Origin of the sequence: uncultured Brevundimonas sp. (assembly GCF_963975535.1) — a bacterium.
GTDB lineage: Bacteria > Pseudomonadota > Alphaproteobacteria > Caulobacterales > Caulobacteraceae > Brevundimonas.
Genome location: NZ_CAXBHE010000004.1, coordinates 55,831 through 112,010, shown reverse-complemented (window position 1 = coordinate 112,010; position 56,180 = coordinate 55,831). Strand labels below are relative to the sequence as shown.

Annotated in this window: 54 protein-coding genes (2 of these 54 only partly in view); 27 read left to right on the top strand and 27 right to left on the bottom strand. The window is 67.4% G+C overall.

The window, feature by feature from the left end; all coding sequences use genetic code 11:
• The 3 genes in view from sufB to AACZ75_RS06690 are tightly spaced (at most 3 nt apart) and all read right to left on the bottom strand, a layout consistent with a single transcriptional unit that may run on beyond the window.
• Positions 1-1,374 carry the 5' portion of a Fe-S cluster assembly protein SufB gene (gene sufB / locus AACZ75_RS06700; protein ID WP_339871999.1) on the bottom strand. Its footprint begins 93 nt before the window's first position, so only the first 1,374 of its 1,467 coding nucleotides appear in the window; the start codon lies at positions 1,372-1,374; the stop codon falls past the left edge of the window.
• Between the two features lie 3 nt (positions 1,375-1,377).
• The gene (locus AACZ75_RS06695; protein WP_339871998.1) at positions 1,378-2,517 is read right to left on the bottom strand and encodes a cysteine desulfurase family protein; all 1,140 of its coding nucleotides are present in this window, start codon (positions 2,515-2,517) and stop codon (positions 1,378-1,380) included.
• Positions 2,514-2,978: an Rrf2 family transcriptional regulator gene (locus AACZ75_RS06690; protein ID WP_339871997.1), complete on the bottom strand. Its 465-nt coding sequence runs from the start codon at positions 2,976-2,978 to the stop codon at positions 2,514-2,516. The genes AACZ75_RS06695 and AACZ75_RS06690 overlap by 4 nt, the downstream gene beginning before the upstream one ends.
• 159 nt (positions 2,979-3,137) lie before the next feature.
• Here AACZ75_RS06690 and AACZ75_RS06685 point away from each other — a divergent pair, with 159 nt between their 5' ends.
• Positions 3,138-3,788, top strand: a complete 651-nt coding sequence (locus AACZ75_RS06685) for an alpha/beta hydrolase (protein WP_339871996.1) — start codon at positions 3,138-3,140, stop codon at positions 3,786-3,788.
• Positions 3,789-4,146: 358 nt separating this feature from the next.
• Here the strand turns inward: AACZ75_RS06685 and AACZ75_RS06680 are convergent, their stop codons facing one another.
• From AACZ75_RS06680 to AACZ75_RS06670, 3 genes are read right to left on the bottom strand one after another with little or no spacing between them, the layout of a single operon-like run.
• A complete protein-coding gene (locus tag AACZ75_RS06680) occupies positions 4,147-4,866 on the bottom strand; it encodes a DUF6624 domain-containing protein (protein ID WP_339871995.1) in 720 nt (239 codons plus the stop codon).
• A gap of 26 nt (positions 4,867-4,892) precedes the next feature.
• Positions 4,893-6,101, bottom strand: a complete 1,209-nt coding sequence (locus tag AACZ75_RS06675; RefSeq protein WP_339871994.1) for a DUF1343 domain-containing protein — start codon at positions 6,099-6,101, stop codon at positions 4,893-4,895.
• Positions 6,098-6,670, bottom strand: a complete 573-nt coding sequence (locus tag AACZ75_RS06670; protein ID WP_339871993.1) for a DOMON-like domain-containing protein — start codon at positions 6,668-6,670, stop codon at positions 6,098-6,100. The genes AACZ75_RS06675 and AACZ75_RS06670 overlap by 4 nt, the downstream gene beginning before the upstream one ends.
• A 46-nt stretch (positions 6,671-6,716) precedes the next feature.
• Here AACZ75_RS06670 and tyrS point away from each other — a divergent pair, with 46 nt between their 5' ends.
• The 4 genes from tyrS (at position 6,717) to AACZ75_RS06650 (ending at position 10,469) form a co-directional block, all read left to right on the top strand.
• Entirely contained in the window at positions 6,717-7,976 is a 1,260-nt protein-coding gene (tyrS, locus tag AACZ75_RS06665) for a tyrosine--tRNA ligase (RefSeq protein ID WP_339871992.1), read from the top strand.
• Between the two features lie 134 nt (positions 7,977-8,110).
• Entirely contained in the window at positions 8,111-8,593 is a 483-nt protein-coding gene (gene bcp, locus AACZ75_RS06660) for a thioredoxin-dependent thiol peroxidase (protein ID WP_339871991.1), read from the top strand.
• A gap of 186 nt (positions 8,594-8,779) precedes the next feature.
• Entirely contained in the window at positions 8,780-9,934 is a 1,155-nt protein-coding gene (locus AACZ75_RS06655; RefSeq protein WP_339871990.1) for a peptidoglycan DD-metalloendopeptidase family protein, read from the top strand.
• Positions 9,918-10,469 carry a polymer-forming cytoskeletal protein gene (locus AACZ75_RS06650; protein WP_339871989.1) on the top strand — a complete coding sequence of 184 codons (552 nt, stop codon included), beginning with the start codon at positions 9,918-9,920 and terminating at the stop codon, positions 10,467-10,469. Before AACZ75_RS06655 ends, AACZ75_RS06650 begins: the two co-directional genes overlap by 17 nt.
• 54 nt (positions 10,470-10,523) lie before the next feature.
• Here the strand turns inward: AACZ75_RS06650 and prfB are convergent.
• From prfB to AACZ75_RS06630, 4 genes are all read right to left on the bottom strand, one after another.
• Positions 10,524-11,646 (bottom strand): peptide chain release factor 2 gene (gene prfB, locus AACZ75_RS06645; protein ID WP_339871988.1). Its coding sequence is split into 2 segments (ribosomal slippage): positions 10,524-11,576 and positions 11,578-11,646, totalling 1,122 coding nucleotides; the frame shifts between segments, so codons are not numbered across the junction.
• Positions 11,647-11,722: 76 nt separating this feature from the next.
• Positions 11,723-14,113, bottom strand: coding sequence for a penicillin-binding protein 1A (locus AACZ75_RS06640; RefSeq protein ID WP_339872325.1), 2,391 nt, complete (start codon positions 14,111-14,113; stop codon positions 11,723-11,725).
• Between the two features lie 60 nt (positions 14,114-14,173).
• On the bottom strand, positions 14,174-14,911 hold the full coding sequence (locus AACZ75_RS06635; protein WP_339871987.1) for a hypothetical protein: 738 nt from the start codon (positions 14,909-14,911) through the stop codon (positions 14,174-14,176).
• 125 nt (positions 14,912-15,036) lie between these two features.
• Positions 15,037-15,744 carry a hypothetical protein gene (locus AACZ75_RS06630; protein WP_339871986.1) on the bottom strand — a complete coding sequence of 236 codons (708 nt, stop codon included), beginning with the start codon at positions 15,742-15,744 and terminating at the stop codon, positions 15,037-15,039.
• A 330-nt stretch (positions 15,745-16,074) separates the two neighbouring features.
• On the opposite strand from AACZ75_RS06630, the gene AACZ75_RS06625 reads away from it, so the two are divergent.
• Complete coding sequence (locus AACZ75_RS06625; protein ID WP_339871985.1) at positions 16,075-16,296, top strand: hypothetical protein; 222 nt, start codon at positions 16,075-16,077, stop codon at positions 16,294-16,296.
• A gap of 48 nt (positions 16,297-16,344) precedes the next feature.
• Here AACZ75_RS06625 and AACZ75_RS06620 read toward each other — a convergent pair whose 3' ends face one another.
• Positions 16,345-17,556, bottom strand: a complete 1,212-nt coding sequence (locus tag AACZ75_RS06620) for an N-acetylmuramoyl-L-alanine amidase (protein ID WP_339871983.1) — start codon at positions 17,554-17,556, stop codon at positions 16,345-16,347.
• A 475-nt stretch (positions 17,557-18,031) separates the two neighbouring features.
• Here AACZ75_RS06620 and AACZ75_RS06615 point away from each other — a divergent pair, with 475 nt between their 5' ends.
• From AACZ75_RS06615 to AACZ75_RS06605, 3 genes are read left to right on the top strand one after another with little or no spacing between them, the layout of a single operon-like run.
• Entirely contained in the window at positions 18,032-20,659 is a 2,628-nt protein-coding gene (locus tag AACZ75_RS06615; RefSeq protein WP_339871982.1) for a ribonuclease E/G, read from the top strand.
• Positions 20,660-20,718: 59 nt separating this feature from the next.
• Positions 20,719-22,134, top strand: coding sequence for a M48 family metalloprotease (locus AACZ75_RS06610; protein WP_339871981.1), 1,416 nt, complete (start codon positions 20,719-20,721; stop codon positions 22,132-22,134).
• 24 nt (positions 22,135-22,158) lie between these two features.
• Entirely contained in the window at positions 22,159-22,947 is a 789-nt protein-coding gene (locus AACZ75_RS06605) for a thioredoxin domain-containing protein (protein WP_339871980.1), read from the top strand.
• Here AACZ75_RS06605 and AACZ75_RS06600 read toward each other — a convergent pair.
• From AACZ75_RS06600 to AACZ75_RS06575, 6 genes are all read right to left on the bottom strand, one after another.
• A complete protein-coding gene (locus AACZ75_RS06600; RefSeq protein ID WP_339871979.1) occupies positions 22,944-23,777 on the bottom strand; it encodes a formyltransferase family protein in 834 nt (277 codons plus the stop codon). The genes AACZ75_RS06605 and AACZ75_RS06600 overlap by 4 nt on opposite strands.
• Positions 23,774-25,132: a DUF4910 domain-containing protein gene (locus AACZ75_RS06595; protein WP_339871978.1), complete on the bottom strand. Its 1,359-nt coding sequence runs from the start codon at positions 25,130-25,132 to the stop codon at positions 23,774-23,776. Before AACZ75_RS06595 ends, AACZ75_RS06600 begins: the two co-directional genes overlap by 4 nt.
• Before the next feature lie 55 nt (positions 25,133-25,187).
• On the bottom strand, positions 25,188-26,894 hold the full coding sequence (locus AACZ75_RS06590) for a hypothetical protein (RefSeq protein WP_339871977.1): 1,707 nt from the start codon (positions 26,892-26,894) through the stop codon (positions 25,188-25,190).
• Positions 26,895-26,967: 73 nt separating this feature from the next.
• Positions 26,968-27,753, bottom strand: a complete 786-nt coding sequence (locus AACZ75_RS06585; protein WP_339871976.1) for a thiazole synthase — start codon at positions 27,751-27,753, stop codon at positions 26,968-26,970.
• Between the two features lie 48 nt (positions 27,754-27,801).
• The gene (thiS, locus tag AACZ75_RS06580) at positions 27,802-28,002 is read right to left on the bottom strand and encodes a sulfur carrier protein ThiS (protein ID WP_339871975.1); all 201 of its coding nucleotides are present in this window, start codon (positions 28,000-28,002) and stop codon (positions 27,802-27,804) included.
• A 52-nt stretch (positions 28,003-28,054) separates the two neighbouring features.
• Positions 28,055-28,906, bottom strand: a complete 852-nt coding sequence (locus tag AACZ75_RS06575) for an ion transporter (RefSeq protein ID WP_339871974.1) — start codon at positions 28,904-28,906, stop codon at positions 28,055-28,057.
• A gap of 192 nt (positions 28,907-29,098) precedes the next feature.
• Between AACZ75_RS06575 and aroQ the strand changes: the two genes are divergently transcribed.
• Genes aroQ through aat form a run of 4 tightly spaced genes read left to right on the top strand, consistent with a single transcriptional unit; the run spans position 29,099 to position 32,211 of the window.
• Positions 29,099-29,572, top strand: coding sequence for a type II 3-dehydroquinate dehydratase (gene aroQ, locus AACZ75_RS06570; RefSeq protein ID WP_339871973.1), 474 nt, complete (start codon positions 29,099-29,101; stop codon positions 29,570-29,572).
• A 19-nt stretch (positions 29,573-29,591) separates the two neighbouring features.
• Positions 29,592-30,113, top strand: coding sequence for an acetyl-CoA carboxylase biotin carboxyl carrier protein (gene accB, locus AACZ75_RS06565; RefSeq protein WP_339871972.1), 522 nt, complete (start codon positions 29,592-29,594; stop codon positions 30,111-30,113).
• 2 nt (positions 30,114-30,115) lie between these two features.
• Positions 30,116-31,468, top strand: coding sequence for an acetyl-CoA carboxylase biotin carboxylase subunit (accC, locus tag AACZ75_RS06560; protein WP_339871971.1), 1,353 nt, complete (start codon positions 30,116-30,118; stop codon positions 31,466-31,468).
• Positions 31,469-31,503: 35 nt separating this feature from the next.
• The gene (gene aat / locus AACZ75_RS06555) at positions 31,504-32,211 is read left to right on the top strand and encodes a leucyl/phenylalanyl-tRNA--protein transferase (RefSeq protein WP_339871970.1); all 708 of its coding nucleotides are present in this window, start codon (positions 31,504-31,506) and stop codon (positions 32,209-32,211) included.
• On the opposite strand, the gene AACZ75_RS06550 is transcribed toward aat, so the two are convergent.
• Positions 32,166-32,837, bottom strand: a complete 672-nt coding sequence (locus AACZ75_RS06550) for a DUF2155 domain-containing protein (RefSeq protein WP_339871969.1) — start codon at positions 32,835-32,837, stop codon at positions 32,166-32,168. The two genes, aat and AACZ75_RS06550, sit on opposite strands and share 46 nt — an antisense overlap.
• Entirely contained in the window at positions 32,834-33,226 is a 393-nt protein-coding gene (locus tag AACZ75_RS06545; protein WP_339872324.1) for an NADH:ubiquinone oxidoreductase subunit NDUFA12, read from the bottom strand. The genes AACZ75_RS06550 and AACZ75_RS06545 overlap by 4 nt, the downstream gene beginning before the upstream one ends.
• A gap of 204 nt (positions 33,227-33,430) precedes the next feature.
• Between AACZ75_RS06545 and AACZ75_RS06540 the strand changes: the two genes are divergently transcribed.
• From AACZ75_RS06540 to AACZ75_RS06530, 3 genes are all read left to right on the top strand, one after another.
• Positions 33,431-35,977 carry a TSCPD domain-containing protein gene (locus AACZ75_RS06540; RefSeq protein ID WP_339871968.1) on the top strand — a complete coding sequence of 849 codons (2,547 nt, stop codon included), beginning with the start codon at positions 33,431-33,433 and terminating at the stop codon, positions 35,975-35,977.
• Positions 35,978-36,048: 71 nt separating this feature from the next.
• Entirely contained in the window at positions 36,049-36,540 is a 492-nt protein-coding gene (locus AACZ75_RS06535; protein WP_339871967.1) for a pentapeptide repeat-containing protein, read from the top strand.
• Between the two features lie 62 nt (positions 36,541-36,602).
• Positions 36,603-37,511: a pentapeptide repeat-containing protein gene (locus AACZ75_RS06530; RefSeq protein WP_339871966.1), complete on the top strand. Its 909-nt coding sequence runs from the start codon at positions 36,603-36,605 to the stop codon at positions 37,509-37,511.
• 8 nt (positions 37,512-37,519) lie between these two features.
• Here the strand turns inward: AACZ75_RS06530 and aspS are convergent, their stop codons facing one another.
• A complete protein-coding gene (aspS, locus tag AACZ75_RS06525) occupies positions 37,520-39,313 on the bottom strand; it encodes an aspartate--tRNA ligase (protein ID WP_339871965.1) in 1,794 nt (597 codons plus the stop codon).
• A gap of 185 nt (positions 39,314-39,498) precedes the next feature.
• Between aspS and AACZ75_RS06520 the strand changes: the two genes are divergently transcribed.
• The 4 genes from AACZ75_RS06520 (at position 39,499) to AACZ75_RS06505 (ending at position 44,408) form a co-directional block, all read left to right on the top strand.
• Positions 39,499-40,179 (top strand): DnaA/Hda family protein, encoded by a 681-nt coding sequence (locus AACZ75_RS06520; RefSeq protein WP_339871964.1) that lies wholly within the window; start codon positions 39,499-39,501, stop codon positions 40,177-40,179.
• Between the two features lie 106 nt (positions 40,180-40,285).
• Positions 40,286-42,505, top strand: a complete 2,220-nt coding sequence (locus tag AACZ75_RS06515) for an RNA degradosome polyphosphate kinase (RefSeq protein ID WP_339871963.1) — start codon at positions 40,286-40,288, stop codon at positions 42,503-42,505.
• Entirely contained in the window at positions 42,502-44,016 is a 1,515-nt protein-coding gene (locus AACZ75_RS06510; protein WP_339871962.1) for a Ppx/GppA phosphatase family protein, read from the top strand. The genes AACZ75_RS06515 and AACZ75_RS06510 overlap by 4 nt, the downstream gene beginning before the upstream one ends.
• A 23-nt stretch (positions 44,017-44,039) precedes the next feature.
• Complete coding sequence (locus AACZ75_RS06505; protein WP_339871961.1) at positions 44,040-44,408, top strand: VOC family protein; 369 nt, start codon at positions 44,040-44,042, stop codon at positions 44,406-44,408.
• Here AACZ75_RS06505 and rnd read toward each other — a convergent pair.
• Positions 44,405-45,562, bottom strand: a complete 1,158-nt coding sequence (rnd, locus tag AACZ75_RS06500; RefSeq protein WP_339871960.1) for a ribonuclease D — start codon at positions 45,560-45,562, stop codon at positions 44,405-44,407. The two genes, AACZ75_RS06505 and rnd, sit on opposite strands and share 4 nt — an antisense overlap.
• A 79-nt stretch (positions 45,563-45,641) precedes the next feature.
• Here rnd and purM point away from each other — a divergent pair, with 79 nt between their 5' ends.
• The 3 genes from purM (at position 45,642) to purN (ending at position 48,770) form a co-directional block, all read left to right on the top strand.
• Complete coding sequence (gene purM, locus AACZ75_RS06495) at positions 45,642-46,679, top strand: phosphoribosylformylglycinamidine cyclo-ligase (RefSeq protein ID WP_339871958.1); 1,038 nt, start codon at positions 45,642-45,644, stop codon at positions 46,677-46,679.
• Positions 46,680-46,788: 109 nt separating this feature from the next.
• Complete coding sequence (locus AACZ75_RS06490; protein ID WP_339871957.1) at positions 46,789-48,174, top strand: M28 family peptidase; 1,386 nt, start codon at positions 46,789-46,791, stop codon at positions 48,172-48,174.
• On the top strand, positions 48,174-48,770 hold the full coding sequence (gene purN, locus AACZ75_RS06485) for a phosphoribosylglycinamide formyltransferase (protein WP_339871956.1): 597 nt from the start codon (positions 48,174-48,176) through the stop codon (positions 48,768-48,770). Before AACZ75_RS06490 ends, purN begins: the two co-directional genes overlap by 1 nt.
• Before the next feature lie 16 nt (positions 48,771-48,786).
• On the opposite strand, the gene AACZ75_RS06480 is transcribed toward purN, so the two are convergent.
• Positions 48,787-49,440 (bottom strand): YoaK family protein, encoded by a 654-nt coding sequence (locus tag AACZ75_RS06480; RefSeq protein ID WP_339871955.1) that lies wholly within the window; start codon positions 49,438-49,440, stop codon positions 48,787-48,789.
• Between the two features lie 89 nt (positions 49,441-49,529).
• Entirely contained in the window at positions 49,530-49,949 is a 420-nt protein-coding gene (gene ndk / locus AACZ75_RS06475; RefSeq protein WP_339871953.1) for a nucleoside-diphosphate kinase, read from the bottom strand.
• 94 nt (positions 49,950-50,043) lie between these two features.
• Between ndk and AACZ75_RS06470 the strand changes: the two genes are divergently transcribed.
• Positions 50,044-51,933 carry an ABC-F family ATP-binding cassette domain-containing protein gene (locus AACZ75_RS06470; RefSeq protein ID WP_339871952.1) on the top strand — a complete coding sequence of 630 codons (1,890 nt, stop codon included), beginning with the start codon at positions 50,044-50,046 and terminating at the stop codon, positions 51,931-51,933.
• Positions 51,934-51,943: 10 nt separating this feature from the next.
• Positions 51,944-52,192: a DUF2164 domain-containing protein gene (locus tag AACZ75_RS06465; protein ID WP_339871951.1), complete on the top strand. Its 249-nt coding sequence runs from the start codon at positions 51,944-51,946 to the stop codon at positions 52,190-52,192.
• Here AACZ75_RS06465 and AACZ75_RS06460 read toward each other — a convergent pair whose 3' ends face one another.
• Genes AACZ75_RS06460 through AACZ75_RS06445 form a run of 4 tightly spaced genes read right to left on the bottom strand, consistent with a single transcriptional unit; the run spans position 52,193 to position 54,750 of the window.
• Positions 52,193-52,477, bottom strand: a complete 285-nt coding sequence (locus AACZ75_RS06460) for a hypothetical protein (RefSeq protein ID WP_339871950.1) — start codon at positions 52,475-52,477, stop codon at positions 52,193-52,195.
• Positions 52,478-52,490: 13 nt separating this feature from the next.
• Positions 52,491-52,826: a hypothetical protein gene (locus tag AACZ75_RS06455; protein WP_339871949.1), complete on the bottom strand. Its 336-nt coding sequence runs from the start codon at positions 52,824-52,826 to the stop codon at positions 52,491-52,493.
• A complete protein-coding gene (locus tag AACZ75_RS06450; protein ID WP_339871948.1) occupies positions 52,808-53,257 on the bottom strand; it encodes a DNA polymerase III subunit chi in 450 nt (149 codons plus the stop codon). The genes AACZ75_RS06455 and AACZ75_RS06450 overlap by 19 nt, the downstream gene beginning before the upstream one ends.
• A 17-nt stretch (positions 53,258-53,274) precedes the next feature.
• A complete protein-coding gene (locus tag AACZ75_RS06445) occupies positions 53,275-54,750 on the bottom strand; it encodes a leucyl aminopeptidase (RefSeq protein WP_339871946.1) in 1,476 nt (491 codons plus the stop codon).
• Between the two features lie 140 nt (positions 54,751-54,890).
• On the opposite strand from AACZ75_RS06445, the gene AACZ75_RS06440 reads away from it, so the two are divergent.
• Both AACZ75_RS06440 and AACZ75_RS06435 read left to right on the top strand, forming a co-directional pair.
• Positions 54,891-56,027, top strand: coding sequence for an LptF/LptG family permease (locus AACZ75_RS06440; protein ID WP_339871945.1), 1,137 nt, complete (start codon positions 54,891-54,893; stop codon positions 56,025-56,027).
• On the top strand, positions 56,024-56,180 hold the beginning of the coding sequence (locus AACZ75_RS06435; protein ID WP_339871944.1) for an LptF/LptG family permease. The gene runs 989 nt beyond the window's last position; the window shows 157 of its 1,146 coding nt (coding positions 1-157); it begins with the start codon at positions 56,024-56,026; its stop codon lies off the right edge, out of view. Before AACZ75_RS06440 ends, AACZ75_RS06435 begins: the two co-directional genes overlap by 4 nt.

Sequence of the window (56,180 nt, the reverse complement as noted above, 5' to 3'; positions counted from 1 at the left end):
GCCGTTGACCAGCAGGGCCACGGCCTCCTCTTCCGAAAGCCCGCGCTGCTGGGCGTAGAACAGCTGGTCATCGGACAGGCGGGTGGTGGTCGCCTCGTGCTCCAGCTGGGCCGAGCCGTTGCGGGCCTCGATATAGGGCACGGTGTGGCTGCCACAGTCCTTGCCGATCAGCAGGCTGTCGCACTGGGTGAAGTTCCGCACCCCGGTCGCCTTCGGGTGCACCGAGACCAGGCCGCGATAGGTCGAGTCGGACTGACCCGCCGACACCGCCTTGGCGATGATCCGGCTCTTCGAATTCTTGCCCAGATGGATCATCTTGGTGCCGGTGTCGGCCTGCTGATGTCCGTTGGTGATGGCGATCGAATAGAATTCGCCCGAGCTGTCCTCGCCCTTGAGGATGCAGGACGGATATTTCCAGGTGACGGCGCTGCCGGTCTCGACCTGGGTCCAGCTGACCTTCGAGCGATCGCCGCGGCAGTCGGCGCGTTTGGTGACGAAATTATAGATGCCGCCCTTGCCCTCGGCGTCGCCGGGGTACCAGTTCTGCACCGTCGAATATTTGATCTCGGCGTCGTCCAGCGCCACCAGTTCGACCACGGCGGCGTGCAGCTGGTTCTCGTCGCGCATCGGGGCGGTGCAGCCCTCGAGATAGGAGCAGTAGCTGCCCTTGTCGGCGATGATCAGGGTGCGTTCGAACTGGCCGGTCTGCGAGGCGTTGATGCGGAAATAGGTCGACAGCTCCATCGGGCAGCGCACGCCCGGCGGGATGTAGACAAAGGAACCATCGGAAAACACCGCGCTGTTCAGGGCCGCGAAATAGTTGTCCGAGACCGGCACCACCGAGCCCAGATATTTGCGCACCAGCTCAGGATGTTCGCGCAAGGCTTCGGAAATCGGCATGAAAATCACGCCGACCTTGGCCAGCTCGGCCTTGAAGGTGGTGACGACGCTGACGCTGTCGAACACCGCGTCGACGGCATATTTCGGCGCGCCCTCGACCCCGGCCAGAACCGCCTGTTCGCCCAGCGGAATGCCCAGCTTGGCGTAGACGGCCAGCAGTTCGGGATCGACCTCGTCGAGGCTCTTGGGCCCGTCCTTCTTCTTCGGCGCGGCGTAATAGAACAGCTCCTGATAGTCGACCGGCGTATATTTCACCGCGGCCCAGGTCGGCTCTTCCATGGCCAGCCAGCGCTCATAGGCGGCCAGACGCCATTCCAGCATCCAGTCCGGCTCGCCCTTCTTCTCGGAGATGAAGCGGACGATGTCGGCGTTCAGCCCCTTGGGCGCGTATTCGGTCTCGATGTCCGAGGTAAAGCCGTGCTCGTATTTCTCGAGGGCGGCGACGGCATCGATGGTTTTCTGGACAGCGGCCATGACTCAGGCGGTTTCCTTCGCGCGTTCGCTCAATCGGGCCCGGTGCTTGGCATAGGCGGCGGTCCACAGGTCGGCGAACCGCTGCCAGTCGGCCTCGGTCGTGCCCCAGCCGCCGGAGACCCGGACGCCACCGGTTTCCAGGTGATGCAGCCCCATGGCCGAGACGGCCTTGGACGGCTTGGTCTTGCCCGAGGAACAGGCCGATCCGGCCGAGACCATCACCCCCTGCAGGTCGAGGGTGATCAGCTGCTGCGGGCTGTCCCAGTCGGGCACGGCCATGAACAGGGTGTTGGGCAGGCGCTCGGCCTTGATTCCCAGCACCGTGGCCCCTGCGGCGGTGACGGCGGCGGCGGCGGCGTCGCGCCAGGCCGCGTGGCTCAGACTCGTCGGCAGGTCGCGCAGGGCGCAGACGGCGGACTCGCCGAAGCCGGCGAGGCCCGGGGTGTTCTCGGTGCCGGCGCGCAGGCCGCGCTCCTGGCTGGAGCCGTGCACCATGCGCACCACCGGCGCGCCCGCGCGCGAGATCAGCGCGCCGACGCCCTGCGGGCCACCCAGCTTGTGAGCCGACAGGGTCAGGGTGTCGGCGTCCAGCGTCGCCATGTCGACCGGGATCTTGCCCGCCGACTGGATGGCGTCGACATGCATCCAGCCGCCGGCGGCATGGACCAGACGCGCGGCCTCGGCGATCGGCTGGACCACACCGGTCTCGTTGTTGGCGTGGTGGACGGCGACCACGGCACGGCCCGGCCGCTGCAGGGCCTCGGCCAGCCAGGCCAGGTCGATCACGCCCTGGTCGTCGACCGGCAGGCACTCGACCGGTCGACCGAAGGTCAGGGCCGTCTCGGCGACGCAGGGATGTTCGGTGGCGCTGACGATCAGGCGCTCGCAACCGGCCGCCAGGGCGCTGAGCAGGGCCTGGCCGTTCGACTCGGTCCCGCCGGAAGAGAAGACCACGGCCGTCGCATCCACCCCGACCAGGGCCGCCACCTGGGCGCGGGCCGTCTCGATGCGGGCCCGGGCACGACGCCCGGCGGCATGCACGGCATTGGGGTTGCCGTTGTCGGCCAGGGCCGCGGCCATGATGGCCTGGACCTCGGGACGGACGAGGCCGGAGGCGTTGTAGTCCAGATAGATCGCGCTCACGCCGCCGCTCCAATATTGTCGTCACCGGCCGCGCGTCGTCGCGCCCCCGTTCGGTTCAGCACCACATCCTCCAGCGACACCTGCGCCAGAAAACGGTGAATCTCGTCGCCCAGATCGGCCCACAGATTGTGGGTGATGCAACGTTCCCCGGCCAGCATGCAGCCGCGCGGGGCGGTCTCGCCGGTGCAGCGGGTCGCCCGGATCGGTTCGTCGACGGCGAAGACGATCTCGGCCACCACCGTCTCATGCGCGCCCTTGGCCAGACGATAGCCGCCGCCGGGGCCGCGCACGCTCTTGACCAGACCGCTCTTGCGCAGCCGTGCGAACAGCTGCTCGAGGTAGCTGAGCGAGATCTCCTGGCGCGTGGCGATCTCGGACAGGGAGACCGCGCGATCCGTCCCGTTCCGGGCCAGATCGGCCATCGCCATCACCGCATATCGTCCCTTGGTCGACAGACGCATGGTCCACCTTCAAAAATCGCGCGCTTTTCAGGACCGCTGTGCTAGAACCCGCGCCTTCAAGAAGGCTGCAGCGCGCCTGCCGGACATAGAAAGTCCTACTAGCGCGGTCAAGTATTACGCAGCTGCGAAATAACTGTTTAACGGATTTTTCGAGCCCCCATGCCTGAAGTCATCCTGCCCGGCGCCTCCGGCCGCATCGAAGGTCGCTATTCCCCCGGCAAGCGCCCCAATGCGCCGATCGCCCTGATCCTGCACCCCCACCCCAAGGCGGGCGGGCATATGAACAACCCGGTGACGGTCACCCTGTACCAGCTGTTCCAGAAGCGCGGTTTCGCGACCCTGCGCTACAACAGCCGTGGCGTGGGCAAGTCGCAGGGCGAGTTCGATTCCGGCATCGGCGAGCTGGCCGACGCCGCCACCGCCCTGGACTGGCTGCAGGCGAACAACCCCGCCGCCACCCAGACCTGGGTCGCCGGCTATCAGTTCGGTGCCTATATCGGCATGCAGCTGCTGATGCGCCGCCCCGAGACCGACGGCTTCATCTCGGTGTCGCCGCCGTCCAACATGTACGACTTCAGCTTCCTGGCCCCCTGCCCCGCCTCGGGCCTGTTCCTGCACGGTACCGCCGACACCGTGGTGCCGCCGGTCGAGGTCGAGCGCGTGGTCAACAAGCTGCGCACCCAGAAGGGCATCGTCATCGACTATGAGCTGGAAGAGGGCGCGAGCCATTTCTGGCAGGACCATATCGACGCCGTCGACCGCCGCGTCGGGGCCTATCTCGACAAGCGCCTGGAAGAACGCCCGGCGTAACCCGGCCTCACCCTCCGCTCATCCCCGCGAAGGCGGGGACCCAGTTCTGTGGGCGATCGGCAGCACCGGTCGCCCCTCGCCATCAGTCCCACGCACATCGCGAGACGAAAACACTGGGTCCCCGCCTTCGCGGGGATGACCGGTTATTGTCACGGATCCCGCCCGGACGTCCCACGCCTGCGACCGAACCCGACGCAGCCATCTGCCAGACTGTCCAGCATCGGTCTTTGACAGTCGAATCCCCCATCCTCCGCCGCAACAGGACGATGTGGACTCAGTGGACCCGGTGGACTCAGTGGACTCAGTGGACTGTGTTTTTCGCCCACCTCGACCGGCCTGAAAACACCCAACCTGATCGTCAGGTGCAGGGCGGGTAGTCGGCGAACAGCGCCTCGTAATCTGCCAGTGTCCAACGGAAACCCATGGCCGCGCGGCGTTCGTCGGCATGCTCCGGGTCTTCGAGATTGGCGTGGTCGATCACCCATTTGCCTGCCTTGCACGTCATCTGGGTGCCGTACCTCTGCGGCCGACCTTCGTTGATGGCCAGCCGGTCGTACATCAGGCCGTAGCTTTCGCCGCGGACCTCACCGATGGCGACCAGCGGTTCGAGCACCGGTACAAAACGCTGCCACAGGTCCAGATTTCCGTGCTGGACGATCAGGAAGGCAGCGCTGGACGCGGCCTCACCGTAACGGCTCCTCAGAAACCAGCCTTCTGGCGGCACCATGGCCAGCAACTGCGCCTGGTGCACCCTGTCCACCGCCTGAATGGATAAGCCGATCGCCGCATCGGCCCGCTGTCGCTCACCGACCGGAAGGCCGGAAAGGTCGATGGTATTCCACACCCGCCTTCCGACCTGATCGAGCCGTCCCATCCGCTCCAGTCGCTCGCGGTCATCGACGGGGGGCGGCAAGGCAGCCTGCCGCGCCTGTTCGTCAGCGATGGATTCGGCAACCGGGGCGATCAGCGCCCGCGCCTGTGGCGACAGGGTGGGTATCTCGACGGCTGCGGGGCTCTGTTGAGACGTTTCCGGAGCGCAGCCACCCAGCAGGGCGGCGATCAAGAATAGCAGCTTCATCCCAACAGCCCCGCTTCACCTGCGACTTACCCCGGATAAAGAAGATGGGGACGCCGCGCCTCGATCCAACCCGCCTCATCGGGCACCGTGATCGCGTCCAGCTCGTCCGGCGTCGCATCGGCCCGGTCGACCCATTCGCGCAGCCCGGGCCCGCCGTTGATCACGTCGATGGCCAGCTTGCCGAAGGCGTATTCGTACGGGAAGTCGCGCCACAGGTCGTAGTCGGGATACAGCCGCCGGATCGCCTTGAATCCCAGGGCCTGGACCCGCCACGGCTGGAAGGTCGCATGGTCATAGGCGGGGTCGTCGACGTGGATCTGCACCCCGCTGCACAGTCGGCCGACGTGTTTGTGGAAGGTCGGCTCGAACCAGCAGTCGCGCAGCCGGCAGCCCGTCAGCCACTGTGGCGCGAACGCCTGCATCTCGGCGATCACCGCCCGGGCGTCGATGTCGGGGGCCCCGAACAGTTCCAGCGGCCGGGTCGTGCCCCGTCCCTCGGACAGGGTCGTGCCCTCCAGCATCACCGTCCCGGCATAGGCGCGCGCCATCGACAGGTTCGGGGCATTGGGGCTGGGGTTGATCCAGCTGCGCTCGCCGAGCGGCCAGCCGAAGCCGGGCCCCTGCTCCGGCTGCCAGCCCTCCATGGCGATGACGCGATAGTCGACGTCGAGCTTGAAGTGGTCGATGAACCAGTGACCCAGCTCGCCCAGGGTGACGCCGTGCCGCATCGGCATCGGCCCGGCCCCCACGAAACTCTCCCAGCCCGGCCGCAGGGTCAGGCCCTCGACCGGACGCCCGGCGGGATTGGGCCGGTCCAGCACCCAGACGGTCTTGCCGTGCCTGGCCGCCGCCTCCAGCACATAGAGCAGGGTCGTCACATAGGTGTAGATGCGGCAGCCCAGGTCCTGCAGGTCGACCAGGATGACGTCGAAGGTCTGCATCGAGGCGTCGGTCGGCCGCCGCACCTCGCCGTACAGGCTGAACACCGGAAAGCCGTGCACCGGATCGGTGAAGTCCGGCGACTCCATCATATTGTCCTGCAGGTCTCCGCGCATGCCGTGCTGCGGCCCGAAGGCGGCGGTGATCGTGATGTCGGGACAGGCCGTCAGGGCGTCGATCGCATGGGTCAGGTCGGCGGTGACCGAGGCCGGATGCGCCAGCAGGGCCAGCCGCCGCCCCTTCAGCGGCGCGCGCAGTTCAGGATCGGACAACAGGCGGTCGAGGCCGAATTTCATGCGGGCTCCGGGGGCGGCAGGGTCAGGGTGAAGGAGTCGGGATGGTGAAAGTCCGGCTTCGCTGACGGATGCGACAGGGCCCAGTAGGACAGGCCGTCGATGTCCTCGATGACGGCGGACAGACCGATCAACCAGGGCGCGGCCGGATCGAGCCCGTCCAGACGCAGGATGGCGGTCATGGCGAACTGGTCGTCATCCGACGCGCGGATCATGGCCTGGCTTTCCACACCGTCCGGTGACGTCCGGCCCTCGCGGTAGGCATCGAAGCCGTAAATCGCCCATTCGCCCGACGGCGACAGATTGACCTCATGATAGCCGGGGCCGGACCCGGCGCGGATGAAGGCCTCGAAACAGGTATGCCGCCACAGGTCGTCGGCCCGGCTGCGACCGGTCCAGCCCGGGACCAGCACCCGGAACAGGTCACCGGTCAGCACATAGTCCAGGGCCAGCACCGACGGCTCCGGCCGGAAGGCGCTGACGGTCAGCCCCTCCACCGGCCCGGCGGCCCCGGCGGGATGGACGATCAGCTCGTGAAGGGGCCCCGGCGCACCGGTGGTTCGCGCTTGCATAGGCTCGTGCTACACGCCCTCATCACTCCAGGCAAAGCCGATCCCGATGACCGATCCTGTGTTCAAGTCCGACTTCCTCAAGACGCTGCAGGCGCGCGGCTACATCCACCAGGTCACCCACCCGGTCGAGCTCGACGCGGCCGCCGCTGAAGGCATCGTCACCGGCTATATCGGCTTCGACGCGACCGCCCCCAGCCTGCACGTCGGCAGCCTGATCCAGATCATGATGCTGCGCCGTCTGCAGCAGGCCGGCCACCGGCCCATCGTCATCATGGGCGGCGGCACCACCAAGGTCGGCGACCCGACCGGCAAGGACACCTCGCGTCCCCAGCTGACCGAGGCCGACATCGCCGCCAACATCGCCTCGATCCGGACGGTGTTCGAGAAATTCCTGACCTTCGGCGACGGCCCGACCGACGCCCTCATGATCGACAACGACGAATGGCTGTCGACATACGGCTACGTCGAATTCCTGCGCGAATACGGCACCCATTTCACCATCAACCGGATGCTGGCCTTCGACTCGGTGAAACTGCGACTCGAGCGCGAGCAGCCGATGACCTTCCTCGAGTTCAACTACATGCTGATGCAGTCGGTCGACTTCCTCGAGCTGAACCGCCGCTACGGCTGCACCCTGCAGATGGGCGGCTCGGACCAGTGGGGTAATATCGTCTCGGGCGTCGACCTGGTGCGCCGCGTCGACCACAAGGCCGCCTTCGGCCTGACCACGCCGCTGTTGACTACGGCCTCGGGCGGCAAGATGGGCAAGACGGCCCAGGGCGCGGTCTGGCTCAATGCCGAACAGCTCAGCCCCTATGACTACTGGCAGTTCTGGCGCAATGCCGACGACGCCGACGTCGGCCGGTTCCTGCGCCTGTTCACCGACCTGCCGCTGGACGAGGTCGCGCGGCTGGAGGCCCTCGACGGGGCGGCGATCAATGACGCCAAAAAGGCCCTGGCCGACGCGGCCACCACCATGCTGCACGGGGCGGACGCCGCGGCAGCCGCAAGAGCCCGTTCCGAATCCCAATTTGAGCGGGGAGAGACGGTCGCCCTACAGGCCTATGATTTCGACTGGGATGGCGGCGAAGGCTTTACCCAGCGGACCCCTGAGGCCTTGGTCAAGGCCGCAGATATATCCTCGATCAAGGACGCCAAACGATCCATCGCCAATGGCGAAATTCGCATCAATGGCACGGTCGTGCGTGGCGACGAAACCTACGCGCGTGGCGACGTCTCACCGGAGCACGGTGCTTTTCTTATCCAGAAGGGCAAGAAAATATCCCGGCTCGTCCGCCCGGTTTAGCCCCATCCCGCTCATCCCGGCGAAAGCCGGGACCCAGTGCTTTGGGCGAACGGTGCGAGATGAAGGCAGGGCTGTCCATCCGGGCAGCGACACGAAAGACCTGGGTCCCGGCTTTCGCCGGGATGAGCGGAGTTATGATACCTGTGACACTCGAAACCGGTGACCAAGCCCCCGCCTTCGACATGGCCACGGACGGTGGCGGCCGGGCCCGCCTGTCGGACTTCGCCGGCAAGACCGTGGTCCTGTATTTCTATCCCAAGGCCGACACGCCCGGTTGCACCACGGAGGGTCGGGACTTCTCGGCCCTGATCGACGACTTCGCCGCCGCCGATACCGTGGTCATCGGCGTGTCCCGCGATCCCGTGAAAAAACTGGACCGGTTCAAGGCCAAACACGACCTCAAGGTCATCCTCGGATCCGACGAGGACGGCACCGTGTGCGAGGCCTACGGCACCTGGGTGCAGAAGCAGCTTTACGGCCGGGCCTATATGGGCGTGGAACGCGCCACCTTCCTGATCGATGGCCAGGGCACGATCCGCCGCATCTGGCACAAGGTGAAGGTAAAATCACACGCAATGGCAGTGCTTGAGGTCTCGCGTGCACCCGGGGGTTCGTAACGCGGTTATCCGACAAGCTTCGGCAAGGTCACGATAGATTCGTTTTTTCCCCTGACGGGCGAGTAATGCCCCTGTTCAGGTCATTATTCGCCTGAATCCTTGCCGGGGTGGTTAACCGCGGGTGAATCGTCTTGATGGACGGTCCCGGTTGCCGCATATTTGCCATATGTTATGGGGGCATTGCATATGAACGACGAAGAGATCGCTGCGAAGCGCTCTTTGATCGAGCGTTGGTTTCCGGTCCGCTACCTGTACCTCAGGGACGGGGACGACGTCCGCGCCTGTGCCCTGTCTCCCGGTCGGCAATGCCTGATCGCCGTGGCCGCCGTGATGTTCTCGGCCTGGACCCTCGTCGCGTCGGGTGGCCTGATCTTCGACATGATCGCCAACAACCAGGCCGACCGCGCGGTGATCCGCGCACGCGCCGCCTCGGAGCGGGTCAATGCGGACCTCCAGGCCCGGCTGGACAGCGCTGTGGTGCGGATGACCACGACAACCGGCTCGATCGACGACATGGCCACCATGGTCGAACGCCGTCACGCGGCCCTGACCAATGTCATGGGCATGTTCCACGGAGTCGAGGGGGCCGAACTGGCCCTGCGCCCGGCCCTGCCCGCGGCCACGGCCGCCGGTCGCAGCCCGGTCCAGAGGATCCTCGCCGTCCGTCTCGACCAGGAACGGTTGATCGCCCGCGCCGAGGAAGTGTCCCAGACCCGGGCCGAGCGGCTGCGGCTGGCCTTCCGTCTCGCCGGCCTCAATCCCTCGGCCTATGCCGCCACCGGACCCGGCCTCGGCGGGCCGCTGGTCGAGGCGAAGGACCCCCGGGCCCTGGCCGCCGTCCTTGACGTCGATGAGGCCTTTGCCGTCCGCATCCGCCATGCCGCCGACAATCTGAACGACATGCGCCGCCTCGCCGACGCGGCCGAGGGTCTGCCGTTCCGGCGGCCGACCCAGGCGCGCACCACCTCAAGCTTCGGCGTGCGCTTCGATCCGTTCAACCGTCGCCCGGCCCTGCACCAGGGGCAGGACTTTGCGGCCCCGTTGAACACCCCCATCTATGCCACGGCACCGGGCGTCATCTCTTTTGTCGGTGTCCGTTCAGGGTATGGCAACACCGTTGAGATAGACCATGGTCGCGGTTTCAAGACGCGCTTCGCCCATCTCAACTCCATGGCCGTCACATCCGGCCAGCAGATCGCGCTTGGCCAGCGCATCGGTGCCATGGGGACGACTGGACGCTCCACGGGCGTTCACCTGCACTACGAAGTGTGGATGAACGGCCGCCCTCAGAACCCCGCACGCTTCATGAAAGCCGGAGACCAACTTGTTCAACAAGAATAAATCCCCCGCCCCGTCGCCGCAGCCCCGTCCCGCGACCCCTGCGGCCATCCCGCCCCTGCCCGACATGCCGTCGGCCGCCGCCGCCAAACCGGCGGCCGCCGCCCCCGCAGGCACCTCGAGTCGTGGCCTGTCGACCCTGTCGTCGGACCTCAAATTCGAGGGCTCCATCAGCGGGGCCGGCGATCTGCAGATCGACGGCCAGATCAAGGGCGACATCCGTGTCGGCCGGCTGATCGTCGGCGAGACCGGGGCCGTCGAAGGCAATGTCTCGGCCGACTATATCGAGGTCCGCGGCCGCATCGTCGGCACGACCTCGGGCAAGCAGGTCAAGCTGGTCTCGACCGCCTATGTCGACGGGGACATCACCGCCGAACAGCTGTCGATCGACATCGGTGCCTATTTCCAGGGCCGCTGCGTCCAGGGCCGTCGCGACGCCCCGGCGGCGACCGCGCCCAAGCCTGCCGCACCGCCGTCGGACCTGGCCCCGATCCCGCAGCAGCCGCAGGCCCAGGTCATCGACATGAAGCCGCACTAGGCCGACGTCGATTTCAGAGGAAAAAGGGGCCCCGGAGCGATCCGGGGCCCTTTTCTATTCGCCCTTGGCGTCGCGGGTCTCGCCGACCCGGGCCGCCAGGGCCGCGCCCATGAAGGCGTCCAGGTCCCCGTCCAGCACCCCTTGGGTGTCGGAAGTCTCGACGTTGGTGCGCAGGTCCTTGACCATCTGGTACGGCTGCAGGACGTAGCTGCGGATCTGGTGGCCCCAGCCGATGTCGGTCTTGGCGTCGGCCACGGCCTGGGCCGCCGCCTCGCGCCGCTGCAGTTCCAGCTCGTACAGACGCGCCCGCAGCATCTTCCACGCCTGTTCGCGGTTCTGGTGCTGGGAGCGGCCGGCCTGGCACGCCACGACGGTATTGGTCGGGACGTGGGTCAGGCGGATGGCCGAGTCGGTCTTGTTGATGTGCTGGCCGCCCGAGCCCGAGGCCCGGTAGGTGTCGGTGCGCACGTCCGACGGATTGATGTCGATCTCGATCGTATCGTCGACCACGGGGGACACCCCGACCGAGGCGAACGAGGTGTGACGCTTGGCGGCGGCGTCATAGGGGCTGATGCGCACCAGCCGGTGCACGCCCGATTCCGACTTCAGCCAGCCATAGGCATTGGGCCCCGAGATCAGGATGGTCGCCGACTTGATCCCGGCCTGGTCACCGGATTCCTCGGCCTCCAGCTCGACCTCATAGCCGTGCGCCCTGGCCCAGCGCGAATACATTCGCAGCAGCATCCCGGCCCAGTCGCAGGATTCGGTGCCGCCGGCCCCGGCGTTGACTTCCAGATAGGCGTCATTGCCGTCGGCCTCGCCGGACAGCAGGGCCTCCAGCTCGGCCCGGGCGGCGCGGTCCTTGACGGCCTTCAGCGAGGCGCGGGCGTCCGCCAGAGCGGCCTCGTCCCCCTCCTCGTCGGCCATCTCGGCCAGCATGACGCCGTCCTCGAGACCGGTTTCCATCTGCAGCACAGTATCGATCTGCCCCTGCAACCGGGTGCGCTCGCGCATCAGGGCCTGGGCGGCCTCGGCGTCGTCCCACAGGGTCGGGTCCTCGACCCGCGCGTTCAGCTCATCGAGCTTGCGGAGTGCAGGGTCCCAGTCAAAGACGCCTCCTGAGCAGAGCGAGGCTCTGCTCGATGTCGGCCTTCATGGCCTCGACATCCGGTCTCATCGCAATCTCCACGCGACAGAAAAACAGGGCGGCGCGCCGTTTTCGGGGCGCGCCGCCGGGGGGCCTACCTAGGGCCTTAGTAGAGTCCGCTCAAGTCCTCGGCCGGTTCCTTCTTCGGCGGGGGCGGCGTGGCGGGTGACGGCGGCGGGGTCGGCGGGGCCAGACGCACGGCCTCCTGCTCGCGCCGGATCACGTCGGAATAGTTCTGCGGGCCCACGGGCGTCAGCACTTCCGGCACGAACTCATCCTGGCGGCGCCGTTCGGTGCCGGGGCGGAAGGCCTCCTCGATGCCGTTGACGGAGCGGAACACGGCATTGGGCGGGCGCACGAACGGCCGGGCCGGCCGCGTGCGCAGCGCCACCCGCATGAAGTCGGTGAACACCGGCAGGGCCGCCGATGCCCCGGCCTCGCCATAGCCCAGCGACCGGTTGTCATCGAAACCGACGAACACCCCGACCACCATGTCGGTGGTGAAGCCCACGAACCAGGCCGAACGGTATTCATTGGTGGTGCCGGTCTTGCCGCCGACCCAGCGCCCGAGGCTGCGGGCGCTGGCGGCCGTGCCGCGCTGGACCACGCCCTCGAGCATCGAGCTGATCTGGTAGGCGGTGATCGGATCGATCACCTGGGTGCCGCGCGGCTCCAGCCGGGGCGATTCCTGGCCACTGAAGCCGCGGTCGCACTCGCGGCAGGTCCGTTGATCGGCCTTGAACCGGGTCTCGCCGTTGCGGTCCTGGACCAGTTCGATCAGATACGGATCGACCCGGCGCCCGCCGTTGACGAAGGCGGAATAGGCGGCGGTCAGATGATAGGGGGTGGTCTCGCCCGCCCCCAGCGACACCGACAGGTTCGGCTGCAGGTCGTCGGCCACGCCCATCTTCTTCGACAGGTCGACGATGTTGCGCATGCCGACCTGTTCGGCCAGCCGCACCGTCATCACGTTGCGCGACAGCTCCAGCCCGCGCCGCAGCGACTGCGGCCCATAGTACTGGCGACTGTAGTTCTCGGGCGTCCAGCGCTCGCCGTTGCGGCCGCCGGCAAAGCTGATCGGCGCGTCCAGCACGATCGAGGCCGGGGTGAAATCCCCTTCCAGCGCCGCGGCATAGACGAACGGCTTGTAGGCCGACCCGGGCTGGCGATTGGCCTGGGTGGCCCGGTTGAAGCTGGACAGCACATAGGAATAGCCGCCGACCATGGCCAGCACCCGGCCCGACTGCGGCTCGATCACCACCAGGGCCCCGTTGACCGCCGGCACCTGTTTCAGGGCGAATTGGCCGTTGCTCGGCTCGACGAAGACCAGGTCACCGCGCTTCAGCGGCCGGTTGGCATTGGCCCAGGCCGCGTCGGCGCTGAGCAGGGTGCCGGTGCGGCCGTCGCGGGCCGTGCGGACCTGGACGCTGTTGCCGGACACGCTCTCGACCGCCGCCGCCTGCCAGGCGCGCCGCTCGGGCGGACGGGTCTGTTTCAGCGCCTCGGCCTGCCAGCCGTCGGCGAAGTCGGTGGTGCCCCAGGCCCCGCGCCAGCCGTGGCGCCGGTCATAGTTCTCCAGCCCGCGCATCAGGGCGTCACGCGCCGCCGACTGCAGGCCGGGGTCCAGCGTGGTGCGGATATAGTAGCCGGCCCCGTTGACCGTCTCGCGCCCGAAGCGGGCGATGGCCTGACGCCGCGCCTCCTCGACGAAGAAGTCGGCGTCGGCATACTGGGCCCGGCGCGGCGCGTCCTGGGTCACCAGCGGCCGGGCCCGGGCCTCGCCCAGCTGTTCCGGCGTCAGCCAGCCGCTCTGGGCCATCTCGCCCAGCACCCAGTCACGACGGCCCTTGGCCGCCCCCGGAAACCGCTTGGGATGATAGTTGTTCGGCCCCTTGGGCAGGGCCGCGAGGAAGGCCGCCTCGTCCGGCGTCAGCTGGCTCAGCGACTTGCCGAAATAGTTGTAGGCGGCCGAGGCCACGCCATACGAGCGATAGCCGAGGAAGATCTCGTTCAGATACAGTTCGAGGATCTGCTGCTTGGTCAGAGTCGCTTCCAGACGGCTGGAGAGGATCGCCTCCTTCAGCTTGCGGTTCAGGCTGGTCTCATTGGTCAGCAGCACATTCTTGGCCACCTGCTGGGTGATGGTCGAGCCACCCTCCAGCCGGCGCCCGGACACGACATTGAACAGGTTCTTGAACACGGCCCGGCCGATGCCGCCCACGTCGATGCCGCCGTGCTGGAAGAAGTTGCGATCCTCGGCCGCCAGGAAGGCCTGGACCACGGGCGTCGGAATCTGGTCGAACGACACATAGATTCGCCGCTCGTCCGAGAATTCCCCGATCAGGGTCCCGTCACCGGCATAGACCCGGGTCGCCGTCGGCGGGCGGTAGTCCGCCAGGTCAGAAGCGTCCGGCAGGTCGTGGAACAGCCACGCCGCATAGACGGCGACCACCAGCCCGACCAGCGCAATCGCGCCCAGCAGGCCAATGCCCGCCATCACGAACCAGCGTTCGGCAACCTTCACCGCAAACTCCGAAAAACCCACTCAAGGGAGGGTTTAGCCCGCGTCGCCACCGACCGCCAGAGCCCCGTTGCCACCCCCGGCGCGACGGTCCAGCTCCTGTCGCGCCGCGGCCACGACATCGGCGTCCATATCGTCGTGCCCCGCCATCCAGCGCAGATAGTCTTCGGGCGGCTCGGCCCACGGCTTGCCGCGATGTTTGCCGAACGGAATCCGGTCCAGTTTGCGCGGTTCATTGGTCCAGGCGATCATCTGCTCCACCGTCGCCGTGCGCAGCAGGTCGATCAGCAGATGCGCCGTCACCCAGGCGTCCGGCCCGGCCCGGTGCGCCGGATTGGCCAGCGCCGGATCCAGCTCCAGCCCCCGCCAGTAGCGCAGCACCTGGTTCGAATGCCCCGGGGCCTCGGGCCAGGCGTTCTTCGACGCCCGCACGGTACAGATCCACGGCAGGCCGCCATGCGCTGTATCGGCGATAAAGCCGCGCTCGAACTTGGCCGAATGCGCCACCATCACATCGGCCGGCTGCCCCAGGAACAGCTCGCGCAGCGCATATTCGTCGCAGTGCGGGTCTTCGTCCCGGAAATGCGCCGGCGTCAGATGATGCACCGCCATCGCATGAAACGAGATTTCGCCGCGCGGCCGGAACAATTTGGTCACCGGCGGCCGGGCCACCCACCCCGCCCCCTCGGCCACCACATCGACGATCCCGACCTCGAGAATCTCTGCGGTCCGGTCCCCGCCGGAGGTTTCAAGATCGACGACCCGTAAACGCATGGACCGGAGATAGGGGGTTTGGAGGTCGAGGGCGAGTGGGGGGATCCCCGTCCGCTCCAGGGTCCGGTGAGGCTGATGACCGCACCCGGCAAGGCACGATCCACGGGCTCAGAATGGTCTGCGGCTCAGGACGATGCTGCGACGCAGGCGTTGACGCCCGTCGTTGAGGCCGCCAGCGCCGTCAGCATGGTGGCCCGTTGGTCGTCCGGAAAAACACCGCCGCCGAACAACGACTCGCTTCCGCCCTGTTCCGCACTCTCGACGGACAGCGTCTGCTGGCCACTCGCCGACCGGTAGCGAAGGTAGGCGGCCAGGAAGCCGTTGGCCGTGGCCCGCATCAATCCATCGTGCGCCGCCAGCAGCTCTGTATCCTTTTCCCAGGACGACCTGGCATAGGACTCCAGCCGGTAGGCCGGGGCCAGGTGCTGGGTGATGCAGTTGGTTTTCAGCAGGGCATCAAGCCAGGCCTGTTCCCCCCCCGCATTGTTCACGCCGTCCAGTCTTGAGACGAAATTGCCCATCAGCGATGAGACCAGCGCATTGTCAGGATGGGCGTCCAGGCCGAGCGCGCCCAGCGTGTAGGTATTCAGGGTCAGGAGCACCAGATTGGTGTTCCGGCGGTAATTCCGTGCTCTGTCTGCACCCTCCAGATAGTGGCGGGTCAGCTCCTGCCCGACCGCAGCCGCCTCGTCGGCGCTGGTAACCCGATGGGTGAGCGTTTCGTACAGCTGGGTGACCTCCTCGGCGTTCTGTTGGCTCGACTTGGACGTGGTGACACAGCCACTCATGCCGATGGAGGCCAGCGCTGCGAGCGCCACAATCAGATGCTTCATACCGTCCTCTCCCTCGGGTTTGGAATATCAAAGATTTTCGAAATCTGTCAACCTAGAGTAGGTGGAGCCCCTATGCCGTTGCACCGTGCGGATGAAGGCCTGGTGCATGACAAATTCCCGCTCTCTGCCCCGCCCCAACCCCCGGAACCCGCGGCCCCTGCAACCTGCCCTAGACTCCCCCTGTCCCGTCGCACGGTGAGGCGCAGAGGCCTTGCGTGCTCTGGCGGCAGGATGCGGACAAGCGGGGTCGGGGGCGGGGGGGATACCCGTCCGGTCCGGGGACCGGGGATGCAAGCCCGGCCCGCCCGCCGGGGGCGCTGCGGTAAGGCGATGAGACCGCCACCCACGCCCGAGCAGCGGGCCCATGCGCGGATGACGGCCCTCATGCAGCCGGTGATCGACTGGACGAACGCGGTGAATACAGAGGCCTGGCGGCTGGTCTATGCCGACGGCGGCAATCGCTGCGGGCCCGAGCAATACGCCCGCGGCCGCCGGTCGTTGATCGAACAGGGCAAGGTGCCGCCGCCGGAGTGTGCCGAAGGGCCGGATTGAGCCCCCTTCCCCCGGTTGGTCCTCGGGGTATGAGCTGATTTCCTGGGGCTAACCCCGCGCCCCGCCGTTGGCCGCCATCTGCATATTGCCGGTCGGGTCGCGGAAATAGCGGTCGATGCCGTCGGCCACGGCCCGCATCAGGCGGCGGCGGCCGCGCTCGTCGCTCAGGGTCTGCTCGTCCTCGGGGTTGGTGATGAACCCCATCTCCAGCAGCACGGCCGGCACATCGGGGGCCAGCAGCACGGCCAGGCCGGCGTCGCGATGGCTGCGGCGCAGCATCGGATGGCCGGCCTCCTCCAGCCCGCCCAGCAGGGTCCGGGCCAGCTGGGCCGAGCGGTTCTGGGTGGTGCGCTGGGTCATGTCCAGCAGGATGCGGTCAACCGAGGGGTCACGGCCCGGCAGGCGCAGCTCGCGGTGCCAGTTGTCGCCGCGGGTGAACTCGCGCACGGCGCGGCCGGCCCCCTGTTCGGAGAGGGTATAGACGCTGGCCCCGCGCGTGGCCGGGTCGGACCCGGCGTCGGCGTGCAGACTGATGAACAGGTCGGCGTCGGACGAGCGGGCGATCTCGACCCGGCGGTACAGGCCGACATAGGTGTCGCTGTCCCGGGTCAGGCGCACGCGATAGCGGCCGGTGCGCTCCAGCTCCGCCTTCAGCGCCTGGGCGGCGGCCAGGGTCACGGCGCTCTCGTTGGCGTGGGCCCCGCGGGCCCCCGGGTCGCGGCCGCCGTGGCCGGCGTCGATCACGATCAGCGGCCGCTCGTTCGAGGCCCGTCCGCGCGACGGCGGCGGCGGGGCGCTGCGGGTGGCGAGGGCGCGGCCGGTGGTCTTCAGGTCGATCACATAGCGATAGTGAGGCACACCGTCGCCCGGCGGCAGCAGGAAGCGGCGCTCGATCTCCGCCCCGGTCGCCAGGGTCAGCTCGATGCGCGAGGCTCCGCCGACGGCGGCGACCCGGTAATCCCGGACCAGACCGCTGCCGGTCCCGCCCATCCGGCCCTGCGGCGCGACCCCGGTCAGGGCCACAACCACGCGGCCGTCGGCCCCGCCGGACACCACGTTGCCGCGGGTGTTGCGGTCCAGATCGACCACCACCCGGGTACGTTCGGCGTCACCGCCGAAGCGCAGACGCAGCACCTCCCCGGCGGTTCCGGCCGCCAGGCCACGCCCGGCCGCCAGCACCCCGAAGCAGAACACGACAAAGGCCAGGGCCGTCATCGTCCACTCACGCACGCCCCACCGGGACAGGTCCAATCGCAACATTCCGTTCATTCTGACGGCTACCCACCTTATTGGTTGGAACCACCCTGCCCCCGGGGTCCCTTGGATTCCGTTAAGGCCTTGGCGCTTTTCATTCCGGTCCGGCGTGCGTATGGTCCGCCGCGCATGCGAATGATCGCGTCCCCTGGCCTCCAGGTCCGGACGCGCCCTCCTCGCGGCGCTGACTTTCACCTATCCGAGGATCGCTCCGGCCTGGCCTGGCGATTTGACGACCGGACCCGGGACGCCGCCGTAACCGGCGCGTCCGGATCCAGGATCCTGACGAACCCCATGGGCTTTTCCGCCTGCGCCCCCACCCGGTCTGATTCGACAGACCTCGCCTCCGGCTCCGACACTGGTTCGGGCCGCGGCGACGGGATGACGCCTGCGTGCGCCTTCATTTCCATTCGGCGAGCCGCCTTGCCCGTCGGGACTGTCGTCCCGCGGTCCGGCCGAGCGCGCCCAAGAGAGAATTTCCATGTCAAAGACCATGCTTATCGATGCGGCACACGCGGAAGAGACCCGCGTTGCGATCGTCGAAGGACGCCAGATTGAGGAATTCGACTTTGAGTCGAAGGCCCGCCGCCAGCTGCGCGGCAACATCTACCTCGCCAAGGTCACCCGCGTAGAGCCCAGCCTGCAGGCCGCCTTCATCGAGTACGGCGGCAACCGCCACGGCTTCCTCGCCTTCAACGAGATCCACCCGGACTACTATCAAATCCCGGTCGCCGACCGCGAGGCGATCATGGCCGAGGCGGCCACGGACGACGACGAACACGACGACCTCGGCCGCGAAAGCGACGACGGCGACCATGAAGGCGGCATGGCCGACGAGGAGCGGCTGAAGCGTCGCCTGATGCGTCGCTACAAGATCCAGGACGTGATCAAGCGCCGCCAGATCCTGCTGGTCCAGGTCGTCAAGGACGAGCGCGGCGGCAAGGGCGCGGCCCTGACCACCTGGTTGTCGCTGGCCGGTCGTTACTGCGTGCTGATGCCCAACACCGGCAAGGGCGGCGGCATTTCCCGCAAGATCACCCAGGCCACCGACCGCAAGCGCCTGAAGGCCGCGGCCCAGGCCCTGGACGTGCCCAAGGGCATGGGCCTGATCATCCGCACCGCCGGAGCCAAACGCACCAAGGCCGAGATCAAGCGCGACTACGAATACCTGCTGCGCCTGTGGGAGACGATCCGCGAGACGACGCTGAGCTCGAACGCCCCCTCGATCATCTATGAGGAAGAGAACCTCGTCCGCCGCGCCGTGCGCGACATGTTCGACAAGGATTTCGACGGCATCCAGGTCGAGGGCGTCGAGGGCTGGAAGGAGGCGCGCGACTTCATGCGCGTGCTGATGCCGTCCCAGGCGAAGAAGGTTCACCTGTACCAGGGCTCCAAGCCCCTGTTCGCCGCCAACGGCATCGAGGAACTGCTGACGCAGATCCACCAGCCGGTCGTGCCGCTCAAGTCGGGCGGCTATCTGGTCATCAACCAGACCGAGGCCCTGGTGGCCATCGACGTCAACTCGGGCAAGTCGACCAAGGAACGCAACGTCGAGGCGACCGCCTTCAAGACCAACTGCGAGGCCGCCGTCGAGGCCGCCCGCCAGCTGCGCCTGCGCGACCTCGCCGGCCTGGTGGTCATCGACTTCATCGACATGGATGAGTCGAAGAACAACCGCACCGTCGAGAAGATCCTCAAGGACGCCCTGTCGCACGACCGGGCCCGCATCCAGATGGGCCGCATCTCCGGCTTCGGCCTGATGGAGATCAGCCGCCAGCGTCGTCGCCTCGGCGTGATCGAGGGCGCGACCGAGGTCTGCACCCACTGCCAGGGTTCGGGCCGCATCCGCTCGGCGGAATCGGCCGCGCTGATGATCCTGCGCGCCGTCGACATCGAGGCCGGCAAGGGCGGCGCGGGGTCGATCAACCTGCGCGTCTGCACCGCCGTCGCCCTCTATATCCTCAACCACAAGCGTGACTATCTGCAGCGCCTCGCGCAACAGCGCGGCCTCAACGTGGTCGTACTGATCGACGACAGCCTCGCCCAGGGCGAGCATGCCGTCGAACGCACCGAGACCAACGAGGACTTCGTGCCCGAGGACGGGGCCGTGGTTCTGCCCGACCTGACCGACGACTTCGACGACGACGCCTATGACGACGAGGAAGACGAGGACGAGATCTTCGAGGACGACGCCCTCGCCGCCGAAGACACGGATGACGACGCCCCGCGCGCCCGCGCAGAACGGCACGATGCCGAAACGGGCCGCGGCGATGGCGACTCCGGTCGGGGTCGCGGCCGGCGTCGCCGCCGCGGCGGGCGTCGCGACGAGGAATCCGCCCCGGCCGAAGGCGTCGAGGGTGAAGAGCCCGCGGCCGCCGGTGCCGAGGACGATGACAGCGAAGGCGCACGTCGCCGTCGCCGGGGTCGCCGTGGCGGACGCCGTGTCCGCGAGGAAGGCGACCGGGACGGCTTCACCTGGGTTCGCGGGCGCACGCCCTCGCTGGACGACCCCTATGTCTGGTTCGATCCGATCAATCCGGCACCGCGCGCCGAGCGCGAAGACGAGACCCCCGCGACCGCCCGCCCGGCGCGTGACGCCGCAGGTGAACAGGGCGGTCTCCCGGAAAACGAAGCCGGCGAACGCGAAGGCGGCCGTTCGCGCCGGCGTCGCGGTCGGGGTCGGGGTCGCGACCGCGGTGCTGCCACTGACGACACCCGGGAGGTGAAGGTCGAGGCCCGCGCGACCGGCGAGGGCATGCCCCCTGAGGGCTCGGCCGAAACGCCGATGGCCACCGTCGCCACGGATGAGGCTCCGGTCATCCTGGCCGAGCCGAAGCGCCGTCGTGTCCGCCGCAAGACCTCGACCACGGTCTCGACCGACGAACCCGTCGTCGAGCCCAATGAGGTCGAACCGGCCGGGGTCGCCGCGCATCTGGACGTCGCCCCGGTCGAAGCCGCCGCGGCCGCGCCCGAGGTCGAGCCGGAACCCGCGCCGAAACCGGTTGCCGCCGAGGTATCCCCGGTCGATATCGCCGCGATCATCGAGGACGATCCGAGCCAGATCGTCGCCCCGCCCGCCAAGGCCAAGCGCGGGTGGTGGCGTCGCTGACCGGACGGCGCTAGATTGAGGCGGACGAAGACGGGGGCGTCAGTCGTTAGGAGTGCACCTTGACCTGGCTTCCCCGAATTGTTTCCCGGTTCCTGGCCGCTGCGACCGCCGTCACCCTGACGGTCGCGACGGCCGGGCCGGCGGCCGCCCAGAGCGCCATCCGCGATACCGAGATCGAGGGTATCATCCGCGAGTGGTCCGATCCGGTGTTCACGGCCATCGGTCTCGAGCCGTCCGAGGTCGAAATCCTGCTGGTCGGCGACAATGATCTGAACGCCTTTGCCACACCGGGCCGGGTGCTGGGCGTCAACACCGGCCTGATCCTCAGGACCCGCAATGCCAATGAACTGCTGGGCGTGATCGCCCACGAGGCAGGGCACATCAAGAATCGTCACACCCTCAGGGACGGGGCCCGGGACGCGGGCATGCAGCCGATGATCATGAGCATGGCCCTGGGAGCCCTGGCCATCGCCGCTGGCTCGCCGACGGCGGGGGCCGCCCTGCTGGGCTCGAGCTCCTATTTCGGGGCCCTGGGCAGTCTGAGATACATTTCCCAGCAGGAAGGCGAGGCCGACAATTCGGCCGCGCGGGCGCTGGAGGCGGCCGGGGAATCCGGGCGCGGCCTGGTCGAGTTCTTCGAAAATTTCCGCTCTCAGGAAGTGTTCTCGGACGCCCGGCGCTATCCGTTCTTCCGCAGCCACCCCCTGTCCTCGGCCCGGATCGAGAACCTGCGTCGTCTGGTCAGCGAGGCCCCGCATTACGGTCATGTCGAAAGCCCGGAACGCATCGCCCAACACGCGCTGATCCAGGCCAAGATCCGCGCCTTCATGGATCCGCCCAACCAGACCCTACGGACCTATCCGTCGACCGACACCTCGCTTCCCGGTCGCTATGCCCGGGCCATCGCCTGGTACCGCGACGGCCAGACCAACCGTGCCCTGACCGCCGTCGACGGCTTTCTCGCGGAACAGCCGGACAACCCGTATTTCTGGGAACTGAAGGGTCAGATCCTGTTTGAGGAGTCCCGACCGGTTGAGGCCATCGAGGCCCACCAGCGTTCGGTCGAGCTGATGCCCGAGGCCCCCCTGCTGCGAATCAATCTGGCCCATGCCCTGATCGAGACCAGCGATACGAGCCGGCTGGATCAGGCGGTCAGCGAGCTCAAGCGGGCCACGGTTCTCGAGAAGGACAACACCCTGGCCTGGCGCCTGCTGTCACAAGCCTATTCCAGCCAGGGCAAGGAGGGCGAGGCCCGGCTGGCGTCCGCCGAATTCTATTTCGCCCAGGGCCGCCAGGACCAGGCCACCCAGTTCGCCCTTCGCGCCCGGGACATGCTGCCTCGCGGCTCGACCGAGTGGGTCCGGGCCATGGACATTGTCTTCGCCTCCGGCGCGACCCAGGAGGACGTCGACGCCGCTGACGAACGCTATCGCCGTGACCGGCCTGTCCGCGTCATCCCCGCCGACGCCGGCTGATTTTTTTCCGATCCAGGACCCCGCATGACCGACGACGCGCCCGCGCCCCTGCCCCCGACCTCGACCGTCCGCAACGGGTTCAGTGGTCCCCGGATCAGCATGGCTGCCCTGGCAGTCGCGCTGGTGGCCTTGGGCCTGGCCGGCGCGCCCTATCTGAACGGCGGAGATTTCGGCGGGCGGGTGCGCAGCTATCTTCTGGCCAATCCGCAGGTACTCGATGAGGTGGTTCAGGCGCGCGACGCCGCCGCTCGCGCCGACCGGACGTCCGGGATCAATGCCGTCGTGGCCCGCAACCCGGAAGCCCTTGCGCCGGCGGCCGGCGAACCGACCTTCGGTCCGGTCGACGCCCGGGTCACCGTCACGGAATTCTTCGATTACCGCTGCCCCTACTGCAAGATGGCCGCCCCGCAGTATCTGGAAATCATGCGGGCCAATCCTGACGTGCGGTTCGTCTTCCGCGAGTGGCCGGTGCTGGACCAGGGCGAAGACGTCACGTCCCAATATGCGGCGCGCGCGGCGCTGGCGGCGCACGCCCAGGGTAAATATCTGGCGGTCCACCAGGCCCTGATGGCCCAGTCGGCCCTGTCCGTCGACGGCATTGACCGGATCCTCGAGGCCAATGGCGTCGACCTGCCGAAGGCGCGGGCAGCGATGGCCACCGCCGACACCTCGCGCCTGCTGGCCGAAATCCACACCGGTGCCGCAAGCATGGGCCTGGAGGGCACGCCGACCTTCTTCATCAACGGCAAGGTGACCGCCACCAACAACCCCGCCGATCTGGCCCGGCTGATCACCGAGGCCAAGGGCGGCTAGGACACGCGCGGTATCCCCTGCCCCGGCCGGGGTTCAGCCAGCGGCCGGATCAGGGTTGGGACGCGACCCGCGATCTCGCCGTCAAGACAGAGGTCCACGATCCGGTCCCCGTAGTGCTGATAGACCGGCACCAGATGCTCGGCGCGCCACATCGCTGCCGTCCAGATCCGCCCCGTGGTCTTCTGGGTCACCCCTGTCACATCGCCCGCGAGGGCACGGGCCATGACCACAGGCAGTTCCAGCGCGTAGGTGGCGACCGCGCGACAGGCCAGGTCATGCAGGCCATCCCCACGGGTCAGGGTGACGCCGCTCTGGTGAATGATCGCTCCGCCGTCGATGGCGGCCGTGGTCTCATGCAGGGTCATGCCGGTCATCTGGGGCTCCAGCATGTACGATGGCCAGAAATGGGTGTGAACGCCGCGATACCAGGGCGACAGGCCGCCGTGGGTATTCCAGAACCGTGCCGGGACACTTCGCAGAACGGACTCATCCAGCCTGTGGCAGCCGTAGGACAGGACGTGGGACGGGGCCCTCTCTGCCAGAAAGGCACGCACCTGCTCACCGTTCAACTCCGGCAGGTCGACGGTCAGTCGGTCCGCCGCCACGTCGTCTGCGGACGGCCCACCGAAAGCCCTGTGCTCCGCCGCCTCGCGACGCCGGAAATGCTGATGGAACAGATCACGCAAGGCCGCGGGAACGTCGTCGCCCGGCGTGGGCACATGGGCTTCTCGTCGCTCGACGATCCAGCCGGACAGCAGACCGGCCCGGGCCAGCTGCTGCACCAGATAGACGTGGCGCGGGTGATCGCCGGTGACGGCGACGACGCTCATCGCCCCGCCGCCTTCAGCAGACCTTCAGCCTCCAGCCGGTCGACCACCGGCATCAGCTCGTCGAGGCTGCAGTCCAGCCGCGCGGCGATGTCGAGCATCCGCTGCTCACCGTCACATTCGCTGAGCACGGTCAGGATCCGGTTCAGCACGGTGCGGCTGTCGACCACCCTGTCGGACGAGTTCGCCCAGGTGGTCGGGCTGTTGACCGACGGATACAGCCCGCGCCGACCCAGCTGGGCCTCGCCATACGGGGCCTGGTTGACGAACACCCCGGCGTATTCGTGCCGGCGCAACAGGGCCTCGATCCGGTCGACCGCATCGACCAGGGGGTCAATGCCCATAAAGGCCTTGTCGTCGCCCGAGGTGTGATAACCGGGATAGTCGCCATACAGGGTTCGCCCCATCTGGCCCATCGGCAGGTTGAAGCCCGGCGAGCAGTACTGGCGCTCGTCTGATCCGCTGATGGGGGTGAAGGGCCGCACAGCAAAGCCCTCGTCCGCGCCGAGCCGGGCCACCAGAGCGTCGAGCGTCGAGGTCCCGCGGCGACTGGTCTTGTAACTCAAAATGTCAGCCGGACCGCCCAGACAGGTCAGGACCAGACCCGCCGCGAGATTGGCTCTCAGCTGGTCGCCGTGCCGGAACAGATAGCAGAGGCTGCCGATGGTCTCCGGAGCGAGGACGAACCGGTAGCTGAACCGCCGCCGCTTCCAGCGCGAGATCCGGTCAAACAGCCCGAGCAGCACCAACGGCCCGGACAGTTCGTTGTTGGCCAGGCTGGGATGGCACAGATAGCTGCTGAGCATGATCTCGCGGTCGAGGTCGCCGGGCAGGTGACAGTCGGCGAAATCGACCCCGCCGTCGTATTTCCGGCTCTGGATGACGGCACGATAGCGACCCGGTTTCAGGGCCTGTCGCGCCGTGTGTGTCAGGCAGAAGCCCCAGCTGTCGCGATAGTAGGCGGTGACATAGGGGATCAGGTCCGGCTGATCCGGAATCGAGTGCAGATGCGGCTGCAGGTCTTCCAGCGCCAGGTCGACGTCGACCGGCATGGCATAGTTGACCACCTGCAGATTCGAGCGGTCGCTGTCGGCGATGACCTCCCCGTCCGGTCCGGTCAGGATCGCGCGGGTCAGGGCCCATTCCGGCGGCACGGTCCAGTCGAACACCGCCGTGCCGCTGACGACCCGGTCCCGACGCAGCGGCATGTATTCGCCGAAGATGTCGAGACTCTCGCGCAGGCCCGGGCCGGTGATGCTGCGGGTGACCGGCAAGAGGCGGTCGAACAGATCCGAATAGAAGCCCGGTGCGGCCGAGCCGATCAGTTTCAGCCCGGTCACAGGTGCAGTCTGGAGCATTCAATCCGGATACAGGAATCACCCGAGTCGACCAACCGGGCGGCTTCGCCTCCGGTCAGGCTTGCTCGAGGCTCATTTCACCGCCCAGCCATTCCGCACCCGAGCGACGCAGGGCTTCGGCCGCCGCCGCGTCATGACCCAATGCCGCCTCGGCCCGGGACAGCACGAAATAGCTGTAGGGATCATTGGGCCAGTCCCTGAGCAACTCCTCGACCTTGGCCTTGGCTCCGGTCGCGTCACCGCCGGCCAGCATGGCGGCGGCCAGACTGCGACGGGTCGGATACCAGATCGCCGGCGGATCGCCGCCCTCATCACCGTCCTCGGCCTGCAGGGCCGCGGCCCGGCCAAAGGCCACGATGGCGGCCTCGGCATTGCCTTCGATCATCGCGGCGCGCCCCTCGAGCACCCGCTGGAACAGTTCGGTGAAACTCGCTCGCGCCTCAGCCATGGGCCCCGTGGCGAACCCCGGCGCTTCGCGAATCGCCCGGATCGCTGCGGCTTCGGCGCGTACGGCGGCCGCATCGCCCCGCCGGCTGGCGGCCTCACCCCGGCCGTAGCGCCAACTGACGCGCTGCAACGGATTGGCCGCGGAAGGTTCCTTCAGCGCCTCGACCTGGGCGGGGGACCCGAACCGTCCATACAGGGCATAGGCGTCATTGGCGGTGATCTGACGCCAGAGATTGTCGGCCGGAATGTCGGAAAACACGGTCAGGAACCAGTCGGCCAGCTTCAGCCCCTCCTGCGACCCGCCCGCCATCAGCGCACCGCCCATGCCGAAATGGATGTTGTGGCCGTGCAGCGGCATGCCGTTCACGCCGCCGGGCGGGCGGGCCAGACCGTCGTACCGGCGATCCAGGGCCACTGCGGCGACGTTGGACATCATGGCGTCGCGATAGCGACCGACCCGGAAGAAGGTGTGCGACGGCATATGCACCAGATGGCTGGCTCCCGGTGCCAGAGCGGCCAGCCGCTCGCCATAGGGGATGGCCTTGTGCGGATCGGCCGACCATTCGGTCAGGTGGATATACAGATGGATGGCCCCGGGATCATCCGGGGCCCTGGCCAGCGCCGATTCCAGAATGGTCATGGCGCGGGCAATACCGGGGTCCTTGGGCGTGCCGTCCTTGTTCCACCAGTCCTCGGCGTTGATCATCCAGGCGTCAGCCGCGAGAGCGGCCAGGGTGATGTCCTCGGGATTGTCCCGGGCCTGCCGGTCCATCACCCGCGCGAACCGGTCGCTGCGGCTACCCTTGCGACCCGAATAGCGCTGAATCAGGCCATCGATCATCCGTCGCTGTTGCACCGAGGCGTCGCGGGCCAGCCGGCGGGCGTCGCGGGCGATCTTCAGGGCCGCCGGATCGACCGAATCGGCCCGGCCACCACCGTTGAGATTGGGACCCATGGCCCAGGCCTCGCCCCAGGCGCACATGCCGCAGGCGGGGTCGAGCAGGCGCGCCTTCTGGAAGGCCCGTACCGATTCCGTGTGCTGGAAGGCCCAGCGCAGCTGGACCCCATAGTCGAACCAGGCCTGGGCCTCCGGGGTGGCATCCACCGCCATATGGCTGGACCCGATCCCGGGCACCATGACCATTTCGGCCACCGGCGTCCCGACCTGAACGTCATAGGGACGATTGGCGTCACCGCAGATCGAGGGGTTTTCGATCAGGTCGCGGACCGCCCGGTCCGCCGTGGCGTCGGCCACCGCCGCCGGACCGACCATGATGGCGGCCAGCGCCACCCCCGACAGAAGGATTGGTCGCATGGTTCGTCTCCCTGTTGAGTCGACCATGGACCGCGACCGCCGGTATACCAAGCGCTTGCCGGCCCGGCCGCCCCTAGATCAGGCCGGCCAGCGGCGACGACGGATCGGCATACATCCGTTTGGCCATGCGCCCGGCCAGATAGGCCTCCCGGCCGGCGATGACCGCGTGTTTCATGGCCCGGGCCATGCCGATCGGATCGCGCGCGCCCGCAATCGCCGTGTTCATCAGCACGGCGTCGCAGCCCAGCTCCATGGCGATGGTGGCGTCCGACGCGGTGCCGACCCCCGCATCGACCAGCACCGGAACCGTGGCCTGTTCGACGATCAGCCGGATATTGACCCGGTTCTGGATGCCCAGGCCGGAGCCGATCGGGGCGGCGGCCGGCATGATGGCGGCGGCCCCGGCCTCCTCCAGCCGTCTGGCCATCACCACGTCGTCGGTGCAGTAGACCATGACGTCGAAGCCGTCCTTGACCAGCATGTCCAGCGCCCGCAGCGTCTCGACCATGTCCGGGTACAGGTGCGGGGTGTCTGACAGCACCTCCAGCTTGACCAGATCCCAACCCCCGGCCTCACGCGCCAGTCGCAGGGTCCGCACCGCGTCCTCACCGGTGAAACAGCCCGCCGTATTGGGCAGGTAGGTGAACCGGTCCGGCTTCACATGATCGACCAGCATCGGCTGGGACGGGTCCGACAGATTGACCCGGCGCAGGGCGACCGTGACGATCTCGGCCCCGGCGGCCTCGGCCGCGGCGGCGTTCTGGGCGTAGTCGGCATATTTGCCGGTACCGACGATCAGGCGCGACGAAAAGGTGCGACCGGCGACGGTCCAGGTATCTTGGGGCGTTGTCATGGGCATTCCCCTAAGCCTCCCGAACGCTGCGGGGAAGCGACCGATTGGCGCAGGTCACCCGCCCCCGACGAATTGCACCAGTTCAATGCGGTCACCCCCGGTCAGCCTGGTGTCGCCGTACAGGGACCGGGGCACGATCGCCAGATTGCGCTCGACCGCCACCTTGCGCGGGTCGAGCCCCAGTTCGGTGACCAGCGCCAGGACGGTGGCCGCCGATACCGCGCGGGCTTCTCCATTGACCTGAATCCGGGGCAAGCGACCGTCCTCTGAACCGGGGGATCCGCCTTCTACACCGCCACCGGCACGCCTAGCCAGCCCGACCCGGCAGGCCGGCCGCCAGATCGCCGATCGCCCGCCTCAGCTCGGCAATCTCCCCGCGCAGGGCCGTCATGTCGGCAACCTCCTCGGCATGGACCTGCTGGCGCTCCTCGCTGGCCTGACGCAGGTCGGCTTCCAGCCTGTGTCGCTCAGCCTTGGCCTCCTCCTCATGCTCGCTCTGCATGGCGTTGACGACGATGCCGATGAACAGGTTGAGCATGGTGAAGGTCGTGCACAGGATGAAGGGCACGAAGAACAACCAGGCATAGGGATGGACTACCATCACCGGGCGCACGATTCCCATCGACCAGCTCTCCAGGGTCATGATCTGGAACAGGGAATAGGCCGACGCCGGAATCGAGCCGAACCACTGGGGAAAGTCACCGCCGAAAAGCTTGGTCGCCATCACCGAGGCCACATAGAAGATCAGTCCCAGCAACAGGGTGATTGACCCCATGCCCGGCAGGGCACTGATCAGCGCTCCCACCACCCGCCGCAAGGACGGCACCAGGGTGATCATCCGCAGCACCCGCAGAATGCGCAGCGCCCGCAGTACCGAGAAGGCCCCCGCAGCCGGCAGCAGGGCGATGGCCACGACCGTGAAATCGAACAGACTCCACGGGTCCTTGAAGAAGGCCGCCCGGTGCACCGCGATCCGGGCCACGACCTCGAGCACGAAGATCGCCAGCACAACCCTGTCGACCAGGCCCAGCACCGAGCCGAACCGCGCCATGACCCAGGGGCTTGTTTCCAGCCCGAGGGTGATCGCGTTGAAGATGATCAGAACGAGGATGAACCGCTCGGTATGAGGTGATGTCACCAGCTGTTTGAGCCGTTGCAAGGCAGTCTCCACCGAATGTCTTGGTGGCGCATGCCGCAATCCTGCGGTCCGCGCCAGATGGGTTGATCCAGACGTTGGGTCATTCCGTCAAATGCCCTAAGGTCACGGTTTCTGGCGCATGGTTTGATAACCGTCCCGCCTCAGCTAAAAGGCCTGTCCGATTCTGATCGGACCGCCACCTTCGCGAGCGAAATGCCCGACGCAACCGTCCTCTACGTCCTGAACGGTCCCAATCTCAACCTGCTGGGGGTCCGGGAGCCTGAGGTCTATGGTCGCGAGACCCTGGCGGATGTCGAGGCCCGGTGCGAATCCGCCGCCGGGTCAGCCCGGGTGGTGTTCCGCCAGACCAACCATGAGGGTGTGTTGATTGACTGGGTCCAGGAGGCCCGCGAACAGGCTTCGGCCCTGGTCATCAATCCGGCGGGCTACAGCCACACCTCGGTAGCCTTGCTGGATGCCCTGAAGACCCTGACGATCCCGATCGTCGAATGTCATCTGTCGAACCCGGCGGCACGCGAGCGCTTCCGGCATCGATCCTTCGTTTCGCCGGTCGCGACCGGCGTGGTTTCGGGCTTCGGCCCTTTCAGCTACGAACTGGCCGTGAAGGCCGCCCTGAACCTGGTGCATGACAAGGCGTCAGATCAGGGCCGTTCGCAAAACACATAAGAAGAAGAGGCACACTCGTATGGCCGACGCCCCCAAGAAGTCCCCGCCCAAGCTGGACAACGACCCAGCCGGCGAGATCGACACGACCCTGGTCCGCCAGCTGGCCGACATCCTCAACGACACCAGCCTGACCGAGATCGAGGTCGAGCGCGGCGAACTGCGAATCCGCGTCGCCCGTGAACTGACCATGTCCGCCCCGGTCCAGTACGCCGCCGCGCCGGCTCCGATGGCCCCGGCTGCCGCCCCTGCCGCGCCGGTCTCGATGCCGTCGGATCCGGTCACCATCGTGGCCCGCTCCGGCGAGGATGTGAAATCGCCGATGGTCGGCACCGCCTATCTGCGCCCGGCCCCCGAGGCCGACACCTTCGTCTCTGCCGGCGACAAGGTCCGCAAGGGCCAGACGCTGCTGATCGTGGAGGCCATGAAGACGATGAATCCGATCCAGGCTCCGCGCGACGGGGTGGTCAAGGAGATCCTCGTCGGCGACGCCCAGCCGGTAGAGTTCGGCGAGCCGCTCGTCGTGCTCGAGGCCCAGGGCTGAGCATGTTTACCAAGGTCCTGATCGCCAACCGTGGTGAGATCGCGCTGCGGATTCATCGCGCCTGCAAGGAGATGGGAATCTCCACCGTCGCCGTGCACTCGGAAGCGGATCGCGGGGCCATGTGGGTCCGCCTGGCCGACGAAAGCGTCTGCATCGGCCCGGCTCCGGCCGCCAAATCCTATCTGAACATCCCCTCGATCATCGCCGCGGCAGAGATCACCGGGGCCCAGGCCATCCATCCCGGCTACGGCTTCCTCAGCGAGAACGCGCGTTTCGCCGAGATCGTCGAGGCTCACGGCATGACCTTCATCGGCCCCACGCCCGAGCACATCCGGATCATGGGCGACAAGATCACCGCCAAACAGACGGTCAAGGCCGTGGGCATCCCCTGCGTGCCCGGGTCGGACGGCGGCGTCGCCACGGTCGAGGATGCGATCAAGGCGTCGAAATCCATCGGCTTTCCGCTGATCGTCAAGGCCGCTTCGGGCGGCGGCGGACGCGGCATGAAGGTGGCCCTGACGCCTGACGACCTTGCCGAGGCGGTGCAGACCGCCCAGTCCGAGGCCGCTGCGGCCTTCGGTGACGGCACGGTCTATCTCGAGCGCTATCTGCAGAAGCCGCGCCATATCGAAATCCAGGTGGTGGCCGACAGCCACGGCAATGTCGTCCATCTGGGCGAGCGCGACTGTTCGCTGCAGCGTCGCCACCAGAAGATGATGGAAGAGGCCCCCTCGCCCGCCCTGTCGGCGAAGGAGAGGGCCGCGATCGGCGCGACCGTCAACAAGGCCATCGCCGCCATCGGCTATCTGGGCGTCGGCACCATCGAATTCCTGTGGGAGGACGGCGAGTTCTTCTTCATCGAGATGAACACCCGCCTGCAGGTCGAGCATCCGGTCACGGAGATGATCACGGGTGTCGATCTGGTGCGCGAGCAGATCCGCATCGCCGCGGGCGAGCCCCTGTCCTTCACCCAGGACCAGGTCAGCTTTCATGGCCACGCCATCGAATGCCGCATCAATGCCGAGAACGCCGAGACCTTCACCCCGTCGCCGGGGACCATTACCGACTTCCACGCCCCGGGTGGTCTGGGCGTGCGGCTGGATAGCGCCATCTACAACGGCTATGCGATCCCGCCCTATTACGACAGCCTGATCGGCAAGCTGATCGTGCACGGTCGTGATCGGGCCGAGTGCGTGGCCCGCCTCAAGCGCAGCCTGGGCGAGATGGTCATCGGCGGTATCGACACCACCATTCCGCTGTTCCAGAAACTTCTGCAGGAGCCGGACATCCTGTCAGGCGACTATGACATCCACTGGCTGGAAAACTGGGCCCGGCGTCAGGGCGGAGCGGGCTGACAGTATCGGACGACGCCGCCCCACCGGAGGCCTGGATGACTGAACCGGATTTCAGCGTCTCCGATCCGTTCGGTGGTTTCGGTCCGCAACAGCTGTTGCGGTGCTATGCCGATGGCGTCTTTCCGATGGGCGAGGCGCGCGATGATCCACGCATCTTCCTGATCGAGCCCGATCAGCGCGGCGTTATTCCGCTTCACCGCTTCCACATTCCGACACGGCTGCGCCGCACCGTTCGCGGTGAGTTCTTCGACGTCCGGGTCAACACGGCTTTCGCCGATGTGCTGGACGCCTGCGCCGCGGCCGGTTCCGGACGCGAGGACACCTGGATCAACGGGCCGATCCGGCGACTTTACCTGGAGCTGTTCGCCATCGGCCATGCCCACAGTATCGAATGCTGGCAGGACGAGCGGCTGGTCGGCGGCCTGTACGGCGTGACCCTCGGCGGGGCCTTCTTCGGCGAGAGTATGTTCAGCCGCGAACGCGACGCCTCAAAAGTGGCGCTGGTTCATCTGGTCGCGCGCCTGAAACAGGGCGGCTGGACGCTGCTGGACACGCAGTTCCTGACCGGGCACCTGGCCCAGTTCGGCGCGCTGGAAACCCCCCAGACCGCCTATCTGAAAATGCTGAAACCCGCCCTGAAGGTCCGACCCGACACCGCGGCCCTGACGCAACCGCTCCGGGGCTCGGACACCGTGTCCTATGCCTTGCAGGACACCACCCAGGCATCGAACACCGGGTGCTGAAGACCGTTGACGGCGGGTGACGAGGCAAACATCCAGCCGCGGAAAATCTGGCGCGGCTCGGTACCCGGCAGCGTGCCGCGCGGCTGCAGGCTGACTTCGACATAGGCGATGGCATCGTCGGTCAGTTCATCCGGTGCCGACATTTCGCAGGCACGGACCTTGAAGATCAGGGTGTTGTTGAAGCGGACCGGCTGTCCACCGACCTCGACCTCGAACCGCATGGTTTCGGCGGTTACCTTGTCGATCGCCTGGAGCACGGCAACGGGGCGGCGCTGACGACGGGCGGGGACCAGGGGCTCGTCGGTCTTGGTCGCACTTTCGGAGACCACCACTTCAGGTTCCGGCTCGACGACCGGCGCGGCCTTTTCCTCGACCCGGGCCGCGACAGCCACGGGCGGCGGCGTAACCGCCACCGGCACGGCCGGGGCCGGTGTGCCGGCAGGGGCGGATTCGACGGGGGCCGGGTTCGCCGGTCGCGACGGAGTCTGGCGCAACAGATCGGCGACGGTATCCGGGGCCGGCGTGGCATCCTGGGGCACATCCAGACGCGCGCCCGCGTCGACGGCTCCTGACCCCACCAGGGTCAGGATCGCCACGCTCGCCAGAATTACCCCGCGATGGATCATTCCGGTTTCCACGACTCATAGTCACCGGTGGCCGCCGGGCGCTGACCTTCAGCGGCCAGCGACCCTTGCGGCAGCCAGGCCATCGGCGTTCCGGTCAGGTTGGGGATATGGTCCCGTTCCCAGGCGCGGCGCGGCAGCGGCTCGACAGTCGGCGGCTCCTCGAAGGTGTAATGCAGCCAGCCGTGCCAGTCGGGCGAGACCTTGGTGGCCTCGGCATAGCCGTCATAGATGACCCAGCGGCGCTTGCGCCCGTCATAGCTGACATTGTCGCGCGACTGGTAGTAGCGGTTGCCGTGTTCGTCGGCACCGACCAGCACGCCGCGCTTGGCCACGGTGAACAGGGTCCCGATCGTCGCCCCGTTCCACCAACCGAAAATCCTGCTCAGCACGTCCACGCACCCGTATCTTTCGACGCGCGGGGAGGTCCGGCGACGCTGGCGCGATCATAGAAACCGGCGGGCCGTCCGTCCAGCACAAGCCGCGACCGCGTCAGATCAATATGTTGGGGGTAACCCGGCACACCCACGCTAGATGTATTGCGGGGCGCGCGGAACATCTTCTAGGATCAGGGCTACGCCACCCGGGATCGCCGCATGCGCTTCATGGCCCGCTTCGCCGCCCTGGCGACGACTGCCACCGTCACCACCCGAGAAATCGAGCGCGCGAACCGCATTGATTCGGTGCTGGCACCGACAGACTGGACGGACGGGCGTATCGAGGCCTGGATGGACTGGGCCGACGCCCAGCCCGAGGCCCCTTTCAGCCCGGACGACTGGCTCGATGGCGCGATCGACGCCTGGGCCGCCCGGATCGCGGCGCGCGGCCTGAAACTGGGCCTGTTCACCCGGTCCATGGCCGAGGCCTTTGCCGGCGAATTGTGCGCTTCCATCCGCCTGGGACTCGCCGCCCCGACCCTCACTGACCAGAACCCGCCGGGCGAGCCGCTGGATCTTTCCGATCCCGACGCCCGCCGCTATCTGGCGGATGCCGTGGCGGTCCGCCGCTGTGACCGGCTGGCCCCGGCGGCCGTCGAGACCGCCTCGGTCGCCCTCAATGCGGTCGCCGATGCGGTGCTCCGTTGCGAAGGCCCGCGTGAGGACTGCGCCGATCCCGCGCGCAACCCGGCCCTGGGCCGCGTCGCCCTGGCCGCGCGGCGGGCCGGCGCGGGTGACGCCGACATCCTGCGTGCCATTGCCGGCGAACGGTTCGACATCCTGACCCGACCCGCACCGGCGCGCGCCCCGCTGGTGGCCTGCGCCGCTCGCGATCGCATCGCGGCGGGGGCCGTCGAGGCCGTGAGTGCTGCGGATGCCGCCCTGGACGGCGACCTGATCCTGACCTTCGCGACCGACGAGGCGGTCCGGCTGGGCCAGACCGGTCGGGGCGGCCGGGCCCTGTTTCACCTGCCGGCGATCGCCGCCCTGCCCGGCGGCTGCAGCGACGACAACCTGGACGCCCTCACCCGGCTCTGGACCGTCGCCCTGGACCTGGCCGGGGCCGGTACGGCCATCGCCCTGGGCCTGTCAGGGCTGGCGGATCTGACCGTCGCCGGGTCCGTGGGCGGTCTGCCGGGCGATGCCGAAGCCGCCCGGATCGGAGAGCGGATCGCCCGGGCCATGACCGCGGCCTCGATCGACATGGGTCGGTCCCGCCCCCCTGAGGGGGCGGGCAACGAGCCCCCTGGAGACAGCACGCTGCGTCGACACGCGGCCCTGTCCCTGTTCGTCGATGATACCGAGACCGCTCTGCGCCTGGGTGCGAGCCCGTTTTCGGCGATCGATCACTACCAGACCGGCGACGGCCAGATCGTCCGTCGCCTGCGCCCCTCCCTCGCGAAAGCCATCACCCGGTCCGGCGGCGACGTGGACTCAGCCGAGCGGTACCTGTTCGGCCACCGCACCCTGGCCGGCGCGCCCGGCCTCGACCATACGACCCTGCGAAGCCTGGGCTTTACCGACGTCGAACTTGAGGCGCTGGAGCGCGCCCTGGACGATGCCACCGACTTTGCCCAGGTCTTCGGGGCCCCGATCCTGGACTCCGGCTTCCTCAGGGACGTGCTGGGCGTCTCGGGACCCGCGCCCGTCGACCTGCTGTCCCACCTCGGTCTGGCCGCCGAGGCTGTCGGCGCGGCGCGCGCCTGGGTGTTCGGACACGGATCGCTGAAAGCCTGGCCCGACGCCCCGGAGACCCTGCAGGTGATCCTGGACGACCCCCAAGCCTTCGAGACCGATCTGCGGGCCGCGCTGGACCCGTTCAGCGAAGCCCCCGACGTCGCGCCGCTCATCCTCGACTGGCGCGCGACTCCGGCCGACGCCCTGGCCCGGCTGGGCGAGGCGGCGCAGTCAGGTCGACGCGCCGTTTACCTGCGTCGGGCCGCCCCCCCGGCGGGTCCGTTGCTGACCCTGGCAGAAGGCGAACCGGCGACTGCGCGCCGCGCCGAACCCGAAGCCCGGACCGTGGAACGGGTGGTCGAAAAGGTCGTCGAGCGCGACCGGACCCGACGCAAATTGCCCGACCGCCGCAAGGGCTACATCCAGAAAGCCGCCGTCGGGGGTCACAAGGTCTATATTCACACTGGCGAATATGACGACGGGGAGCTGGGCGAGATATTCATCGACATGCACAAGGAAGGGGCCGCCTTCCGCAGCGTGATGAACAATTTCGCCATCGCCATCTCGATCGGCCTGCAATACGGGGTGCCGCTGGATGAGTTCGTCGATGCCTTCGTCTTCACCCGTTTCGAACCCGCCGGCCGGGTCACCGGCAACGATTCCATCGAGTCGGCGACCTCGATCCTGGACTACATCTTCCGGGAACTGGGCGTGTCCTATCTGGACCGTCACGAACTGGCCAATGCCGGTGCTGACCAGCTCAATGCCGACGGTCTGGGATCGGGCAAGGGGCATGACATCGAGGCGGTGCCTGCTGCCCGCTTCATTTCCAAGGGCTTCGCTCGCGGTACCACCCCCGACAATCTCGTGGTCCTGCCGTTCGGCCAGAAGCGCGATTCGACGCCACCGCCCGCAAGCACGCCGACCGAAGCCGTTACCTGCCCGGCCTGTGGCGATTTCACGCTGCAGCAGCGCGGCGGCGGATGGATCTGCGATACCTGCGGCGTGGCTCCGTCCATGCAGGGATAGGTAAGGGTCTCAGCGCTATACTGGTCCGCGTCTTGCATTGCCCGACGCCAGAGACCGGAGAGCCGCCCGCCATGAAACGCATCCTGACTGCCCTCATCGCCGTGACCCTCGTGGCCACCGCAGCGCCTGCGTTCGCCCAGAACGCCAGTCAGATCGCGCGCGTTCGCGGCGGTGCCGGCTGCCCGGGATGCAATCTGTTCCAGGGCAGTTTCGGCGGCCTGGAGGCGCGGGGTCTCAACCTGTCGGGTGCCCGGCTCCGCCAGGCGGACCTGAGCCTGGCTGTGATGAACCGGACCCGGTTCAGCAACGCTGACATGCGCGACGTCGATGCCTTTGGCGCGGTGTTCTCAAGCAGCAATTTTTCCGGCGCCAATCTGACGAACGCCAGCTTTGTCGGAACCTATCTGCAAGGATCCAACTTTTCCCGCGCAACCCTGAACGGCACCAACTTCTCGGGCGCGCAACTGACGCGCGCGACCGGTTTGACCCAGAGTCAGCTGAACCGGGCCTGTGGCGATTCCTCGACCCGCCTGCCCCCGGGACTTCGCATTCCCGCCTGCTGACGGCCGCCTTCGTTACGGCGATTTAAGTAGGGTCATTTCGGCTTTGAAGGCATTGAAACAGGGTGATCCAGTTCAACCTGACCCGTATCTGTCGCCTCTCGACCGCCGGCCTCATCGCGGGTGCGGCGTTTGGCGCGATGACGCTGGCCACGCCGGCCGCCGCGGAAGTCCAGTTTTCGTTCCAGGACCGGGATATCGCCCGGATGGTTTCGCTGGGCGGATCCTGCAACGGCTGCGAACTGTCCGGACGGAACCTGTCGGGCGCGACCTTCACCGGGGCCACCTTCGTCGACGCGACCCTGGTCGGCACCAATCTGCGCGGAGCCGAGATGGTCGGCTCCAACTTCAGCGGCAGCGACTTTAGCCGGGCCGACCTCATCGGGGCCGGGATCCTGGGCGCGAATTTCACCGGGGCCAATTTCACCGACGCCAGCCTGATGGGAATCGAGGCCACGGGGGCCACTCTGGTGCGGACCCGCCTGAACAGGGCCAATCTGTCCGGTTCGGATCTTTCCGGAGCCAACATGAACGGGGCCGTCCTGATCCGCGCCAATTTCAGCGGTGCCGAAGTAAGGGGCGCAACCCTGGCCAATGTCGACGCGCGATCGGCGAACTTCAGTGACGCGGAGATCGATGCGTCGAACCTGTCCCGTGGCGACTTCCGCTCTGCCTCATTCCGGAACGCGTCGCTGGATGGTGCCCGGCTTCTGAACGGGCGGTTCGCCAACGCCGACTTTTCCAATGCATCGCTGAACCGGACGGATATCCGGGGCACGGATCTGTCCGATGCCCGCGGCCTGACCCAGAGTCAGGTCAGCCGCGCCTGCGGCGATTCCGAGACCCGCCTGCCCGCGGGCCTGTCGGTGAGAGCCTGTCGCGGGGTTTCCATCATGCGCTACTCCGCGCCGCCCGTACCCCCTTCGCCCCCCGTGCCCCCACGCCGCAATTTCGCGACGGTCAGCAACGACTGACGGGCGGCTCAGCCCTTGAGCGGCAGACTCGGGCGGAGGTGCAGTTCCTTGTACTGCCGCGCCTCGGCATCCGACGGCGCATTCATCATCAGATCCTGCCCCTGCTGGTTCAGCGGGAAGGCGATGACCTCGCGGATGGCCGTCTGGTTGGCCAGCAGCATGACGATGCGGTCGATGCCGGGGGCCAGACCGCCGTGCGGCGGAGCGCCATAGCGGAAGGCATTGAGCATGCCGCCGAACTGCTTCTCGACCACCGAGGCGTCATAGCCGGCGATCTCGAAGGCCTTGAGCATGATCTCGGCCTTGTGGTTCCGGATCGCGCCCGAGCACAGCTCATAGCCGTTGCAGACGATGTCATACTGGTAGGCGAGGATGTCGAGCGGGTCCTTGCCCTCAAGCGCCGCCATCTCGCCCTGCGGCATCGAGAAGGGGTTGTGCGAGAAATCGACCTTCTTCTCCTCGTCCGACCATTCGAACATCGGGAAGTCGACGATCCAGCAGAATTTGAACGCGTCCTCCGGGATCAGGTTCAGGTCCTGGCCCAGCTTGGTGCGCGCCGATCCGGCGAATTTATGGAACACGGCCGGGTCGCCGGCGACGAAGAAGGCGGCATCGCCGGTCTTGAGGCCCAGCTGGGCGGCGATGGCGGCGGTCTTCTCGTCACCGAGGTTCTTGGCGATCGGGCCACCGGGGCCCTCGGGGTTCTGGTCATCGGCGGCGCGCCAGAAAACGTAGCCGAGGCCGGGCTGGCCTTCGCCCTGGGCCCAGGAGTTCATGCGGTCGCAGAAGGCGCGGCTGCCGCCGGTCGGTGCCGGAATGGCCCAGATGGCGTTCTTGGGATCTGCGGCGAGGATCTTGTTGAACAGGCCGAAACCGCCGTCGCGGAAATGCGCGGACACGTCCTGCATCTCGATCGGGTTGCGCAGGTCCGGCTTGTCGGTGCCGTATTTGGCGATGCTCTCGCGATAGGGGATGCGAACAAACGGATAGGCATCGACGGTCTTGCCGTCGGCGAACTCCTCGAACACGCCATGCATGACCGGCTCAATCGCCGCGAAGACATCCTCTTGCGTGACGAAGCTCATCTCGACGTCGAGCTGATAGAATTCCAGCGAACGGTCGGCGCGCAGGTCCTCGTCACGGAAGCACGGGGCGATCTGGAAATAGCGGTCGAAGCCCGAGACCATCAGCAGCTGTTTGAACTGCTGCGGGGCCTGCGGCAGGGCGTAGAATTTCCCGGGATGCAGGCGCGACGGCACCAGGAAGTCGCGCGCGCCTTCCGGCGACGACGCCGTCAGGATCGGCGTCTGGTATTCCAGGAAGCCCTGGCCGACCATCCGCTGGCGGATCGAGGAAATGACCCGCGAACGCAGGACGATGTTCCGGTGCAGGGTCTCGCGGCGCAGATCGAGATAGCGGTGCTTGAGGCGCAGCTCCTCCGGGTAGTCCGGCTCGCCGAAGACGGGCAGCGGCAACTCGGCGGCCTCGGACAGCACCTCGATGGCCTTGACCTGAATCTCGATGTCACCGGTCGGCAGGTTGGCGTTCCTCGTCTCGGCCGAACGGGCCACGACCTCGCCGTCGATCTTGATAACGCTCTCGGCCCGAAGCCGTTCGACGGCGGCGAAGCCGGGCGTTTCCGGATGCAGCACCAGCTGGGTCAGGCCGTAATGATCACGCAGGTCGATGAACAACAGACCGCCGTGGTCGCGCTTGCGATGGATCCAGCCGGACAGGCGGACGGCCGAGCCGGCGTCGGAAGCGCGCAAGGCGCCGCAGGTGTGTGAACGGTAGGCGTGCATGGGGGCGTTCGTCTTGGAAAACGGCTGTGAAACAGCGGAAATTTAGAGGGCCGGAAGGGCGCATTATCGCCCCCGAAAGTCAAGGCGGAGGCCGGCTTATCCGCCGTCCACAGTCGACGCGCTTTGTCCACGGTCGGTGCGCCGAACGCGTACGCGCCGCAGGACCGATCTGCTATGGGGAAGCGATGCATGTTCCGGTTCGCCGCGGTCAGTTGAAACTCCCCCTGCAGCGGGACGTCCCGGCGGGGGCGGCCGAATTCGTGTGTTCTCCCAGCAATGTCGAGGCCATGACGGTTCTGGCGCACTGGCCCGATGGCGGGGAGCAGGTGCTTGCGCTCCATGGTCCGGCCGGATCCGGGAAGAGTCATCTGGCCGCGATCTGGGCCGAACGGGTCGGAGCCATCGCCCTGCACGGGGCCGAGGCCGGTCTGGCCGACCCGCTGGAGCTCGAGGGCCGTCCGGTCCTGCTGGACCGGGCCCAGGACGCCGACGACGAGACCCTGTTTCATCTGATCAACCTGGCCCAGTCCGGCGGCGGGGCCCTGCTTCTGGCTGCGCGACCGGCCCCACGCGCCTGGGACACCGCCCTGCCCGACCTGCGTTCGCGACTGGACGTTGTGCGGGCCATCAGCCTGCAGGAACCTGACGACACCGTCCTGGCCGCCATCCTCAGGGCCCGTTTCGCCGCCCGCAGCATCACCCCGGGCGACGAATTGATCGATTATCTGGTGCGGCGTATCGACCGGTCGGCGGCGGCCGTGGAGTCGGTCGTCGACAGACTGGACGCCGAACACCGCCCGGTGACCCGGGCCCTGGCCCGTCAGGTGCTGGAGTCCGACGACTCGACCGGCGAACTGTTCGACTGATTTGCGCAGGACCCCTCGGTGCGGATCGACCGAATTGCGGACCCGCATCCGCCCTGCTGGACGCTGAACCCTTGCAGCCGCCGCACCCCCGCGTCAGAACCGGACCATGACTGATATCGCGGCCATCACGGATACGACCAGCGGCGAGGAGGTCCCGTCGTCCCGGGCCCCGCAGATGGACCTGTCCGAAAGCCTGATGGTCTCGCAGGAGCGGTTCTTCAATCGCGAGATTTCCTGGCTGAAATTCAACGCCCGGGTCCTGGAGGAAGCGGCCAATCCCGCCCATCCGCTGCTGGAGCGGCTGCGATTCCTGTCGATCTCGGCCAATAACCTGGACGAATTCTTCATGACCCGCGTCGCCGGGTTGAAGGGGCAGGTGCGTGAGCGGGTCCGGGTGGTCTCGGCTGACGGCCTGACGCCGGCCGAAACGCTGGAACGGGTCAATATCGCCGCCGGCACCCTGATGGATGAACAGCAGCGGCGCTGGCGCAAGCTGCGCAAGGAACTGACGGTCGCGGGCATCGAGGTCGTCGACGCCGACCGCATCACCAAGACCGAACGGGAACGGCTGGAGCCGGAATTCCTCAACCGCCTGTTCGCCGTCCTGACGCCGATGGCGATCGACCCGGCGCACCCCTTCCCCTTCCTGCCCAATCTGGGCTTCTCGCTGGCGCTGAAGCTGCGACGGCGGCGGGACAACCGGACCCTCTACGCCCTGGTGCCCGTGCCGACCCAGGTGAAGCGTTTCTGGCCCCTGGCCACCGATGGGCGCTCAAAGCCGGGCAAGCGCCGCTTTGTGACTCTCGAAAGCCTGCTGATGATCTTTATCGATCATCTGTTCCCCGGCTGCGAAATCCTCGAGCGCGGCGTGTTTCGCCTGATCCGGGACTCGGACATCGAGATCGAGGAGGAGGCCGAGGACCTGGTCATGGAGTTCGAGGAGGCGTTGAAACAGCGCCGCCTCGGCTCGGTGGTCCGAATCAAGATCGAGGCCGGCATGCCCGCCGATCTGCGCACCTTCATCACGGACGAGTTGAACGCCGCGCCGCGCGACATCGTGCTGGTCGCCGGCATGTTGGGCCTGTCGCAGGTCTCGGACCTGATCCCGGCCGGCCATCCGGACCTGAAATTCCCGGGCTACGAGCCGCGCTACCCGGAACGGGTTCGCGACAACGGCGGCGACATCTTCGCGGCCGTGCGCGAGAAGGATATGCTGATCCACCACCCGTTCGAGAGTTTCGACGTCGTGGTCCAGTTCCTGCGCCAGGCGGCGCGCGACCCCAATGTCATCGCCATCAAGCAGACGCTGTACCGCACCTCCAAGGACAGCCCGATCGTCGCCGCCCTGATCGAGGCGGCCGAGAACGGCAAGAACGTCACCGCCCTGGTCGAGATCAAGGCCCGCTTCGACGAGGAGGCCAATCTGCGCTGGGCCCGCGCCATGGAGCGGGCGGGCGTCCACGTCGTCTTCGGCTTCGTCGAGTACAAGACCCACGCCAAGCTCAGCATCGTCGTTCGGCGCGAAGGCGACGGCCTGAAGACCTACTGCCATTTCGGCACCGGCAACTACCATCCGGTCACGGCCCGGATCTACACGGACCTGAGCCTGTTCTCCTGCGACCCCGTGCTGGGCCGGGACGCCACCCGGGTGTTCAACTACATCACCGGCTATGCCCAGCCCGACGAACTGGAAGCCCTGATCGTCTCGCCGCTGAACATGAAGGCCAAGCTCGTCGAGATGATCGGCAAGGAGATGTCGGCGGCGGCCAGGGGCAAGCCGGCGGCCATATGGGCCAAGATGAACTCCCTCGTCGATCCCGAGATCATCGACGCCCTGTACCGCGCCAGCCAGGCCGGCGTGCGCATCGAACTGGTGATCCGCGGCATCTGCTGCCTGAGACCGGGCGTGGTCGGTCTGTCCGAGAATATCCGGGTCAAGTCGATCGTCGGCCGCTTCCTCGAGCACAGCCGCATCGTCGCCTTCGCCAATGGCCATGACCTCCCGCACGACAAGGCGCGGGTCTATATCTCCTCGGCCGACTGGATGAACCGCAACCTCGACCGCCGCGTCGAGCTGATGACCCCGGTGCGCAACGCTACCGTCCACGACCAGGTGCTGGACCAGATCATGGTCGCCAATCTGAAGGATGACACCCAGAGCTGGGTGCTCGACTCCGGCGGCGATTACCACCGGGTGCAGCCAGTCGATCCGGAGCGCCCGTTCTCGGCCCACAAATACTTCATGACCAACCCCAGCCTGTCCGGACGCGGCCGCAAGGTGAAGAACCGGCCGCGCGAGCTGTATTTCGACGATCGTCGCAAATGACCGGCTTCGAGGAGCCGGCGACCGCGCCGCGCGATATCGCCGTTATCGACATCGGGTCGAACTCGGTTCGACTGGTCCTGTACCGCCTGGAGGGCCGGGCCATCTGGACCGTGTTCAACGAGAAGGTGCTGGCCGGCCTCGGCCGCGATCTGGCGACGACCGGCCGACTTTCCGAGGACGGGGTTACCGCAGCGCTGGCGGCGCTGAAGCGGTTTGCGGCCGTCATCGAGGGGGTTCGTCCCGCCCGCACATTTATCGCCGCCACCGCGGCCGTGCGCGAGGCCGCCGACGGGCCTGACTTCTGCGGTCGCGTCGCCGGCGAAACCGGCCTGCAGGTCCGGGTGCTGACCGGGACGGAGGAGGCACATTTCTCGGCCCTTGGAGTCCTCGCCGGCATTCCCGATGCCGATGGCATTACCGCCGACATGGGCGGGGCCAGCCTGGAACTGGCCCGGATCACCGCAGGCGACGTCGCCCCCGGCATCACCCTGCCGCTGGGGCCGTTCGCCCTGGCCGATCCGAAAGAGTTCGACGCCGGCCGACTGCGCGAAACCATCGCCCGACGACTGAAGCCGGCGGGCGCTTATCGCGGCGAGCATCTGCTCGCCGTCGGCGGGGCCTGGCGGAGTATCGCCCAGGTGCATATGGCCCTGATCGACTACCCGCTGCACATCGTTCACCAGTACGAAATCAGCGCCGCGGCAATCCGCGACACGGCCCGACTCATCGCGCGCCAATCGCGCTCGTCCCTGGACAAATTGCCGGGTGTTTCCAAAAAGCGGGCCGAGACCCTGCCCTATGCCGCTCTGGTGCTGGAGGGGCTGATCGATCGTCTGGGGCTCAAACGCATCACGATGTCGGCCTGGGGCGTGCGCGAGGGTCTTCTGTTCGAGGCGCTGGACGGTGACTGCCTGGCGACCGACCCGCTGCTCGCCGGCTGCCTGGCCCTTGGGGCCCGACAGGGCATCTCCCCCACCCTGCCCGGAGCCTTGAACGCCTGGATCGGGCGACTGCTGGAGGCCGCGCCGGGCAGCGGCGATCCGGCGCGCGACGCCGTTCTGACCGCCGCCGCCTGCAATCTGGCCGACCTGGGCGCGCGCCTGCACCCTGATCATAGAACCGAGCTGGTCTTCGACCAGATCCTGCGCGCGCCGATCCCCGGACAGACGCATGCCGAACGGGCGTTTCTCGCCTGTGCCCTGAACGCCCGCTACGGCGGGGCTGCCGGCACGCCCCAGCCCGCCACCGTGTCGCGCCTGCTGACTGAAGATCAACGCTTGCGAGCCCGCACGCTGGGCCTGGCCATTCGCCTGGCCTGCGACCTGTCCGGCCGCTCGCCGCAGCTGCTGGCCAATGCCGGAGCCGCCGTCGACAAGGGGGTGCTGACGCTGACCGCCCAGGACGGCTATGCTGACGTACTTCTGGGTGAGCAGACCCGGCGCCGCGCGCGCGCCCTGGCCGACGCCATGGGGCTGAAACTCGACATCGGTCGCGGTGCCGGGGCAAGCTGACCTCCACACAGGAAGGCAGCGATATGGCAGTGACCGGAATCGGCGGACTCTTTTTCCGCTGCAAGGACCCCAAGGCCCAGGCGGACTGGTACCTGACCCATCTGGGCGTCGGCGCGCCCGAGGGCGTCTGGATCTGGAACCAGCAGGCGGGGCCGACCGTGTTCCAGCCGTTCAAGGCCGACAGCGACTATTTCCCCGCCGACAAGGCCTACATGCTGAATTTGCGCGTCGATGACCTCGACGGCCTGACGGCCAGCCTCAAGGCGGCCGGCATCGAGGTGATCACCAAACCCGAATGGGACGCCATGCCCGAGGTGGGCCGCTTCGCCCGCATCCACGACCCCGAGGGCAACGCCATCGAGCTCTGGGAGCCGGCGACCCCGCCAGCCTAACCCTCGGCTTCGATCTCGACGACCTCGACCCGGGCCCCGTTCAGCACCAGGGCGATCTCGCCGCGCTTGAGCTTGAGCGCGTCCTCGCCGAACAGTTCCCGTCGCCAGCCCTTGAGCGCGTCGACCGGGGCGTTGTCGTCCAGGGCGATCTTCTCGAGGTCGGCGACATTGCCGATCAGCTTGGTGGCCACGCCGGCATTGTCCGACTTGGCCTTGAGCAGCACCTTCAGCAGTTCGACCACCGAGGGCGGGGCCGGCTGGTTGTGGGACGGCCTGTCCAGCTTGGGCGCATGGGCCTCCGGATCAGCCAGCACCCGCTTCAGTTCGACGATCAGCTCGGCGCCGAGACGCGAACCGCCGAACCCCTTGGGCACCGAACGCAGCCGGTTGAAGGCTTCGGCGTCGGTCGGGCCCTGGGCCGCGATCTCGTCGATGGCGTCGTCCTTGAGAATGCGGCCACGCGGTTGATCCCGTTCCTGCGCCGCCTGTTCGCGCCAGACCGCCGTGGCCTTGAAGGCCGCCAGATATTTGGCCGAATATTTCTTCGGCTTCAGCCGCTTCCAGGCCTTGTCTGGGGTGGTGTCGTACAGGTCCGGATCGATCAGGCCGGCCATTTCCGAGGTCACCCAGCCCAGACGCCCGGCCTTTTCGAGCCGGTCGCGCAGCTTGGGATAGAGGGTGGCCAGGTGGGTGACGTCGCCGATCGCATAGACCAGCTGGGCATCGCTGAGCGGACGGCGCGACCAGTCGGTGAACCGGCTGCCCTTGTCGATCTCCTGCTTCAGCATCTGTCGGACCAGGGCTTCATAGCTGACCTGATCGCCGAAGCCGGCGGCCATGGCGGCGACCTGGGTGTCGAACATCGGGGCCGGCATCGCACCCAATTTGACGAAGATTTCTGTGTCCTGGCGCGCGGCATGAAACACCTTGATGATGTCCGGGTCGCGCAGCAGGTCGAGGAAAGGCTCCAGATCCAGGCCGTCGGCCAGCGGATCGATAATGGCCTCGTCCGTGGCTGAGGCAGCCTGGATCAGGCACAGCTTGGGCCAGTAGGTCGTCTCCCGCATAAACTCGGTGTCGACGGCGATGAACGGGGCCTTGGCCAGGCGCGCACAGAATTCAACCAGTGCGTCATTGGTGGTGATTGGCGTCATTCGGATGCTATAGCCCCGCGCGAGCCGGTTGTGGCAAGAGCCGCGACAGAATTCCGCCCCCTGATTCAGGCCGTGACCGATGAGTGACACTCCCGAAACCCCGCGTGGCGGCCTCACCTATGCCGATGCCGGTGTGGATATTGATGCCGGCGAAATGCTGGTCGATGCGATCAAGCCCCTGGCCAAATCGACTCGTCGCCCCGGCGCCGAGGCGTCGCTTGGGGGATTCGGTGCGCTGTTCGACCTGAAGGCGGCCGGTTTCATCGATCCGCTGATCGTCGCCACCACCGACGGTGTCGGCACCAAGCTGAAGATCGCCATCGAGACCGGGCGCCACGACGAGGTCGGCATCGACCTGGTGGCCATGTGTGTCAACGACCTGCTGGCCCAGGGGGCCGAGCCGCTGCTGTTCCTCGACTACTACGCCACCGGCAAGCTGGAGATCGACGCCGCCAAACGCGTCGTGTCCGGAATCGCCGAAGGCTGCCGTCAGGCGGGCTGTGCGCTCGTCGGCGGCGAGACGGCCGAAATGCCGGGCATGTATTCGGGCGGCGACTATGATCTGGCCGGCTTCTCGCTGGGCGCGGTCGAGCGTGGCCATGCCCTGCCGTATCTCGACCGTCAGGCGGCCGGTGACGTGATCATCGGTCTCGCCTCCTCCGGCCCGCATTCGAACGGCTATTCGCTGATCCGCAAGGTGGTCGAGGCCTCCGGCCTGGCCTGGGGGGACGACGCCCCCTTCGCCCGGGACCGCACCCTGGCCCAGGCCCTGATGGAGCCGACCCGCATCTATGTGAAGCCGGTGCTGCCGCTGATGAAGGCCGGGCTGATCAAGGGCGCGGCCCATATCACCGGCGGCGGCCTGATCGAGAATCCGCCCCGCTGCATCGCCGAGGGCCTGCAGGCCGAGTTCGACTGGAACGCCTGGCCCCTGCCCCATGTGTTCCAGTGGCTGGGCGAGGTCGGCGGCATCAGCGATCACGAACTGCGCCGCACCTTCAACTGCGGGGTGGGATTCATCCTGATCGTCGCGCCCGAGAATGCCGAACCGGTGCTGGCGGCCCTGCTCAATGCCGGCGAGGCGGCCTTCATCTGCGGCCAGCTCACCGCCGGCTGACGGCATCAGGGTCCCCGGCGACGCTCGCCGGGGCGCGTTGAGCCGTCGCATTGACCCTCCCGCGGCGGCCCGGCAAGGTCCGCGCCCCGGTATTCAGTGAGGCCCGATCATGCGCGTCGTTTCCATCGCTCTCTTCGGGGCCTGCCTCGCCGCCGCGTTCCCGGCCCTGGCCCAGACCCCGGCCGCCGTCGAACAGCCGCTGCTGCACACCCTGGCCGCCGAGGTGCAGCCCGAGCGGATGCGCGCCGACATTGAGGCCCTGGTGGGTTTCGGCACCCGTCACACCCTGTCGGAAACCCGTTCCGAGACCCGCGGCATCGGGGCGGCCCGACGCTGGACCCAGCGTCAGTTCGAGGCGATGAGCCGCGACTGCGGCGGCTGCCTGACCATCGCCACCCCCTCCGACACGGTGACCGGGCCCCGCGTGCCCGTACCGACCGAGGTCGTGAACGTGCTCGCCATCCAACGCGGCACCGGCGACCCGGACCGGGTCATCATCATCTCGGGCCATATCGATTCCCGGGTCACCGATGTGATGAATTTCACCGACGACGCGCCCGGGGCCAATGACGACGCCTCCGGCGTGGCGACGGTTCTGGAGGCGGCGCGGGTGCTGTCGAAACACCGGTTCGACGCCACCCTGGTGTTCGCGGTCCTGTCCGGCGAGGAACAGGGGCTGCTGGGCGGCAAGATCCTGGCGGATTATACGACCGCCCAGGGCTGGCGGGTCGGGGCCAATCTGAACAATGACATCGTCGGCAATTCCGAAGGGCAGAGTGGCGTGCGCAACACGACGCGGGTCCGGGTGTTCTCGGAGGGCACCAAGACGGTCGAGACCGCGGCCCAGGCCGAGCGGCGACGCTACAACGGCGGCGAGGTCGACTCCTCGTCACGCAACCTCGCCCGCTTCATCGACGGCATCGCCGACCGCTATCTGACCAATTTCGACGTCGAACTGATCTATCGCACCGATCGCTACGGCCGCGGTGGCGACCAGGTCGAGATGCTGCGCGCCGGCTTCCCCGCCGTGCGCCTGTCCGAAGGGGCCGAAAACTACGACCGCCAGCATCAGGACCTGCGCACCGAGGGCGGCGTCGTCTATGGCGACACCCTCGACGGCGTCGATTTCGCCTATCTGGGCCAGGTGGCCCGGCTCGACGTCGTCGCCATGGCCGCCCTGGCCAAGGCCCCCGCCACCCCGACGGGTGTGACCATCGACGGCGCGGTCAAGCCCGACACCACGGTGACATGGCAGGCCGTACCCGGCGCAGCGGGCTATCGCGTCTGGTGGCGCGCGACCACAGCCCCGCAATGGACCCACAGTCGCTGGGCCGGATCCGCGACCGAACTGGTCCTGCCGGGCGTGGTCATTGACGACTGGTTCTTCGGCGTCTCGGCGGTCTCGGCGGATGGCTACGAGAGCCCGGTGGTCTTCCCCGGTCCGGCGGGTGCGTTCGTCTCGGTCGGCGATCCCGCACCGCGTCCGGGGCGCTGATGCCGATCCGGATCCCGGGTCGCCGTCGGGTGGCCGTTCTGATCTCCGGGGCTGGATCAAACATGGCCACCCTGATCGCCACGGGCCAGGCTCCCGATGCCGCGTTTGAAGTCGTGCTGGTGATTTCCAACACGCCCGATGCCGGGGGTCTGGCGATCGCCGACGCCGCAGGCGTCCCCGCCCTGACCATCGACCACCGGCCCTACGGCAGGGACCGGGCGGCCCATGAACAGGCGATCGATGCCATGCTGAACGAGCACGGCGTCGAGGTGGTCGCCCTGGCCGGCTATATGCGGCTGCTGACCCCCTGGCTGGTGGGCCGCTGGGCGGGACGGATGCTGAACATCCATCCCAGCCTGTTGCCCCTTTACCCCGGTCTGGACACCCATGCCCGGGCCCTCGCCGCCGGCGATGCCGAGGCCGGCTGCACCGTCCACATCGTCACCGAGGGCGTCGACGAGGGCCCGCCTCTCGGGCAGGCCCGGGTACCGGTGCGCGAAGACGACACGCCCGAGACCCTGGCCGATCGGGTCCGGATCGCAGAACACGCACTGTATCCGGCCGTGTTGAGCAATTTCTGCCGGACCCTGCATTAGCGAATTGTACGTGCCGTCAGTCGCCGCGAGCGGCTCGTGACTCCGCCCGCCAAACGAAGGCCGTCAGCAGGACCACCGTAGCCGCAGCAGCCCACAAGGCCAGGACGCCGTACCGCAGGAACATCACCGCGCCCAGCGCCCCGCCGCAGGCCAGACCACCCCACAGCAGCAGAAATGGCACCCAGTCCCAGCGCGGACCTCCGTGCAGGGCTGTGGCGATCCTCTGGCCGATCCGCACCAGGGTGCCGGTCATATAGGTCAGTCCGACGCCGACCTCCCCGTTCTTCTGGAACACGGCATTCTCGACGCCCATGGCCAGGACCACAGCGACCATGCCCGGCCCGTTCAGCCCGACGGAGCAGAGACCAGCCCCGATCAGTAGCAGCCCGGCCTCAAGACCGAGGATTACCGCCCGCCGCCCCTCGCCGAAGCGCCGGGCACAACTGGCCCCCAGAACCACGCCGCAGACGAACAGGCCAATCAAGCCGATAGCCAGCAGGGCCTGGGTCCATTCACCGGTGGCCAGTCCAACACCGAACCGGGTCGAATTGCCGCTCATGAAGGACACGAAGAACCCGCCAAGCGTCAGAAAACCCACAGCATCGACATAACCGGCGAGCGCCGACAGGGTGGCGGCCAGAAGGACACCGCGATGGCCATAGTCTTTCACGGCATTGTTTCCTGCACCGGGGAAGCCTGACACGAAAACGGCCGGATCGTTACTGATCCGGCCGCCTGTCGTTCGATCTGGACGATCGCCTAGCCGACGATCTGGTCGTCCGTGAAGAACTGGGCGATCTCGATGCCCGCGTTCTCGAGCGAGTCCGAACCGTGGACCGAGTTCTCGCCGATCGACAGGGCGAACAGCTTGCGGATGGTGCCGTCAGCGGCGTCCTTCGGGTTGGTCGCGCCCATGACATCACGGTAGGCAGCGACGGCGTTGGGGCCTTCCAGCACCTGGACGACGACCGGCTCGGCGATCATCTGGCCGACCAGCTCGCCGTAGAACGGGCGTTCGGCGTGGACTTCGTAGAATTTCTTGGCCTGGGCCTCGGTCAGCTTGATGCGGCGCTGGGCCACGATCCGCAGGCCGGCACCTTCGATCACGGCGTTGATCGCGCCGGTCAGGTTGCGGCGCGTGGCGTCGGGCTTGATAATGGAGAAGGTGCGTTCGGTCATGGAAAAGGACTTCTTCTGTGGGAGTTTGAAGGTGGCGGGCTTATAGCGGCGCCCTCCCCGGTTTCCAACTGCTGTCCGAAACGTCTTTCCTGCCATGCTCCAGATCACCGACCTGACCTTCAACGCCTGGGGCCGCAAGTTCCTGGAAAACGCCTCCGTGAGCCTGCCGCCGGGGGCCAAGGTCGGCCTGGTGGGCCGCAACGGCGTGGGCAAGACCACCCTGTTCAAGCTGATCCTCGGCGAACTGGCCGCCGGTGGCGATGAGATCAGCCTGCCGAAGACCGCGCGGATCGGCTCGGTCGACCAGGAACACCCGGCCACGCCGTTCAGCGTGCTCGACACCATTCTGGAAGCCGACGTCGAACGTCACACCCTGATGGGACGGCTGGAGACCGCCCCGCCGGAAGAGCTGGGCGAGATCTGGGCCCGGCTGATCGACATCGACGCCGACTCGGCCCCGTCGCGCGCGTCGGAAATCCTGGCCGGACTGGGCTTCGGTCAGGACGACCAGCAGCGGCCGATGTCCGAATTCTCCGGCGGCTGGCGCATGCGCGTGGCCCTGGCCGCGGCCCTGTTCGCCGAGCCGGACATGCTGCTGCTCGATGAGCCGACCAACTATCTCGATCTGGAAGGTGCCCTGTGGCTGGAATCCCGGCTGGTCAAATATCCGCACACCGCCCTGATCATCAGCCACGACCGTGAGCTGCTGAACAACTGCTGCACCCACATCCTGCATCTCGCGAACAAGACGATGGAGCTCTACACGGGCAACTACGACACCTTCGAGAAGACGCGTGGCGAAAAGGCCCGGCTGCAACTGTCGGCCAAGGCCAAGCAGGACACCGAACGCGCCCACCTCCAGGCCTTCGTCGACCGTTTCAAGGCCAAGGCCTCCAAGGCCGCCCAGGCCCAGTCGCGGATGAAGCGGCTGGCCAAGATGGAGCCCGTCGCCACCACGATCGAGGAACGGGTCGCCCCCTTCACCCTGCCGTCGCCGCCGCGTCCGCTGGCCCCGCCGCTGATCCGGCTGGAACGCGCCAATGTCGGCTATGAGACCGGCAAGCCGATCCTGCGCAACCTCAACCTGCGCATGGACCTCGACGACCGCATCGGCCTGCTCGGCGTCAACGGCGCGGGCAAGTCGACCTTCGCCAAGATGATCGCCGGGGCCCTGAAGGTGTCCGACGGCGAACTGCACCGTGACCGCAAGATGCGCGTCGGCTGGTTCCACCAGCACCAGATCGAGGCCATGGACCCGACCGACACGCCACTGGAAATCATCCGCCGCGCGATGCCGGACTCGACCGAGAGCAGCCGCCGCTCGAAACTGGCCCAGTTCGGTCTCGGCTACGAGAAGCAGGAGACCACGGTCGAAAGCCTGTCCGGCGGCGAGCGCGCGCGCCTGCTGCTGAACATGGTGGCCATGGACGCGCCGCACGTCCTGATCCTCGACGAACCGACCAACCACCTCGACATCGACAGCCGCCGGGCCCTGCTGGACGCGCTCAACCGCTACAACGGCGCGGTGATCCTGATCACCCACGACCGGTCGTTGATGGAGCTGGTCGCCGACCGCCTGTGGCTGGCGGCGGACGGGACCGTCAAACCCTATGACGGCGACATGGACGACTATGCCAAATTCGTCCTCGACCGGGCCAAACAGGCCTCGGTTCGCCCGACCCAGGTCAAGGACGAGACCGCGGTCGCAGCCGGCGGTGGCGGCGGCAACAAGAACAGGAAGAACAACAAGAAGTCCGGCCCGTCGCCCTCGACCCTGCGCCACGCGGTCAAGAAGGCCGAGGAGCGGATGGCGGCCCTGACGGCCGAAATCGCCCGCATCGACGATGACCTGGCCAATGCGGCGATCAACAATCCCAAATCACTGGAAGGCCTGACCCGGGCGCGCGGCAAGACCCAGACGGATCTCGACGCAGCCGAGCAGGCCTGGGTCTCCGCCGAGGAAGCCCTGGCCGAGGTTTCCTGAGGAGACAGCGATGAAGCCGATCGAATTCACGCCCGCCGAACGGGCCGACATCTGCGGCCGTATCCAGGGCTGGTTCCGCGATGAACTGGATCAGGACATCGGCCGCCTGCCCGCCGAGATGCTTCTGGCCTTCTTTGCCCGGGAGATCGGCGGCGACTTCTACAACCGCGGCCTGTACGACGCCCAGGCGATCGTTGCTGCCAGGGCGGAGGATGTCAGCGAGGCGATCCTCGGCCTTGAACGCGCCCGGGGCCGGTGATCAGCCGCAGTCGACCGACTTGATAATGCCCGTCGCCTCATCAAAACGAATGTTCAGCCGGTCCGGATCGTGATCCATCGTGGCGGCGCAGGTGGTGCAGACCAGGCGCACATTGGCATCCCGCGGAAAGGTCACCGCCCCGACATGGCTGCCGATCAGCGAGCGTGAAGCCACGGCGTCGCAGCGCGCCGGCGTGGGGGCCTCCGTGACCGGAACCGGGGCGCACCCCGCCGCGAGGACGACAGCGAGCCCGCTCAGGACCGCGGCAAGACCGGGTTTTGACATGGGCAGTGTACCCCTAGCCACAGCGCACCTGCTCGACCAGATTGGTGTCTGCGTTGAAAAAGATGTTCAACCGGTACGGCGAATAGTCCTGGGTCACCGGGCAGGTCGTGCACACGACCCTCCGGTTGATGACGTCGACCGGCACCGGAATGTCGGTTCGGGGCTTGCCCACCAGCCATTGCAGCTCGCCCGCGCGGCAGAGGTCGCGGGTCGAATCGTCCGGCATCCGGGACCCGACGGGGCGGCTGCGCTGGGCCGCTTCCAGCGTCCGCGGGGCCGACTGGTCGGAGACCGGCGTCGACGAGCAACCCGCGAGGGCCAGCAGCACGATCAGCCCGCCTTTTCCCATCGCCCCTCGGGAGACTGCTTCCAGTAGGCCAGCGTCGCGCCCTGGGCCTTCAGCGCCTTCCAGCGCTCGCGCGACCCGGCCAGGGCCGCGTCGTTCTGTCCGTCGAAGATGATGAAGCATCGTTCCAATCCATCCGTGACGCCGATTTCAGCACCATCGATCATGAATAGCGCCTGAGCAGCATTCAGGTTCTCGCCCGATTCGCTCAACAGGATCGGCTGGCGATCGGCATTCGGCTCGGACGCCCGGCCGTGAGCCAGAAAGCTGTCGTCCCGCCACGTCCACAAATGCTCGTCCAGCGCCTCCAGCCGGGCCGGATCGGACACGTGAACCAGGGCCTTCCAGCCCCGCTCACGCGTCTTTTCCAGCAGTCCCGGCAAGACCTGCTCAAGCGTCGACCGCTCGAGATGATAGAACCAGAACTCGCACATCACAGCTGTCCGGGGTTTCAGCTCTCGTAGGTGTCGGCGACCATCCGGTCGAGCGTCCGCACGCCGAAGCCCACGGCCCCTTCCGGCACGATGGCGCGCGTCGACTTCTCGGCCCAGGCCACGGCGGCGATATCGAGGTGGGCCCACGGCGTGTCATTGACGAAGCGCTGCAGGAACAGGGCCGCGGTGATCGACGCACCGGCCCGTCCATTGCCCATGTTCTTCACATCGGCAATCGGGCTGTCGATGTGCCTTTCGTACTGTTTCGGCAGCGGCAGACGCCAGAAATTCTCGTCGACCTTCTTGCCGGCCGCGATGACCGGATCAGCGACCGCGTCCGAATTCGAGAACACGCCCGCATAGTCCTTGCCGAGGGCGACGATGATCGCCCCGGTCAGGGTGGCCAGATTGATCATGAATTTCGGCTTGAACCGGTCCTGGGTATACCAGAGACAGTCGGCCAGAACGAGCCGGCCCTCGGCGTCGGTGTTGATGATCTCGACCGACTGGCCGGACATCGAGATGACCACGTCGCCGGGACGCTGGGCGTCGCCGTCGGGCATGTTCTCGACCAGGCCGATGACGCCGACGGCGTTGACCTTGGCCTTGCGGCCGGCCAGCGCGTGCATCAGGCCCGACACGGCGGCCGCGCCACCCATGTCCCACTTCATGTCCTCCATGCCCTCACCCGGCTTGAGGGAGATGCCGCCGGTGTCGAAGGTCACGCCCTTGCCGACGAAGGCGATCGGCTGATCGCCGGCCTTGCCGCCATTCCACTTCATGATGGCCACCTGGCTGTCCCGGCGACTGCCCTGGCCCACGCCCAGCAGGGTGCGCATGCCCAGGATTTCAAGTTCGGACTCGCCGAGAATCTCGACTTCGAGGCCCAGCGACTCGAGCGCCTTGACCCGACGGGCGAACTCGACCGGATAGAGGACATTGGCCGGTTCGGCGACCAGGTCGCGGGCGAAGATGATGCCATCGGCCACGGCCGACATCGGGCCGAAGGCCGCCTGGGCGGCCTTCACGTCGGCACAGACGACCCGGACCGTGTTGATCGACGGGACCTTGTCGGGCTTCTGCTTGGTCAGGTATTTGTCGAACCGGTAGGCCGCGAGGCGGGTCGCGAAGCCGATCCGGGCCGCCTGTTCGGACGACAGGGCGGAGGCATCGACGGTCAACGCGGTGGCCCCGGACAATTTGGCGGCGTGATAGGCCGAGCCGGCCGCGGACTCGATCGCGCCGTCATTGAGCTTGGCCGCATCGCCCAGACCACTGAGCACGACCGCGCCCGCGTCGATTCCGGTCGGTGCCGACACCACCAGGGTGCTGTCGCTCTTGCCGGTGAAACGGCTGGCGGTCATCGCCCGGGACAGGGCACCCCCGGCGGCCTTGTCATAATCGGCACCGGCCCCGACCAGGGCGCGGTCCTCATGCACGAGGACAACCAGGATTTCCGCGGCACCGGCCGCCGAGACAAACTCGACCTTCATAGATTTACTCCAGCCGGAGCGGTCTGCCCCGGTCTTGATTACAGGCAACTGGGCAATCGTGACCGGTTGTCCCGGACACGTGACGGTGTGTATTAGAGTCCCTCTTTGGCTCGCCTGCAACCGGGCGATTTTTTTCTGTCATGACCCTCATTCAACGCTATTTCTTTCGCCAGATCGCCCTGCCCGTCGCGGCCGCATGCGCGGCGCTGGTCGGGATCGGCATTCTGAGCCAGAGCCTCGACCAGCTGGAGATTATCGTCGAGCGCGGACAGAGCGTCTGGGTCATGGTCAAGCTGACCCTGCTGGCGGTCCCGCAACTGCTGGCCGTGATCCTGCCCATCGGCCTGTTCGTCGGGGCCCTGATCTCCCTGACCCGGTTGCAGCGCGAGCAGGAACTGACCGCCGCCTTCGCCAGTGGCGTCACGCGCTGGGCTGTGATCCAGCCGGCCGTTCTGCTGGCGGCGATCGTGGTCCTGATGTCGCTGGTGACCACCCTGGTGCTGCAGCCCGCCGCCCAGCGGCAGGCACGGGCCGAAGCCTTCGCCATCCGGACCGACCTCGCCGCCCTGCTGGTCGAGGAGGGACGGTTCGTCCAGGGCCCCGGCGGCCTGACGGTCTACGTCCAGCAGGTCGAGCAGAATGGCCTGATGAAGAACCTGTTCGTCTATCTGGACAACGGCAAGGCCGTGCGAACCTGGGACGCGAACGAGGCGCGCTTCGGCCGCAGTGCCGACGGTGCGCCCACCCTGCTGCTGAAATACGGGACGATGCAGGAATACTCATCGAAAGGCGTCCTGAACCAGCTCTCCTTCGACAGCCTGCCTTTTGACCTGTCACCGTTTACCGACACCGATGAAAAGGTCCGTTACAAGCCTTCCGATCTGTGGATTGGCCAGCTGTTCAATCCGTCCCCAGCCGTGCTTGCGCGGGTCGGCACCCGCGGGGAATTGCTGGCTGAGGCCCATTCACGGCTGTCGTCGCCGCTCTATGCGCTGACCGCCATGGCCATGGCGCTCGCCGCGATCATGGGCGGGTCGTTCAGTCGCACCGGCTACGGTGCCCGGATCGGCAAGGCAGCCGCCGCCTTCCTCGTCGTGCGCGTCCTCGGCTATATCGTCGTGGCGGCCAGTGCCTGGAACGGCTGGCTCAACCTGCTTCAGTATTTGCTGCCCCTGGCCGCCACGGCCGTCGCGCTCAGGCTGGTGTTCATGGCATTGAAGCCGCACCGTCGCTGGACCGGGCCGGCCTGGCAGCGGCTGAAGGCCCGATTCGCATGATCGCTCCCGCCGTATCCCGCTTCGTCGTGCTGCCGGTCAGTCGCGTGCGCCTCGGCAGCATCGAACGCTATGTGCTGGTCCAGCAGATGCGCGCCCTCGGCATGGCCCTGGCGGTGATCTCGGCCCTGGTCATGCTGATCGATTTTGTCGAAA

Coding starts and splice junctions, on each gene's coding strand:
- AACZ75_RS06690 (WP_339871997.1), bottom strand. CDS start 2,978: ATGCGTCTGTCGACCAAGGGACGATATGCGGTGATGGCGATGGCCGAT.
- AACZ75_RS06685 (WP_339871996.1), top strand. CDS start 3,138: ATGCCTGAAGTCATCCTGCCCGGCGCCTCCGGCCGCATCGAAGGTCGC.
- AACZ75_RS06680 (WP_339871995.1), bottom strand. CDS start 4,866: ATGAAGCTGCTATTCTTGATCGCCGCCCTGCTGGGTGGCTGCGCTCCG.
- AACZ75_RS06675 (WP_339871994.1), bottom strand. CDS start 6,101: ATGAAATTCGGCCTCGACCGCCTGTTGTCCGATCCTGAACTGCGCGCG.
- AACZ75_RS06670 (WP_339871993.1), bottom strand. CDS start 6,670: ATGCAAGCGCGAACCACCGGTGCGCCGGGGCCCCTTCACGAGCTGATC.
- tyrS (WP_339871992.1), top strand. CDS start 6,717: ATGACCGATCCTGTGTTCAAGTCCGACTTCCTCAAGACGCTGCAGGCG.
- bcp (WP_339871991.1), top strand. CDS start 8,111: ATGATACCTGTGACACTCGAAACCGGTGACCAAGCCCCCGCCTTCGAC.
- AACZ75_RS06655 (WP_339871990.1), top strand. CDS start 8,780: ATGAACGACGAAGAGATCGCTGCGAAGCGCTCTTTGATCGAGCGTTGG.
- AACZ75_RS06640 (WP_339872325.1), bottom strand. CDS start 14,113: ATGGCGGGCATTGGCCTGCTGGGCGCGATTGCGCTGGTCGGGCTGGTG.
- AACZ75_RS06635 (WP_339871987.1), bottom strand. CDS start 14,911: ATGCGTTTACGGGTCGTCGATCTTGAAACCTCCGGCGGGGACCGGACC.
- AACZ75_RS06630 (WP_339871986.1), bottom strand. CDS start 15,744: ATGAAGCATCTGATTGTGGCGCTCGCAGCGCTGGCCTCCATCGGCATG.
- AACZ75_RS06625 (WP_339871985.1), top strand. CDS start 16,075: ATGAGACCGCCACCCACGCCCGAGCAGCGGGCCCATGCGCGGATGACG.
- AACZ75_RS06620 (WP_339871983.1), bottom strand. CDS start 17,556: ATGTTGCGATTGGACCTGTCCCGGTGGGGCGTGCGTGAGTGGACGATG.
- AACZ75_RS06615 (WP_339871982.1), top strand. CDS start 18,032: ATGTCAAAGACCATGCTTATCGATGCGGCACACGCGGAAGAGACCCGC.
- AACZ75_RS06605 (WP_339871980.1), top strand. CDS start 22,159: ATGACCGACGACGCGCCCGCGCCCCTGCCCCCGACCTCGACCGTCCGC.
- AACZ75_RS06600 (WP_339871979.1), bottom strand. CDS start 23,777: ATGAGCGTCGTCGCCGTCACCGGCGATCACCCGCGCCACGTCTATCTG.
- AACZ75_RS06595 (WP_339871978.1), bottom strand. CDS start 25,132: ATGCTCCAGACTGCACCTGTGACCGGGCTGAAACTGATCGGCTCGGCC.
- AACZ75_RS06590 (WP_339871977.1), bottom strand. CDS start 26,894: ATGCGACCAATCCTTCTGTCGGGGGTGGCGCTGGCCGCCATCATGGTC.
- AACZ75_RS06585 (WP_339871976.1), bottom strand. CDS start 27,753: ATGCCCATGACAACGCCCCAAGATACCTGGACCGTCGCCGGTCGCACC.
- aroQ (WP_339871973.1), top strand. CDS start 29,099: ATGCCCGACGCAACCGTCCTCTACGTCCTGAACGGTCCCAATCTCAAC.
- accB (WP_339871972.1), top strand. CDS start 29,592: ATGGCCGACGCCCCCAAGAAGTCCCCGCCCAAGCTGGACAACGACCCA.
- accC (WP_339871971.1), top strand. CDS start 30,116: ATGTTTACCAAGGTCCTGATCGCCAACCGTGGTGAGATCGCGCTGCGG.
- aat (WP_339871970.1), top strand. CDS start 31,504: ATGACTGAACCGGATTTCAGCGTCTCCGATCCGTTCGGTGGTTTCGGT.
- AACZ75_RS06550 (WP_339871969.1), bottom strand. CDS start 32,837: ATGATCCATCGCGGGGTAATTCTGGCGAGCGTGGCGATCCTGACCCTG.
- AACZ75_RS06540 (WP_339871968.1), top strand. CDS start 33,431: ATGCGCTTCATGGCCCGCTTCGCCGCCCTGGCGACGACTGCCACCGTC.
- AACZ75_RS06535 (WP_339871967.1), top strand. CDS start 36,049: ATGAAACGCATCCTGACTGCCCTCATCGCCGTGACCCTCGTGGCCACC.
- aspS (WP_339871965.1), bottom strand. CDS start 39,313: ATGCACGCCTACCGTTCACACACCTGCGGCGCCTTGCGCGCTTCCGAC.
- AACZ75_RS06520 (WP_339871964.1), top strand. CDS start 39,499: ATGCATGTTCCGGTTCGCCGCGGTCAGTTGAAACTCCCCCTGCAGCGG.
- AACZ75_RS06515 (WP_339871963.1), top strand. CDS start 40,286: ATGACTGATATCGCGGCCATCACGGATACGACCAGCGGCGAGGAGGTC.
- AACZ75_RS06510 (WP_339871962.1), top strand. CDS start 42,502: ATGACCGGCTTCGAGGAGCCGGCGACCGCGCCGCGCGATATCGCCGTT.
- AACZ75_RS06505 (WP_339871961.1), top strand. CDS start 44,040: ATGGCAGTGACCGGAATCGGCGGACTCTTTTTCCGCTGCAAGGACCCC.
- rnd (WP_339871960.1), bottom strand. CDS start 45,562: ATGACGCCAATCACCACCAATGACGCACTGGTTGAATTCTGTGCGCGC.
- purM (WP_339871958.1), top strand. CDS start 45,642: ATGAGTGACACTCCCGAAACCCCGCGTGGCGGCCTCACCTATGCCGAT.
- AACZ75_RS06490 (WP_339871957.1), top strand. CDS start 46,789: ATGCGCGTCGTTTCCATCGCTCTCTTCGGGGCCTGCCTCGCCGCCGCG.
- purN (WP_339871956.1), top strand. CDS start 48,174: ATGCCGATCCGGATCCCGGGTCGCCGTCGGGTGGCCGTTCTGATCTCC.
- ndk (WP_339871953.1), bottom strand. CDS start 49,949: ATGACCGAACGCACCTTCTCCATTATCAAGCCCGACGCCACGCGCCGC.
- AACZ75_RS06470 (WP_339871952.1), top strand. CDS start 50,044: ATGCTCCAGATCACCGACCTGACCTTCAACGCCTGGGGCCGCAAGTTC.
- AACZ75_RS06465 (WP_339871951.1), top strand. CDS start 51,944: ATGAAGCCGATCGAATTCACGCCCGCCGAACGGGCCGACATCTGCGGC.
- AACZ75_RS06460 (WP_339871950.1), bottom strand. CDS start 52,477: ATGTCAAAACCCGGTCTTGCCGCGGTCCTGAGCGGGCTCGCTGTCGTC.
- AACZ75_RS06455 (WP_339871949.1), bottom strand. CDS start 52,826: ATGGGAAAAGGCGGGCTGATCGTGCTGCTGGCCCTCGCGGGTTGCTCG.
- AACZ75_RS06450 (WP_339871948.1), bottom strand. CDS start 53,257: ATGTGCGAGTTCTGGTTCTATCATCTCGAGCGGTCGACGCTTGAGCAG.
- AACZ75_RS06445 (WP_339871946.1), bottom strand. CDS start 54,750: ATGAAGGTCGAGTTTGTCTCGGCGGCCGGTGCCGCGGAAATCCTGGTT.
- AACZ75_RS06440 (WP_339871945.1), top strand. CDS start 54,891: ATGACCCTCATTCAACGCTATTTCTTTCGCCAGATCGCCCTGCCCGTC.